This window comes from Bacillus sp. S2(2019) (genome assembly GCF_005144805.1).
In the GTDB taxonomy this organism is placed as follows: Bacteria; Bacillota; Bacilli; order Bacillales; family Bacillaceae; genus Bacillus; species Bacillus altitudinis.
In genome coordinates this window covers 1-56,813 of the sequence record NZ_SWFL01000003.1, presented here as the reverse complement: position 1 = coordinate 56,813, position 56,813 = coordinate 1, and the positions used below count along the sequence as shown (strand labels likewise).

General features: G+C 41.4%; 62 protein-coding genes, 13 tRNA genes, 1 riboswitch and 1 other annotated feature (1 of these 77 running past the window's edge). Of the genes, 22 read left to right on the top strand and 53 right to left on the bottom strand.

All coding sequences use genetic code 11. From position 1 onward, the window contains the following. Positions 1-542: the 3' portion of an aldo/keto reductase gene (locus FBF75_RS10450; protein ID WP_136944722.1), read on the top strand. 298 nt of this gene lie to the left of the window's left edge; only the last 542 of its 840 coding nucleotides appear in the window; the start codon falls outside the window, past its left edge; its stop codon occupies positions 540-542. A 44-nt stretch (positions 543-586) separates the two neighbouring features. On the opposite strand, the gene FBF75_RS10445 is transcribed toward FBF75_RS10450, so the two are convergent. From FBF75_RS10445 to FBF75_RS10420, 6 genes are all read right to left on the bottom strand, one after another. Beyond that, positions 587-2,086 carry an extracellular solute-binding protein gene (locus FBF75_RS10445; protein ID WP_008343015.1) on the bottom strand — a complete coding sequence of 500 codons (1,500 nt, stop codon included), beginning with the start codon at positions 2,084-2,086 and terminating at the stop codon, positions 587-589. Positions 2,087-2,111: 25 nt separating this feature from the next. Next, entirely contained in the window at positions 2,112-2,972 is an 861-nt protein-coding gene (locus FBF75_RS10440; protein ID WP_098680761.1) for a carbohydrate ABC transporter permease, read from the bottom strand. Positions 2,973-3,190: 218 nt separating this feature from the next. Beyond that, positions 3,191-3,943, bottom strand: coding sequence for an NAD-dependent epimerase/dehydratase family protein (locus FBF75_RS10435; protein ID WP_048001442.1), 753 nt, complete (start codon positions 3,941-3,943; stop codon positions 3,191-3,193). A 52-nt stretch (positions 3,944-3,995) separates the two neighbouring features. Beyond that, positions 3,996-4,898, bottom strand: a complete 903-nt coding sequence (locus FBF75_RS10430; RefSeq protein ID WP_047945261.1) for a dienelactone hydrolase family protein — start codon at positions 4,896-4,898, stop codon at positions 3,996-3,998. Positions 4,899-5,028: 130 nt separating this feature from the next. Next, complete coding sequence (gene leuS / locus FBF75_RS10425) at positions 5,029-7,443, bottom strand: leucine--tRNA ligase (RefSeq protein WP_048001444.1); 2,415 nt, start codon at positions 7,441-7,443, stop codon at positions 5,029-5,031. A gap of 97 nt (positions 7,444-7,540) precedes the next feature. After that, positions 7,541-7,762, bottom strand: a binding site (T-box leader). Between the two features lie 102 nt (positions 7,763-7,864). Further along, positions 7,865-8,194 (bottom strand): DUF4257 domain-containing protein, encoded by a 330-nt coding sequence (locus FBF75_RS10420; RefSeq protein WP_008343006.1) that lies wholly within the window; start codon positions 8,192-8,194, stop codon positions 7,865-7,867. A 425-nt stretch (positions 8,195-8,619) separates the two neighbouring features. Here FBF75_RS10420 and ytvA point away from each other — a divergent pair, with 425 nt between their 5' ends. Further along, positions 8,620-9,423: a YtvA family blue-light photoreceptor gene (gene ytvA, locus FBF75_RS10415; RefSeq protein WP_041507632.1), complete on the top strand. Its 804-nt coding sequence runs from the start codon at positions 8,620-8,622 to the stop codon at positions 9,421-9,423. 84 nt (positions 9,424-9,507) lie between these two features. Continuing rightward, on the top strand, positions 9,508-10,206 hold the full coding sequence (locus tag FBF75_RS10410; protein WP_136944721.1) for a sunset domain-containing protein: 699 nt from the start codon (positions 9,508-9,510) through the stop codon (positions 10,204-10,206). Positions 10,207-10,266: 60 nt separating this feature from the next. On the opposite strand, the gene FBF75_RS10405 is transcribed toward FBF75_RS10410, so the two are convergent. From FBF75_RS10405 to FBF75_RS10370, 8 genes are all read right to left on the bottom strand, one after another. After that, a complete protein-coding gene (locus tag FBF75_RS10405; protein ID WP_017358351.1) occupies positions 10,267-11,577 on the bottom strand; it encodes an ABC transporter permease in 1,311 nt (436 codons plus the stop codon). Further along, positions 11,567-12,265, bottom strand: coding sequence for an ABC transporter ATP-binding protein (locus FBF75_RS10400; RefSeq protein ID WP_007501890.1), 699 nt, complete (start codon positions 12,263-12,265; stop codon positions 11,567-11,569). The genes FBF75_RS10405 and FBF75_RS10400 overlap by 11 nt, the downstream gene beginning before the upstream one ends. Before the next feature lie 21 nt (positions 12,266-12,286). Then, entirely contained in the window at positions 12,287-13,270 is a 984-nt protein-coding gene (locus FBF75_RS10395; RefSeq protein ID WP_135226544.1) for an ABC transporter ATP-binding protein, read from the bottom strand. Further along, positions 13,264-14,142, bottom strand: coding sequence for an ATP-binding cassette domain-containing protein (locus tag FBF75_RS10390; RefSeq protein WP_136944720.1), 879 nt, complete (start codon positions 14,140-14,142; stop codon positions 13,264-13,266). The genes FBF75_RS10395 and FBF75_RS10390 overlap by 7 nt, the downstream gene beginning before the upstream one ends. Next, a complete protein-coding gene (locus FBF75_RS10385; protein WP_017358353.1) occupies positions 14,135-14,527 on the bottom strand; it encodes a GntR family transcriptional regulator in 393 nt (130 codons plus the stop codon). Before FBF75_RS10385 ends, FBF75_RS10390 begins: the two co-directional genes overlap by 8 nt. A gap of 17 nt (positions 14,528-14,544) precedes the next feature. After that, positions 14,545-14,724, bottom strand: a complete 180-nt coding sequence (locus tag FBF75_RS10380) for a hypothetical protein (RefSeq protein ID WP_008342991.1) — start codon at positions 14,722-14,724, stop codon at positions 14,545-14,547. 265 nt (positions 14,725-14,989) lie between these two features. Further along, the gene (locus FBF75_RS10375; protein ID WP_098680611.1) at positions 14,990-15,322 is read right to left on the bottom strand and encodes a hypothetical protein; all 333 of its coding nucleotides are present in this window, start codon (positions 15,320-15,322) and stop codon (positions 14,990-14,992) included. Between the two features lie 150 nt (positions 15,323-15,472). Further along, entirely contained in the window at positions 15,473-15,748 is a 276-nt protein-coding gene (locus tag FBF75_RS10370; protein ID WP_017367895.1) for a YtzC family protein, read from the bottom strand. Positions 15,749-15,900: 152 nt separating this feature from the next. Here FBF75_RS10370 and mnmL point away from each other — a divergent pair, with 152 nt between their 5' ends. After that, entirely contained in the window at positions 15,901-16,866 is a 966-nt protein-coding gene (gene mnmL, locus FBF75_RS10365; RefSeq protein WP_098680610.1) for a tRNA modification radical SAM protein MnmL/YtqA, read from the top strand. Further along, complete coding sequence (mnmM, locus tag FBF75_RS10360; RefSeq protein WP_052320827.1) at positions 16,863-17,441, top strand: tRNA 5-(aminomethyl)-2-thiouridylate-methyltransferase MnmM; 579 nt, start codon at positions 16,863-16,865, stop codon at positions 17,439-17,441. The genes mnmL and mnmM overlap by 4 nt, the downstream gene beginning before the upstream one ends. Before the next feature lie 19 nt (positions 17,442-17,460). Here the strand turns inward: mnmM and FBF75_RS10355 are convergent, their stop codons facing one another. From FBF75_RS10355 to FBF75_RS10345, 3 genes are all read right to left on the bottom strand, one after another. Further along, positions 17,461-18,237, bottom strand: coding sequence for a sporulation protein (locus FBF75_RS10355; protein WP_136944719.1), 777 nt, complete (start codon positions 18,235-18,237; stop codon positions 17,461-17,463). Between the two features lie 231 nt (positions 18,238-18,468). Further along, positions 18,469-19,548: a tetraprenyl-beta-curcumene synthase family protein gene (locus FBF75_RS10350; protein WP_017358359.1), complete on the bottom strand. Its 1,080-nt coding sequence runs from the start codon at positions 19,546-19,548 to the stop codon at positions 18,469-18,471. Between the two features lie 29 nt (positions 19,549-19,577). Next, on the bottom strand, positions 19,578-20,357 hold the full coding sequence (locus FBF75_RS10345; protein WP_019743683.1) for an alpha/beta hydrolase: 780 nt from the start codon (positions 20,355-20,357) through the stop codon (positions 19,578-19,580). A gap of 45 nt (positions 20,358-20,402) precedes the next feature. Between FBF75_RS10345 and FBF75_RS10340 the strand changes: the two genes are divergently transcribed. Beyond that, the gene (locus FBF75_RS10340) at positions 20,403-20,918 is read left to right on the top strand and encodes a gamma carbonic anhydrase (protein ID WP_008342977.1); all 516 of its coding nucleotides are present in this window, start codon (positions 20,403-20,405) and stop codon (positions 20,916-20,918) included. A gap of 141 nt (positions 20,919-21,059) precedes the next feature. On the opposite strand, the gene asnB is transcribed toward FBF75_RS10340, so the two are convergent. Together asnB and metK are read right to left on the bottom strand one after the other, a co-directional pair. Beyond that, complete coding sequence (gene asnB / locus FBF75_RS10335; RefSeq protein WP_136944718.1) at positions 21,060-22,958, bottom strand: asparagine synthase (glutamine-hydrolyzing); 1,899 nt, start codon at positions 22,956-22,958, stop codon at positions 21,060-21,062. 148 nt (positions 22,959-23,106) lie between these two features. Next, positions 23,107-24,309, bottom strand: coding sequence for a methionine adenosyltransferase (metK, locus tag FBF75_RS10330; RefSeq protein ID WP_007501907.1), 1,203 nt, complete (start codon positions 24,307-24,309; stop codon positions 23,107-23,109). 195 nt (positions 24,310-24,504) lie between these two features. Then, positions 24,505-24,639, bottom strand: a riboswitch (SAM riboswitch). Positions 24,640-24,865: 226 nt separating this feature from the next. On the opposite strand from metK, the gene pckA reads away from it, so the two are divergent. After that, positions 24,866-26,452: a phosphoenolpyruvate carboxykinase (ATP) gene (gene pckA / locus FBF75_RS10325; RefSeq protein ID WP_136944717.1), complete on the top strand. Its 1,587-nt coding sequence runs from the start codon at positions 24,866-24,868 to the stop codon at positions 26,450-26,452. A 40-nt stretch (positions 26,453-26,492) separates the two neighbouring features. Here the strand turns inward: pckA and FBF75_RS10320 are convergent, their stop codons facing one another. From FBF75_RS10320 to FBF75_RS10295, 6 genes are read right to left on the bottom strand one after another with little or no spacing between them, the layout of a single operon-like run. After that, complete coding sequence (locus tag FBF75_RS10320) at positions 26,493-26,735, bottom strand: DUF2584 domain-containing protein (protein ID WP_003217584.1); 243 nt, start codon at positions 26,733-26,735, stop codon at positions 26,493-26,495. A 39-nt stretch (positions 26,736-26,774) separates the two neighbouring features. Further along, a complete protein-coding gene (locus FBF75_RS10315; RefSeq protein WP_136944716.1) occupies positions 26,775-27,569 on the bottom strand; it encodes an alpha/beta hydrolase family protein in 795 nt (264 codons plus the stop codon). 26 nt (positions 27,570-27,595) lie between these two features. Continuing rightward, positions 27,596-29,077: a phytoene desaturase family protein gene (locus FBF75_RS10310; RefSeq protein ID WP_136944715.1), complete on the bottom strand. Its 1,482-nt coding sequence runs from the start codon at positions 29,075-29,077 to the stop codon at positions 27,596-27,598. Beyond that, positions 29,074-30,201, bottom strand: a complete 1,128-nt coding sequence (locus FBF75_RS10305) for a glycosyltransferase family 2 protein (protein WP_136944714.1) — start codon at positions 30,199-30,201, stop codon at positions 29,074-29,076. The genes FBF75_RS10310 and FBF75_RS10305 overlap by 4 nt, the downstream gene beginning before the upstream one ends. Next, the gene (locus FBF75_RS10300) at positions 30,186-30,932 is read right to left on the bottom strand and encodes a lysophospholipid acyltransferase family protein (RefSeq protein ID WP_136944713.1); all 747 of its coding nucleotides are present in this window, start codon (positions 30,930-30,932) and stop codon (positions 30,186-30,188) included. Before FBF75_RS10300 ends, FBF75_RS10305 begins: the two co-directional genes overlap by 16 nt. Then, positions 30,901-31,629, bottom strand: a complete 729-nt coding sequence (locus FBF75_RS10295) for a carotenoid biosynthesis protein (protein WP_052320820.1) — start codon at positions 31,627-31,629, stop codon at positions 30,901-30,903. The genes FBF75_RS10300 and FBF75_RS10295 overlap by 32 nt, the downstream gene beginning before the upstream one ends. Positions 31,630-31,802: 173 nt before the next feature. Between FBF75_RS10295 and FBF75_RS10290 the strand changes: the two genes are divergently transcribed. Genes FBF75_RS10290 through FBF75_RS10280 form a run of 3 tightly spaced genes read left to right on the top strand, consistent with a single transcriptional unit; the run spans position 31,803 to position 34,371 of the window. Further along, positions 31,803-32,804, top strand: coding sequence for an ABC transporter substrate-binding protein (locus tag FBF75_RS10290; RefSeq protein ID WP_136944712.1), 1,002 nt, complete (start codon positions 31,803-31,805; stop codon positions 32,802-32,804). Between the two features lie 15 nt (positions 32,805-32,819). After that, positions 32,820-33,590 (top strand): ABC transporter ATP-binding protein, encoded by a 771-nt coding sequence (locus tag FBF75_RS10285; protein WP_008342956.1) that lies wholly within the window; start codon positions 32,820-32,822, stop codon positions 33,588-33,590. A gap of 34 nt (positions 33,591-33,624) precedes the next feature. Further along, positions 33,625-34,371, top strand: a complete 747-nt coding sequence (locus FBF75_RS10280; RefSeq protein ID WP_370648334.1) for an ABC transporter permease — start codon at positions 33,625-33,627, stop codon at positions 34,369-34,371. A gap of 30 nt (positions 34,372-34,401) precedes the next feature. Here FBF75_RS10280 and ytkD read toward each other — a convergent pair whose 3' ends face one another. Continuing rightward, a complete protein-coding gene (gene ytkD, locus FBF75_RS10275; RefSeq protein ID WP_008342951.1) occupies positions 34,402-34,878 on the bottom strand; it encodes an RNA deprotection pyrophosphohydrolase in 477 nt (158 codons plus the stop codon). A 246-nt stretch (positions 34,879-35,124) separates the two neighbouring features. Between ytkD and FBF75_RS10270 the strand changes: the two genes are divergently transcribed. Continuing rightward, on the top strand, positions 35,125-35,778 hold the full coding sequence (locus tag FBF75_RS10270) for a TerD family protein (protein ID WP_008342950.1): 654 nt from the start codon (positions 35,125-35,127) through the stop codon (positions 35,776-35,778). 22 nt (positions 35,779-35,800) lie between these two features. Then, on the top strand, positions 35,801-36,583 hold the full coding sequence (locus FBF75_RS10265) for an AIM24 family protein (protein WP_008342947.1): 783 nt from the start codon (positions 35,801-35,803) through the stop codon (positions 36,581-36,583). A 192-nt stretch (positions 36,584-36,775) separates the two neighbouring features. Here the strand turns inward: FBF75_RS10265 and FBF75_RS10260 are convergent, their stop codons facing one another. From FBF75_RS10260 to FBF75_RS10245, 4 genes are all read right to left on the bottom strand, one after another. Beyond that, a complete protein-coding gene (locus FBF75_RS10260) occupies positions 36,776-37,084 on the bottom strand; it encodes a hypothetical protein (protein WP_060832577.1) in 309 nt (102 codons plus the stop codon). Between the two features lie 43 nt (positions 37,085-37,127). Continuing rightward, entirely contained in the window at positions 37,128-37,532 is a 405-nt protein-coding gene (locus FBF75_RS10255) for a phage holin family protein (protein ID WP_008342944.1), read from the bottom strand. A gap of 157 nt (positions 37,533-37,689) precedes the next feature. Continuing rightward, positions 37,690-37,881: a hypothetical protein gene (locus FBF75_RS10250; RefSeq protein WP_008342942.1), complete on the bottom strand. Its 192-nt coding sequence runs from the start codon at positions 37,879-37,881 to the stop codon at positions 37,690-37,692. 124 nt (positions 37,882-38,005) lie between these two features. Next, positions 38,006-38,443 (bottom strand): Dps family protein, encoded by a 438-nt coding sequence (locus tag FBF75_RS10245; protein ID WP_007501934.1) that lies wholly within the window; start codon positions 38,441-38,443, stop codon positions 38,006-38,008. A gap of 131 nt (positions 38,444-38,574) precedes the next feature. On the opposite strand from FBF75_RS10245, the gene ytzI reads away from it, so the two are divergent. Next, complete coding sequence (gene ytzI, locus FBF75_RS10240) at positions 38,575-38,721, top strand: YtzI protein (protein WP_017358370.1); 147 nt, start codon at positions 38,575-38,577, stop codon at positions 38,719-38,721. An 8-nt stretch (positions 38,722-38,729) separates the two neighbouring features. Here the strand turns inward: ytzI and FBF75_RS10235 are convergent, their stop codons facing one another. Further along, positions 38,730-39,167 carry a FixH family protein gene (locus FBF75_RS10235; protein WP_008342936.1) on the bottom strand — a complete coding sequence of 146 codons (438 nt, stop codon included), beginning with the start codon at positions 39,165-39,167 and terminating at the stop codon, positions 38,730-38,732. 122 nt (positions 39,168-39,289) lie between these two features. Beyond that, complete coding sequence (locus FBF75_RS10230; protein WP_008342935.1) at positions 39,290-39,763, bottom strand: S-ribosylhomocysteine lyase; 474 nt, start codon at positions 39,761-39,763, stop codon at positions 39,290-39,292. A 128-nt stretch (positions 39,764-39,891) separates the two neighbouring features. Here FBF75_RS10230 and yidD point away from each other — a divergent pair, with 128 nt between their 5' ends. Continuing rightward, a complete protein-coding gene (gene yidD, locus FBF75_RS10225) occupies positions 39,892-40,116 on the top strand; it encodes a membrane protein insertion efficiency factor YidD (RefSeq protein WP_008342933.1) in 225 nt (74 codons plus the stop codon). A gap of 1 nt (position 40,117) precedes the next feature. Here the strand turns inward: yidD and FBF75_RS10220 are convergent, their stop codons facing one another. After that, a complete protein-coding gene (locus FBF75_RS10220) occupies positions 40,118-40,684 on the bottom strand; it encodes a beta-class carbonic anhydrase (protein WP_099496697.1) in 567 nt (188 codons plus the stop codon). A gap of 213 nt (positions 40,685-40,897) precedes the next feature. Between FBF75_RS10220 and FBF75_RS10215 the strand changes: the two genes are divergently transcribed. Next, positions 40,898-41,890 (top strand): metal ABC transporter solute-binding protein, Zn/Mn family, encoded by a 993-nt coding sequence (locus tag FBF75_RS10215; RefSeq protein ID WP_025207846.1) that lies wholly within the window; start codon positions 40,898-40,900, stop codon positions 41,888-41,890. 77 nt (positions 41,891-41,967) lie between these two features. Here the strand turns inward: FBF75_RS10215 and FBF75_RS10210 are convergent, their stop codons facing one another. Continuing rightward, a complete protein-coding gene (locus tag FBF75_RS10210; RefSeq protein ID WP_017358374.1) occupies positions 41,968-42,210 on the bottom strand; it encodes a type B 50S ribosomal protein L31 in 243 nt (80 codons plus the stop codon). Between the two features lie 175 nt (positions 42,211-42,385). Here FBF75_RS10210 and FBF75_RS10200 point away from each other — a divergent pair, with 175 nt between their 5' ends. The 4 genes from FBF75_RS10200 (at position 42,386) to FBF75_RS10185 (ending at position 45,230) form a co-directional block, all read left to right on the top strand. Further along, positions 42,386-43,717 (top strand): cytochrome ubiquinol oxidase subunit I, encoded by a 1,332-nt coding sequence (locus tag FBF75_RS10200; RefSeq protein WP_008342925.1) that lies wholly within the window; start codon positions 42,386-42,388, stop codon positions 43,715-43,717. A gap of 22 nt (positions 43,718-43,739) precedes the next feature. Continuing rightward, positions 43,740-44,786 (top strand): cytochrome d ubiquinol oxidase subunit II, encoded by a 1,047-nt coding sequence (locus tag FBF75_RS10195; protein WP_169476099.1) that lies wholly within the window; start codon positions 43,740-43,742, stop codon positions 44,784-44,786. Positions 44,787-44,854: 68 nt separating this feature from the next. Continuing rightward, positions 44,855-45,013 (top strand): DUF1540 domain-containing protein, encoded by a 159-nt coding sequence (locus tag FBF75_RS10190; RefSeq protein ID WP_008360682.1) that lies wholly within the window; start codon positions 44,855-44,857, stop codon positions 45,011-45,013. Between the two features lie 25 nt (positions 45,014-45,038). Further along, positions 45,039-45,230 carry a hypothetical protein gene (locus FBF75_RS10185; RefSeq protein ID WP_017358376.1) on the top strand — a complete coding sequence of 64 codons (192 nt, stop codon included), beginning with the start codon at positions 45,039-45,041 and terminating at the stop codon, positions 45,228-45,230. 105 nt (positions 45,231-45,335) lie between these two features. On the opposite strand, the gene menC is transcribed toward FBF75_RS10185, so the two are convergent. The 6 genes from menC to FBF75_RS10155 form a co-directional block, all read right to left on the bottom strand. After that, positions 45,336-46,460, bottom strand: a complete 1,125-nt coding sequence (gene menC / locus FBF75_RS10180) for an o-succinylbenzoate synthase (protein WP_136944711.1) — start codon at positions 46,458-46,460, stop codon at positions 45,336-45,338. Next, on the bottom strand, positions 46,447-47,907 hold the full coding sequence (locus FBF75_RS10175) for an o-succinylbenzoate--CoA ligase (protein ID WP_136944710.1): 1,461 nt from the start codon (positions 47,905-47,907) through the stop codon (positions 46,447-46,449). The genes menC and FBF75_RS10175 overlap by 14 nt, the downstream gene beginning before the upstream one ends. 70 nt (positions 47,908-47,977) lie before the next feature. Continuing rightward, on the bottom strand, positions 47,978-48,796 hold the full coding sequence (gene menB, locus FBF75_RS10170) for a 1,4-dihydroxy-2-naphthoyl-CoA synthase (RefSeq protein WP_008342913.1): 819 nt from the start codon (positions 48,794-48,796) through the stop codon (positions 47,978-47,980). 14 nt (positions 48,797-48,810) lie between these two features. Continuing rightward, a complete protein-coding gene (gene menH / locus FBF75_RS10165) occupies positions 48,811-49,641 on the bottom strand; it encodes a 2-succinyl-6-hydroxy-2,4-cyclohexadiene-1-carboxylate synthase (RefSeq protein ID WP_035391031.1) in 831 nt (276 codons plus the stop codon). Continuing rightward, on the bottom strand, positions 49,626-51,368 hold the full coding sequence (menD, locus tag FBF75_RS10160) for a 2-succinyl-5-enolpyruvyl-6-hydroxy-3-cyclohexene-1-carboxylic-acid synthase (protein ID WP_136944709.1): 1,743 nt from the start codon (positions 51,366-51,368) through the stop codon (positions 49,626-49,628). Before menD ends, menH begins: the two co-directional genes overlap by 16 nt. Further along, positions 51,361-52,779, bottom strand: coding sequence for an isochorismate synthase (locus FBF75_RS10155; RefSeq protein WP_136944708.1), 1,419 nt, complete (start codon positions 52,777-52,779; stop codon positions 51,361-51,363). The genes menD and FBF75_RS10155 overlap by 8 nt, the downstream gene beginning before the upstream one ends. A 383-nt stretch (positions 52,780-53,162) precedes the next feature. Here FBF75_RS10155 and FBF75_RS10150 point away from each other — a divergent pair, with 383 nt between their 5' ends. The 3 genes from FBF75_RS10150 to FBF75_RS10140 all read left to right on the top strand — a co-directional run bounded on the left by FBF75_RS10150 (position 53,163) and on the right by FBF75_RS10140 (position 55,517). Beyond that, positions 53,163-54,101: a 1,4-dihydroxy-2-naphthoate polyprenyltransferase gene (locus FBF75_RS10150; protein ID WP_017358382.1), complete on the top strand. Its 939-nt coding sequence runs from the start codon at positions 53,163-53,165 to the stop codon at positions 54,099-54,101. Positions 54,102-54,218: 117 nt separating this feature from the next. Beyond that, on the top strand, positions 54,219-54,953 hold the full coding sequence (locus FBF75_RS10145; protein ID WP_060832581.1) for a TraR/DksA C4-type zinc finger protein: 735 nt from the start codon (positions 54,219-54,221) through the stop codon (positions 54,951-54,953). Between the two features lie 87 nt (positions 54,954-55,040). Continuing rightward, positions 55,041-55,517 carry a TspO/MBR family protein gene (locus tag FBF75_RS10140; RefSeq protein WP_136944707.1) on the top strand — a complete coding sequence of 159 codons (477 nt, stop codon included), beginning with the start codon at positions 55,041-55,043 and terminating at the stop codon, positions 55,515-55,517. 76 nt (positions 55,518-55,593) lie between these two features. Here FBF75_RS10140 and FBF75_RS10135 read toward each other — a convergent pair. The 13 genes from FBF75_RS10135 to FBF75_RS10075 form a co-directional block, all read right to left on the bottom strand. Continuing rightward, positions 55,594-55,665: transfer RNA gene (locus tag FBF75_RS10135), tRNA-Glu, on the bottom strand. Positions 55,666-55,672: 7 nt separating this feature from the next. Next, a tRNA-Ser gene (locus FBF75_RS10130) sits at positions 55,673-55,763 on the bottom strand. Between the two features lie 3 nt (positions 55,764-55,766). Further along, positions 55,767-55,841: transfer RNA gene (locus FBF75_RS10125), tRNA-Asn, on the bottom strand. A gap of 6 nt (positions 55,842-55,847) precedes the next feature. Beyond that, positions 55,848-55,924: transfer RNA gene (locus FBF75_RS10120), tRNA-Ile, on the bottom strand. Positions 55,925-55,940: 16 nt separating this feature from the next. Continuing rightward, a tRNA-Gly gene (locus FBF75_RS10115) sits at positions 55,941-56,014 on the bottom strand. 11 nt (positions 56,015-56,025) lie between these two features. Then, a tRNA-His gene (locus FBF75_RS10110) sits at positions 56,026-56,101 on the bottom strand. Between the two features lie 24 nt (positions 56,102-56,125). Next, a tRNA-Phe gene (locus FBF75_RS10105) sits at positions 56,126-56,198 on the bottom strand. 17 nt (positions 56,199-56,215) lie between these two features. Continuing rightward, positions 56,216-56,292 (bottom strand) — tRNA-Asp (locus tag FBF75_RS10100). Between the two features lie 15 nt (positions 56,293-56,307). After that, positions 56,308-56,384: transfer RNA gene (locus FBF75_RS10095), tRNA-Met, on the bottom strand. A gap of 22 nt (positions 56,385-56,406) precedes the next feature. Next, a tRNA-Ser gene (locus tag FBF75_RS10090) sits at positions 56,407-56,499 on the bottom strand. Positions 56,500-56,506: 7 nt separating this feature from the next. Continuing rightward, a tRNA-Ile gene (locus tag FBF75_RS10085) sits at positions 56,507-56,583 on the bottom strand. Positions 56,584-56,587: 4 nt separating this feature from the next. Next, a tRNA-Met gene (locus FBF75_RS10080) sits at positions 56,588-56,661 on the bottom strand. Positions 56,662-56,687: 26 nt separating this feature from the next. After that, positions 56,688-56,760 (bottom strand) — tRNA-Ala (locus FBF75_RS10075). Positions 56,761-56,813 lie beyond the last annotated feature (53 nt).

The window sequence follows — 56,813 nt, the reverse complement described above, 5'->3', positions numbered from 1 at the left end:
GCCTGAAAAAACTTCAGCTTGATTATCTTGATCTGTATTTAATTCACTGGCCAGTTGAAGGGAAATACAAGGAAGCATGGCGCGCGCTTGAAACGCTGTACCGTGAAGGAAAAGTCAGAGCCATCGGTGTGAGTAACTTTCAGCCGCATCATCTAGACGAATTATTGACAGATGCGGACATCATTCCAGCAATTAATCAAGTCGAGTTTCATCCAAAACTCACGCAGGAAACGCTGTTTACGTATTTGAAAACACATGGCATCCAAATGGAAGCCTGGTCACCACTTATGCAGGGAGAGCTGCTGCACCACCCGCTGATCACGGAGCTTGCGGGCACATACAGCAAAACACCTGCTCAAATTATTTTGCGCTGGGATGTGCAAAAAGGCGTCATTACGATTCCTAAATCAACGAAAGCCCATCGTTTACAAGAAAATGCCGATATTTTTGATTTTGTCCTATCTGATGAGGATATGAAGCGCCTGTCTGACTTAAATGAAAATAAACGAATTGGTCCTGACCCAGACAACTTCGATTTTTAATGAAAACACCCCCGCTTTTTACTAAGCGGGGGTCTTCATGTTCATCATTTTGATTTTTTAAAGGAAGCTTCATATTCTTCTATGATTTTATTTCCACCATTTGATTTCCACTTCTCTACATCTTTCTTAAATTGTTCTTCGTTGATATCACCAAGAATGAACTTATAGGTCGCATCATCGATGATTTTCTTCAATTCATTTCCTCGCTCTGATGCTGTTTCTGAATACAGGCTTTCAGCAGGGTTAGCGACAATGATGTTTTTATTGTCTTCTTCCAGCTCTTCATATTTTGTACGAACTGCATCGCCTTTATTTTTCAAGTAACGTTTATCAATCCCTACGAGGCTGACAAGCGGCTGTACATCTGTCTGCCAGCTTTTCACTTGGCTTTCTTCCCTCACAAATGTATTTCCATCTTGTTTGTTATAATGCTTTCCATCAATCCCGTATGTCATGAGACCATACACGTCTTCTTCTGCAATGCGGTCAAAGAAAGCCAAAATTCTCTTTAACTCTGCTTCTGATTTGACGCTTGTTTTTGGGAAGGCGAAGATGCCATTATGGCCGCCTGATGCCCATACACGTTCTTTTCCATCTGGGCCTTTGATTCGGTTGATAATATCCACTTCCATGTTTTTATCTGTTGCATCATCTCTTAAGTTCACTGCATCTACCATATTTCCTACATAGATACCCGCTTTTCCTTGTGAGAACAATTCTTGCTGCTGCGTTTTGCTTGTGACTGGGAAGTCTTTGTTTATATAACCATTGTCACGCAGCTTTTTCATATATTTCATTGTATTCATATACTCATCTGTCATAAAGTCTGGCGTAAATTTGCCGTTTTCCTCTTTCCAATCTGTTGGCATTCCTTCATAAGAACCAAGCGTTTTAAATGCACCGTAAATCAAATCGTTACGGTCTGTAAAACCAATCGTATCGTCCTTGCCATTTTTGTTCGGATCTTTTTCAGTAAATGCCTTGGCTACTTCATAAAGGTCATCCAGCGTTTTTGGTGTATCCAAATTTAAATTTTCAAGCCAATCCTTTCGAATGACAATCCCTTGTCTTGAAAGTGGTCTCTCTCTATAAATGCCATAAAGCTTCCCATCGATTGAGGCATTTTTATTAATCAGTTCGTTCATCTTACTTAAATTTGGATAATCCTTTAAGTATGGACCGATTTCCCAGAACATGCCAGATCTGAACGCATTGATAGCAGATGAATTCTTAATGTCTTGAATCGTCACAATTTGCGGGAGGTTCCCTGCGGCAAGTGCTGAATTTAAACGGTCTTCTTTCACCGCATCAGGCACCCACGTAATATCAAGCTCTGTATTTGTGAGCTTCTCAATCTCTTCTAACACTGAATCTTTTGGCGGCTGCTGATGATACAAAATCGCCATCCATGTCAGTTTCACCTTTTTGTCTAAATCAACCTTTTCATCTGATGAGCTTGCTCCTTTACTTGAACAAGCTGACAGAATACCGCTTGCGGCAAATAACAAAACAAAGGCAATCAGCCATAATTTCTTTCTCCCCATAAGATCCCTCCGTTATTCCATCTTTTTAACCCTTTACAGAACCTAGTAATGCCCCTTTGTTGAAATGCTTTTGAATAAATGGATAGACAAGCAGAACGGGAATGGTCGCCACGACGATGACCGCCATTTTAATGGTTTGGTCTGGCGGCGGTGTTGATGAGCCCATATCTGACATATCTCCCTGCATACCGCTTGATACAATGACGATTTGTCTTAACAGGACCTGAATCGGCCATTTCACTGAATCGTTTAAATATAAAATGGCTGTCATGTACGTATTCCAATACGTCACGGCATAAAAAAGTGAAATCGTCGCAATAGCTGGCAAAGAAAGTGGCAGTACAATTTTAAAGAAGATCCCTAAGTCGTTACAGCCGTCCATCTTCGCTGATTCTTCAAGGCTTGCCGGAATGTTTTGAAAGAAGTTTTTCAAAATGATCAAATTGAATGCATTGATGGCCACTGGCAGAATGAGTGACCAGTAAGTATCAAGCAGCCCTAGTGTTTTCACGACAATAAACGTCGGAATCATCCCTCCGCTAAACAGCATCGTGAAGACAACGAGAAACATGAGGGTTCTTCGGCCCTTTAGCTCTTGACGAGACAGCCCATACGCCATGAGTGAGGATAAAAACATGCTGACCGCTGTTCCAACGAGTGTCACAAGAATGGATACAATCAGGCTGCGATACACAATATCTGTAGAAAAGATATAGCGATAGGCCTCTAGAGAAAACGTCGTTGGAAACAAAATAAACTTCTTTGAGATGACCTCTTCTACTGTCGCAAAAGAGGCGGCAATGACATGGATGAACGGGAGCACACATATTAATGCGAACATGAGTAGAAAAGAGTAATTAAATACATTGAACAATCGGCCTTTAATAGAACGATCTATGTTCATCACGCCCTTTCTTTGTAAGCGTTATCATTTCGTCTGAACATAAGCTGCAGCCTTTGACGATATCGTGATTAAAATGTAACAAACGGGGGAAGAAAGCGTCTATAATCATCATGACAGACCACAGAGATGATCATGCCATTCGTGCTTTTAGCCTCATCAATGAAAAGAAAAAGATCATGAGCTAATGTCATGATTATGCCCTATGCCTGATCGTTTTCTTTCAGAATTTCTGCCGTATTGACATCTGGCCTGTAGCCTAACTCCTGCTTCGTTTTCTCAGTAGACCAAGGTTTTCCTTCGTTTTCTGATACGGCATAATAAGTCCCGAATGGAACGTCCGTTTCGATGGCAGCCTTGATCATGCCGAAAAGGTCTTCATGTGAAAGAAGCGTTCGTTTCGTTCTTTTTTTGGTGTGCAATCCTTCCATCTCATCTGTCACGACGGTTCCAATTCTCAAATTGATGACAGACATACCTGTTTGATCGTGAAACAAACGCCCAAGCTGTTCGGAAGCAAATTTTAAAATGCCATACACATTTTTCGTTGCTGGTACATCATCAGTCGTAATTTCTCGCCCTAGTAAGGAGTGACCATCTTTTTCATATCGATCTGTCACATGATTACTGCTTGCAAAAATGACTTTTGGAATGCTTAACCGGGCCGCTGAACGAAACATATCATACGTGCTTTTCCAAAACACATCATTCATTTTTGCAAACTCCTTTTCATTCATCACATCATGCGTCATGTCTATGTTTAAAAGATGAATGATCACATCTGTATCTCTTGGAATGGCTTGAAACAACTCCTCTTCAATTGCCGCATTTGCAAAAACGACTTCTTCTACACATCTTGTTTGATCAATGATGGTCAGGTCATACTCCGAAGAGAGCTCTTTAGTTAATAAACGTCCGATGACACCACATCCGCCAATCATGGTGATTTTTTTCATCTGTTTCCTCCTTCATCTTCTATCGGAGTAGTATGTCCATGCCGTCTATTGATTACAGCCACTTTTTCAAAAAACGTGTAGCCTCGTGGCGCATAGCAGCCGTTTCAAAATGACCTGCATGTAGACCTATAAGCTGATAACGTTCCTTTAAGGAAGCAGCTTGATAGGCTTGACTTAATGTCTGTTGAATTCGTCCAACACCTTCAGCAGGAGTAAGCTGATCATGCTTTCCAACTAAGCTTAAATGCGGTCTTGGGAAAATCATTTCTTGGATGTCAGCTGCTGTAAAGTGCTTAGCTAAGCTCGGTACATAATAGTAAAAACCGTGTCTATCTAAATGATTTGTTTCAATCAATGTGTGATGATCAACCTGTGCGCAAAGATCCACACACACACTGACCCTCTCATCAAGTGCTGCCGTCCACCATGAAAGAAGGCCGCCCATTGACATCCCAAAAACAGCTAAACGCTCTGGGAGTACATCAGAGCGGGACAGCAAATAATCAATTGCACACATGCTCTCATACAGCATCATGCCCCACATCACTTTTCCTGTTAACAGCATTTCTTTGAAAATTTCACTTTCTGTTCTTCCCCTTCTTTCACCAAATCCCGCATGATCAATCGCCAACACACTATAGCCCTTTGAAGTGAATTCTTTTGCGTATGAAGGCGCTTGCAAATAATGAGCCCCCTTCAATAACTCTTCTTTCCCATCCACATAATTCCCACCATGAGAATGCTGAAACAAGACAACAGGCCTTTTTTTTACTGTATCTTTCGGCTTCACAAAGTAAGCCGGAACTTCCTCCACCCCATGAATAGAGAGAATGAGTGTTTCTACTAAGTACGATTCACGTTCCTCAATCTTTAACGTATACGCCTCCACACGATGGCGCTCCGGCATTTCCCCTAATAAACTGAGCAGTTGTTCACGTTTGCTTTCCTTTTCCATTGACGTCACTCCTCATTTTCTTGATCAACTTGTTAAATACGAGATTGATGGAGGAATTACCTTGTTTTCGACAAAATTATGTCCCGGGAAATAAACAACACCCATCGGCTGATACCGATGGGTGCGTTCATTAGTTCGCGACAATATTGACAAGTTTTCCAGGAACCGCAATCACTTTACGGATTGTTTTCCCTTCAAGCTGTTCTTTTATCCGTGCATCATTTTTCGCAAGCTCTTCTAGCTGCTCTTTTGTTGCATCAGCAGGAACCGTTAATTTTGCTTTCACTTTTCCATTTAGCTGTACGACAATTTCCACTTCATCATCGACAAGTTTTGACTCATCATATTGCGGCCATGCTTCATAAGAAATAGACCCTTCATGACCAAGTTTATTCCAAAGCTCTTCCGCTACATGCGGTGCAATTGGAGAAAGAAGTTTCACAAAGCCTTCTGCATATTCTTTCGGCAGTGTGTCAGCCTTGTATGCATCGTTGATGAACACCATTAATTGTGAAATCCCAGTATTGAAACGTAAGCCTTCATAATGATCTGTTACCTTCATGACGGTTTCATGGTAGCTTCGCTCTAATGGCCCGCCAGATTGCTCTGTCACTTTATCACTGATGGAGCCATCTTCATTTGTAAACAGACGCCATACACGATCTAGGAAACGACGAGCACCATCAAGACCTGTTTCAGACCAAGCAATTGACGCATCTAAAGGCCCCATGAACATTTCATACAGTCTTAATGTATCTGCACCATGAGATTCTACGATATCATCTGGGTTGACAACATTCCCTTTTGATTTACTCATTTTTTCATTATTTTCACCAAGAATCATTCCTTGGTTGAACAATTTCATGAACGGTTCTTTTGTTGGAACAACACCAATATCATACAAGAATTTATGCCAGAATCGTGCATATAGCAGATGAAGCACAGCATGTTCTGCTCCACCAATATACACATCAACCGGAAGCCATTTCTTCAGCTTTTCAGGCGATGCAAGTTCTTCTGTGTTATGTGGATCAATATAACGTAAGAAGTACCAGCAGCTACCTGCCCATTGTGGCATCGTATTCGTTTCACGGCGGCCTTTCTTACCTGTTACAGGATCTACAACCTCAACCCAGTCTTTAATATTGGCTAAAGGTGATTCACCTGTTCCGCTTGGCTTAATCTCAGTCGTCTTAGGCAAAATCAGTGGAAGCTCTTCCTCTGAAACAGCTGAAGATGTTCCGTCCTCCCAATGAATAATTGGAATTGGCTCTCCCCAGTAACGCTGACGGCTGAACAGCCAGTCTCTTAAACGATAAGTGACTTTCTTTTCACCTTTTTGATGTTCTTCCAGCCATGCAATCGCTTTTTCAATTGCTTCTTCTTTCCCTAAGCCGTTTAAGAAATCAGAGTTGATGTGCTTTCCATCACCTGTGTAGGCTTCTTTGTCAATGTCTCCACCTTCGACAACCTCTTTGATGGGAAGATCGAATGTTTTGGCGAATTCATAATCACGCTCATCATGAGCAGGAACTGCCATAATCGCTCCAGTGCCATATGTGGCTAACACATAATCTGCAATCCAGATCGGCATCTTTTCCCCATTCAATGGATTGATGGCATAAGCACCTGTGAAAATGCCCGTTTTCGTTTTAGCAAGATCTGTTCGCTCTAAGTCACTCTTAGATTGAATTTCTTTGATATATGCTTCAACTGCTTCTTTTTGAGCAGCTGTTGTAATTTTTTCAACTAGTGTATGCTCTGGTGCAAGAACGGCATATGTTGCACCAAATAGTGTATCAGGACGTGTTGTAAACACAGTAAACTGTTCGTCATGTCCTTCTACTTCGAAGTGAACATGTGCACCTTCAGAACGTCCAATCCAGTTGCGCTGCATGTCTTTGATGCTTTCAGGCCAATCAATGTCTTCTAAATCTTCTAATAGCCTGTCCGCATATGCTGTAATTTTTAGCATCCATTGCTTCATTGGACGTCTTTCAACAGGATGTCCTCCGCGCTCACTTTTCCCATCAATGACTTCTTCATTTGCAAGGACTGTACCAAGTGCTGGGCACCAGTTTACAGGTACTTCATCAATATACGCCAATCCTTTTTCGTACAATTTCAAGAAAATCCACTGCGTCCATTTATAATAATTCGGATCTGTCGTGTTAATTTCTCGATCCCAATCATACGAGAAGCCCAATGATTGAATTTGGCGGCGGAAATTATTAATGTTCTCTTCTGTAAATGCAGCTGGATCATTTCCTGTATCCAGCGCATATTGTTCCGCTGGAAGACCAAATGCGTCCCATCCCATTGGATGAAGAACATCGTATCCCTGCATACGTTTCATACGTGATAAAATATCCGTTGCTGTGTATCCTTCAGGATGCCCTACATGAAGCCCTGCTCCTGATGGATAAGGAAACATATCTAGCGCATAAAACTTTGGCTTATCTTCCGAGTCAGATGTGGCGAATGTTTTATGTGTCAGCCAATAATCCTGCCACTTCTTTTCAATTTCCCGATGCTGAAAACTCAATGTGAAAACCTCCTTTAATGTGTACGGCTTTATCTGCACAGATGACCACTGCAAGAATTCAGATTTTTCTAAAATCAACAAAAAACCCTCATCCCTAGAAAGGGACGAGAGATTTTTTGGTTCCCGCGGTACCACCCTTGTTAGCGTCATGAACTGTTCATACGCTCACTTAATATCTTTAACGCAGACATGCGACAGAAGCTTTAACGCAACTGCAACTCTGAGGCGAGTTCAGAAGCAGATTTGATTGACTTTCACCAGCCGTCAATTCTCTAAAGACAAATACTGCTTTCCTACTACTCCTCTTCACTGTTCTTATCGTAACCGTCATCTAAGTAGTATTTTATAGAATTATGATCATAAGTGCAAGCAGGTTTGTATACAATGGGAATGTACCCTAGACTAGGGTAAAGTGAGGATATTATTCGTGTGGAGATCGGTTATGACGGTTGGAGCCTGCATCCTGTGAACGTTCTTCTCTCACAAAATCGAAGCTTCGCAGAACTGCTTCTCCTCCGTAACCTGAAATAATGGATAAGATGATCAAGTGCAGACTAGATTCGGGATTTGAGGATAAGACAAGCAGTGTAGCAGCAATCATCCCAACGAGCCAATCTTCAATAAACCCTAGATAAATAAACTTCTTTGTCATTCTGGGCTTCTCTAGCCTGCCTTTTTTCTTTACGTGACCGAGAATGCCCATGACCCCTCCAATGGCGCAAGCAATAATGACTTGTTGCAGCATTTTCATCACCTTCCTAAAGCCCTTAGAATAGTAAAGCGACTTCAGGCTGTCCAGCCCCCTGTAATGCCATTCTGCTGTTCCGTCATAATCCATGTAAAAGGTCTATTCTCTCTAACGAAGAAAAAAAGCTTGTTTCTTCCATTATATGTGAATGACCCAAAAACAATCTTGATGCATTGGAATCATTTTTACCTAATCCATATTAACTATTTTTGTCATTTTATGAATTATCCTCAAATGATCCCTTCTTTTTCTAATGAAAAGTCTCCTTACTTACTCTATTCTAATGGAGGACAAACTATGATGACAAATTTAACAAAGCGATTGCAATCATTGAAACAGAACATATGTTATGTTACGTTTAAAAAGAATTCATTTGGTTTCAAAAAAACCATCTTAAATGTCTAATAGTAGCAGCAAAGGAGGGTAATATGGTCAGCTCGAACATCTTCGGCTTGCAAAAACAGCTTGAACTCATAAAAAAAGCGCTAGATCATGCGCGGATTGGTGTTGTCATTACAGACCCTTCTTTAGAGGATAACCCTATCGTTTATGTGAATCATGGCTTTACACAAATGACTGGATACAAACCAGATGAGATTCTTGGACGTAATTGTCGATTCCTCCAAGGAAAAGACACAAATCAAGAGCAACTTGCCTTAATACGTCACGGAATTCAAAACAAAACACCTATTACCACACAGCTCAAAAATTATAAAAAAGACGGTACTTTTTTTTGGAATGAACTCAATATAGATCCTCTATACATTGAACAAGATGACAAAACATTTTTTATTGGCTTTCAAAAGGACATTACAAAGCAGAAAGAATATGAACAACTCCTAGAAGATTCCTTACAGGAAGTCACCTCTCTGTCGACGCCAATTGTCCCAATCAAAAATGGTGTTTCCGCTCTTCCACTCATCGGAAAATTATCAGAAGAACGCTTTGATGCCATCGTCGCGAAGTTAACTTGTATATTAGAAGATTCAAAGGATGATTATTTAATTGTCGATCTTTCTGGTTTAATCGATGTCGATGATTCCGTTGCAGCCCGAATTTTCAAACTGCATCACCTGCTGAACTTAACTGGAACTGAACTCATCATCACTGGGATCAAACCACAGCTTGCGATGAAAATGAAAGACTTAGATACAGACTTCCAGAATACGATCACTTACTTAACAGTAAAAGAAGCAATCAAAGGATTGGCATTAGCTGAAAACCCTGTATAAACAGGGTTTTTTTAATTGAACCGCTCCCCAAAATGGAAAAATGAGGTATGATAGGTATAAATAGCGATATAGGGGGGCTGCCAGATGATGATGTTACTCATCATAGGTCTTTTATGTATTTGTTTCGCCATAGGATATGCCGTGAATTTCTTATTACTCAAACACCAAAATCAACCAATCTTTTCAAAAAAACTCTTCTATCCTTTTTTGACCATTGGTCTTGTTTTTTCTATTATGTCATTACCGTTTGCCGGCACAGGTGCTCCGAAAGCACAAGCAGATCCATCTTCTGAACAGCTGCTGAAAGAGCAAAAACAATTAGCATCTGATATTTCTCGTCTAAAGGAAGACAAAGAAACGCTGACGGCCTCTTTAGAAGACGTGACCAAAGAAAAAGAAAAGCTATCCAAGAAATTAGAAAACATCACCTCCGAAAAGAAGACAGTCAAACAGCAAGAAAAAACCATCCATGAGCTTGAAGAGAAAATAGACAAGCTCACCTCTACAAACGAAACACTCAAAAAAGAACACCAGAAAGTAAACAAAGACACCACGTCATCGGCCCAGCGATCTGCTCCTAAAGATGATGGGGCCAATACTAGCGGTCATGAGTCACAAAAAGAAACAAAAAAAGAATCTACCGCCTGTAATATTAAAGGAAGTGTCAACGGCATCTATCACACACCGAGCAGCAGATACTACTCACGGACAAAAAACGTGACCAAAATGTTCTGCTCCGTAGAAGAAGCTGAGCGTGCAGGGTACCGGGCACCAAAGCAATAGACATCTTTTGACGATAAAAAAACCTCCTGTCAGCCCAATATAGGTACAGGAGGTTCTTCTTTAAATTTCTCTTCTTAATGCTGTTAATACATTCGTTTTTGTCGCCTTACGTGCTGGATTGAGTCCAGAAATAATGGCAACTCCTGCACTAATCACTGTTGCTGTGACCACAAGGCTTAGCGGTATATAGGAGAAGGTGATCGAGAATTGATCGCTTGATGCTCCCTCAGACATGGAAGACAAAATCGCTGGAATGATTAAATTCACTGCAAAACTAACGATGTACGAGATGATAATCCCGATGATCGATCCAATCACCCCAATATAAGCACTTTCCATGAGGAACATTCGCTTAATAATGGAAGGATTCGCACCGATGGCTTTCATGATCCCAATCTCTTGTGTCCGCTCTGTAACGGCCATTGTCATCGTATTGAAAATGCCAATCGCCGAAATAATGACCGCAATACATCCAACAAAGATGAGTCCAATTTTAAAGACTGTAAAGAACATATCCATTCCTTCAAGCTGATTCGTCACAGAGATGACTTGATAGCCGTCATCTGTCAGCTTATCTGTGAGCGCACCGACATTGTCGAACTTATCAGCATAGACAGACGTCATTTTTTCGACATTTCCTGCATCAGGAGACAGATCGAGCACTTGACTAAATTCTTTTTCATAAGCATTCGGAATAAGAATTTTATGATCCTGCTGCCACTCCAAATTCGGTTTCTTCAATACACCGACGACACGGAAATCGAACGTCTTTTCTTTCACCACTTCATTTTCTTCATTCAGTTTTGGTACCTTGATTTGAATGACTTTGTTTAAAATTTCCTTCGTATAGCCTTTTGGCTCTTCCGGTGTCTCTTCACCATTTGATGTCTGATTCATTTCTTTTTCATAGTCTTTTCGTTCTTTTTCCGTCCAAAGTTGTTCTGCCATTTGATACCCAACTACAATTTCATTCGCCGATGTTGGGACTTTTCCACGGTCTAGTTCAAGGCCTGCCTCTTTTTCTTCTTTCATATCTGTCAGTACAGCCTGCGTATCACTTGAGCGATTATCGAGCTCGACGTGAACCGATGGAATGATTGACGTTCTCGCAACGACAGATTTCGCATGATCATATTTCTTTAAATCGTCAACCTTGACGTCACCTTTTTCTTTGCCTAACACTTTAATTTCTGTGATAATTTGTTGTTTCATGATTTCATCTTGAGCCGATTTTTGCAGACCAAAACCAACTGACGCTAGAACGATTAAGAAAGAGCATGCCATTGTCGTTGCAAGTATGGTCATAAACACACGCAATCTATTTTTCTTCATATTTCTTCTGATGAATTTGACCTGATCTCTAAATTTCAATGGACTGATCCCCTTTCTTTAATACACCATCATGAAGCTGGAACGTTGTGTCTGCGATTGAAGCGACTTCATCGTCATGTGTAATGATGACAAATGTAATTCCTTTTTCACGATTAAGCTGTTGGATAAAGGCTAGAATTTCGCCTTCAGTTTCTGAATCCAGACTGCCTGTTGGCTCATCCGCTAAAATAATAGACGGATTAAGGATCAAGGCTCTTGCAATACTCACACGCTGCTGCTGTCCACCTGACAGTTCATTAGGATAATGTCCTGCGTGATGTTCCAGTCCAACTCGTTTCAGCATTTCCTTTACTTTCACTTTTCGCTCAGACGGCTTCACACCTTTTAAAGTGAGCGGAAGTTCAACGTTCTCATATGTTGTTAAACTCCCGATCAATTGAAAGCTTTGAAAGATAAAGCCAAAATGATCTAACCGAAAGTCTGCCCATTCCTTCTCATTAAAGCCGGTCACATTGGTGCCATCAACCATAATTTGTCCGCTTGTTGGCGTAATATATCCCGATATTAAATTCAGTAAAGTTGATTTCCCCGAACCGCTTCGTCCGACGATACATGCAATTTCGCCTCTTTTAATAGACAAATCAATGTCTTTGAGCACAGGAATCTCGTTCTCCCTGCCCTTTTTCCCAATTTTAAACACATGATCTAACGATTGAATTTGAATCATCTCTACTCCCCTGCTCTCTGTTTATCTTTTTCGATAGATTAAGAAATAACTCGTCAGTGCGCCTACAGCTCCACCGATGCACATACCAACAAAATATCCAACTAATGAATCTGAGGAGAAACCAACCCAGCCAAACCCTAAGACGCCAAACACGATCACCATAATTTGAATTGGGCGATCCATTATTGAATAAAGGAAGAATCGGCCATTTCGTTCAATTGGATGTTTAATAAAGCTAAACAAGCCAATAAGGTAAAATAGCAACATCATGACAATTGGAACGATGTATTCTTCACCATTGAACCAAAGCGGATATTCCTGATAAAAACTGTTAGCTGTAATATAAGTAATGGGGGAAATGGGCGTGATCAAAAAATTAAAGATTTTATCCAGCCACATCCCGCTTGTTTTAAAGATAAAATCTAAATGAAGGATTGGTAAACCAATCACTAAGTAAGGTAAAATAGCTGTACTAAATCCAACGATTGCTTGAGAAATAGCACTCCCTGTTAAAGCACCTGCTGCAAAAAACAAACTATAGATCATCAAGGCTGACAACAGTGCAAAAACATAAAGACTGTTGAATCCAGGTGTCTCTATTGGCCCAAGACCTAATTTTAATAAATAAATGAGAAGGTATGAAACAGCATGAACACTTGCAATAATTCCAGCACCTAAGAAAAATTTTGTGTGAAAGATGGAACTTCTACTAAACGGCAAGGATACGGTAAAGTCCATCTGCCCTTTATTTCTTTCAAATCCTAGCTGAATCACAGCAAAAAATACGCCCATGACCCATGAAAGTGAGAGAAATGCGTCCGTCTTAAAAATATAAGTGAATGTTGTTGTATCCATTAGACAGTCTCGGTTTTCCAAACAATCTTGAAAGGTTGAGTAATCCATTAAGAGGGATAATGGCGTCGCAAAGACCGCAACAAGCATCACTAAAATGAATGTCAGCTCAGACTGCTTCCATTCCTTATATAACAATTGCCGCTTTACCATCTGCGTTTCCCTCCAAACTTTGCAATGAATACTTCTTCTAAATTTACAGGCAGTTCATGCCAGACTTTTGGTTCAAGCGATTTCAAATACTCTTTTGCTTCTTCATCTGTTTTGAGTACAAGTGCTGTATAGAACACACCCGCTTGATCTAAGATGGCAACGCCTTTTTTTCTAATACTTAAGTTCATATCCTCTTCAAATGCCATCTGGATTTTAACGTAGTCATTCTTTAATTCGTCTAAATCCATAACACTTGTGAGCTGATTTCCTTCCAAAAACCCGATTCGGTTACACATACGCTCAATATCCTCTAAACGGTGAGATGTAATTAAAATCGTTGTTTGTCGTTCTGCCACCTCGTCAATCATCAGCTGAAGAACGTCATTTCTTGTGACTGCATCAATCCCATCTGTCGGCTCATCTAACAAAATGACTGCTGGTTTGATGGCAAAACTTAAAATGAGGGACAGCTGTTTCTTTAAACCTGTCGACAATTCACGGTATTTCACTTTTTCCGGAATCTCATACCGGTTCACAAGCTCATTGGCATATGTCACGTCAAACTTTGGATACAGTTGTTTTAACAGCTTCACAAGCTGTCCATAATTGTACCGGTCAAAGTAGGGATTTACGACTGGCATATACACAATATTTTGCTTCACTAACGAGTGGTCTTTTACGAGTACATCTTTAAAATAAATCTCTCCTTCATCTGGAAGAAGGATTTGCTGAATCAAGCGAAGAAGTGTTGTTTTACCAGAGCCATTCCGGCCAAGCAGGCCAAAGATCTCTCCTTCGCCTATCTTGAAGGAAACGTTGCTGAGTACTTCACGTCCATTTAATTTCTTTGATACATTTCTGACCTCAATCAACTTGGTTTCCTCCTTTTAGACTTGAGCCGATCTCCTCCAACCACTCTTTGAGTTGATGAATATCAATACCGGCATAATGAGCTTCAATAATGAGTTGCCTTAATTGCTCCTTCATCTCTAACACCTTCCCTTCATTCAGCTTTAACTGTGCACCTTCTGTCACATACGTTCCACGGCCTCTTAATGTTTCAATAATTCCTTCCCGTTCAAGCTCTTTATACGCTTTGCTGACGGTGTTTGGATTCGCAATAATAATGGTGGCAAGCTCTCTCACAGAGGGCAGTTTGTCACCTGGTTTCATCACGCCTTTTAAGCACAAAATTTTTAACTGCTCAATGATTTGTTCATATATTGGTGCAGCGCTTCTTGGATCTATTTGAATCATGATGGCTCCCTCTTTTCTCATTCATGCTTTTGCAGTCCTATCGCTTGATCATGTCCTTGCATTAAAGGGACCGAATTTGGAATAAAATCTTTTTGAACTTCAAAACCAATGAAAACGAGAACGAAAAAAAATGTACATGCTAACGCAACAGCCAGCACCATCCACTTTAAATTGATTGGTTTTTTTTCTTTTTTCATGGTTAAACACCTTTCTTCACGTTTAAGTGTCTGTAGTGTATTAGTTGACGTAGTACACTTAATACAATATAGACACTTAATTGAAAAGTCAAGAGACTCTAGAAAAAAATAGGCAGACGAACCAGATAAAATGACGAAGCTACTTAAAAGCTTTCGGAAGCCAGGTTTGCTTCTGGTTTAGGGTGTTCAACACGTTAATAACTTTCATAATCGCCTGAAAAAGTGCATAATAAAAGACCCCGAATATTGAGGTCTCTACAATGTTTTAATTAGATACTATTCCTTTGTTTTTGGACTTGCTTTTGAACAGGATTAGCACCCACCATACTAATAAAAATATATAGCCTATAACTGTAAAGATAGACCAAACTGCCCCCTGTCGCAATTGACTAAATAAGTGTTCAAATTCATTCATTCCTTCTACTCTACCAATGCTATTTATCAGGCTAATCATCGGAATTGTAACAGTAAATACAATGGTTAGAATGGACAATCCCCTATGTTTATTTTTCACAACACTGAATATTGCGGTTCCTAATGTTGCTAAGAAAAACAAGTAATATAATGCCCAAAACCAATCAGGAAGAGTCTCCAACATTTCTTCTACCCCCTTGAAGATATTTGCAATTTCTATATATAACATACTTTAACAGAACAAAAACCTATTACAAATATATATCCAAAAACAACAATCTTTGCGAAAACAGCCAAAAAATAAAAACAGACCCTTAAAAGAAGGATCTGTTCATCATTCGTTCTCGTATGAAATACCTAAAATCATTTGGTTTTGCAGACTTTGAATTTGTACACGCGTTCTGTCTAAACGTTCTCTTTGCTGATCATTGGCGACATCTTTTAACTTTTCTAATTCATTCACCGCATCCTCAAGCATGAGCTGCGCTTTTGAAAATTCTTCTACGTTATAATGTTCTTGGCGAGAGCTCAAATCAAACTGTTCGCTTGCAAACTCAAGAGTCTCAGTGCTTTTTTGGACAAATTCATCGATTGATTTTCTAGTTGCCATCTAGCCATCCCTCCATTTCATCATTGCTCTCGCCTATTTTGCCCACGTAAAGCTTTTTCACTAAAGAAAATGTTGGACAGATTCAATTGTCCTCTTTCGTGATTTTTGTTAAACTTTAAGGATGCCTATTATTATGCAAGGAGGTTACTGACTTGGATCAGCATAACCCTTTTTTATATTCAAACAGCGAGAAACGTTATCACACATGGAATTATCATTTGCGTGAGCACTTTGGTCATAAAGTATTTAAAGTCGCATTAGACGGCGGCTTTGATTGTCCAAACCGTGATGGTACTGTCGCACATGGAGGCTGCACATTTTGCAGCGCAGCAGGATCTGGTGATTTTGCAGGGAACCGGGCGGATGATCTCATCACTCAATTTAATGAAATCAAGGAGCGGATGCATACAAAATGGAAAGATGGAAAATACATGGCGTATTTCCAAGCTTACACAAACACACATGCGCCGCTTCCTGTTTTAAAAGAAAAATACGAAACCGTCATGAATCTGGATGGAGTGGTTGGTTTATCGATTGCCACAAGACCTGATTGTCTGCCAGATGACGTCGTGGAATATTTAGCTGAGTTAAACGAACGGACATATCTATGGGTTGAACTTGGTCTACAAACTGTACATGAGCGGACAGCGATGCTCATCAACCGTGCCCATGATTATGAATGCTACGTAGAAGGTGTAGAAAAACTGCGAAAACATGGCATTCGAGTCTGTTCACATATCATCAATGGTCTTCCTCTTGAAAACCGAGATATGATGATGGAGACAGCAAAAGCTGTCGCTGATTTAGATGTGCAAGGAATTAAAATTCATCTACTTCACCTGTTAAAAGGAACACCGATGGTAAAGCAATATGAGAAAGGCAAACTAGAGTTTCTCAGCCAAGAGGAATATGTCCAGCTTGTCTGTGATCAGCTGGAGATCCTGCCCCCAGAAATGATTATTCATCGTATTACAGGCGATGGTCCCATTGAATTAATGGTAGGTCCAATGTGGAGTGTGAATAAATGGGAAGTGCTCAATGCCATTAATGCTGAGCTTGAAAGACGTAACAGCTACCAGGGCAAACGCTTCGTCAGATTGGAAGAAGCGGCAAAATGATTTTAAAACGGATGCTCCCTTTTAGTAAAGAACTGTTAGAACGTGCTTGTCAAAAAGGCGATATTGTCATTGATGCAACGATGGGAAATGGCCATGATACACGCTATTTAGCTGACCTTGTCGGGAGAGATGGACAAGTTTTCGCATTCGATGTACAGAAGGAAGCCATTGAGCAAACAAGCAAAATACTCGGTGAGCACTACCCTTACGTTCACCTGATCCATGACGGACATGAACAACTTGCTGAACATCTGCCAGCGGATGCTTATGGCCACATATCTGGTGCAGTGTTCAATCTTGGATATTTACCAGGAAGCGATAAAACCGTCACGACTCAGGCACATACGACCATTGAAGCGATCAAACAGCTCATGGATTGGCTTAAGCCTGGAGGTCTGATCGTTCTTGTGATTTACCACGGTCATCCCGAAGGAAAAAAAGAGAAGGACATCCTTCTTGATTATTGCAAAACACTCCATCACGAAGAAGTACAGGTAATATCTTATCAATACATGAATATTCAAAACGATCCGCCCTTTGTGGTAGCCATCGAAAAAAAACTCAAATCCTCTTAATGGATTTGAGTTTTATTATTTAATAAGCGTATTGGTCAATGATTTCTTCAAGCACTACTTCCAGCTCTTCTGCATCTGCAAGCTCTGATTGAGTAAAGCGGACACGTACAAGCTGTTCTCCGTCATTATACATTTCTTCCAGCCAGCCACGCAGCCCCCTTGCTCTACGGTCGACTTCAAAAATGAGATCTAGCCCCTCTTCATCAATGAAGAAAATCACCTCTAACTCATCAAGCATTTGACGATAATAGTCGGAAGTCGGTATGAACTCAAACTCTTGAACAAAGGGAAGGCGGCGCATGAAATAAGGTGCTTCTTCACAGTCTGCTTCATGAAGGTGAAAGCCTAAGTTTCCGACAGCCTCAAGCACACGATTCACCCAAGGGTGTGCGTTTACAAAAATGCGGTCATGATCAAATTTATCAATACCACCTTGAATATCAAGGTCTGTCACAACAGCCACCTCTACTTTACCTACAGTCATTGGTGTATCAAGAGGAAGGTGAAACGAGAATGTAAACTGCTGAGCTTCCGCAGGCTGAATCGTGAATGATTCAGTCACTCGGACAGAATGGATGGTTGTGTGTTTTCGTTGCTCTTCATCATCTTTTACAATGGTGTACCATGTTTTCAACTTTAAATCAATATAGCGAATATCTTGAGGCACTTTTCCGCCCTTCACATGGACTGTTCCCTTTACTTCTTCTCCCGGTTCATACGCATCTTTCTCCAAAATTGTATCCACTTTTGCTGCACCGATTCCTACACTTGCTGCAAACTTTTTAAAAAATGACATATTCGACCTTCCCCTTTTTTAAGTTTTTCAACAAATATACGTCATAAGGAGTAGATTCGATTCATTATATCCATACTTTTCTCCTATTTTTCGTACACTAAGAATAATATCGGCAGCAAATAAGAGGATTGTAATCATAAAAGAACTGTACATGGTCCAAAGCGAAACAGTTCAAAACAAAAAAGCTTGTAGAAAAACATTTTCTACAAGCTGATGAGCTTATTTTATACGTTAAGAAGATTTCATCCAAGGCATTTTCTGATAGGTTCGATAGGCTCTGCCATTGATATAGAAAAAGAACGATGTTTTCCCGCTTGATTTGATCAACCGCTTTGCCAGCTTGTTCATCTCTTTTTGGGCTGTCACTTTTTCATCAGACAAATAGACCGCAAGTAACCCTCTATTGATTAGTTTGTGAAAATTCTCGTGTGGAATGCCTTTCAACTGTTCATCCGCTTTTTCAATAAAATGCTGTAGTCTATCCATCATCTCATGATGAGAGTTGTAGTACGAGCAAAAATTCAAATCGCCTTCCAGCCTGTCCTCTTCTTGGTCGATTAAATAGTCCAGTAAGATGTGCAGACCTTGAATATAAGGGAAATAGCTTTCGTAAATTTGCTTCGCCTGCTTCTCTGTAAAATCAGGCTGCAGTGCATAAGCCACAAGACAGAAAATGCCCAGCGTTGATCCTGCACATGCGGAAAACTCATACCACTCCATTTTCGGTAAATCCTTTTCATACTGGCGGAACCATGACTCTAATCGAGGTTCACGCTCATGAGGAACCACATGCTTATGTACTTGTAAATCACTATAATAATCACACAGCGTATGTAAATAGGGCTGAATGATCGGATAATGCGCTAGACGTGACAGCACATCTTGGCACGTCCTGACTAGCGCATGCAGGTACCCATGATCCTCTTGATCATCACGGAATTGATAATACGGCTTAAGCTCCGCATGAATATCGAGTGCATCTCTCATTGCCTGATGCAGCATATGAAAATCCTTTGGATCAAGTGATGTACTGCGGTCACACAAGTTATCTAAATAATCGCTAATCGTTTGGTACGCCACAATGAATTCAATACACGTTTCCTTCGCTTCACCTGCAAGCAGAGATAAAATTCCCCCGCCTTCACAGTGAAAGGTTTTACTGGATATGCTCGCTAGTGCCTGCGTTCTCAGTTCTTCATTTTCAATCATTTCTGCATGAGCCCGCCACTTTTTTAGCTCCTGATGAACTAGCGGAAAAATATCTTTATACACCTTCGTCATCAGTGCAAAAGGACGTTCTGGTACTGACAAATCAATCCACCCCCAACTTAAGCTCACAATTAAATATATTGATCAGTAAAGGCTCTTGCCGCCTTAAACACATCTTCTCGCTCGGGCTCATTAAAAATTTCATGATAAAGCCCTTCCCATTCACGGTATGATTTATTGGTTGATTCAATGCCATTGAACCATTTCATCACTCTTGTTTTATCTACTATCTTGTCATCGCCTGCCTGCATGAGCAGGAGCGGAATCGACCGAAAGACATTCGTTGGCTGCATCGCCGCATCGATATTTTTTACCAGTTCTCGATACCAGCGAACCGACACCTTCGTCACATAAAGCGAATCATTCGAATCTGCCTCTATCACATCTTGATTCCGCGTGGCAAGTTCAATCGACAGCCCAGATTCGACTTTAAAAGACGGCGCCAGCACATTTAGCCCTTTTGACGCAAAATCCATCAGCTTCTTCGGTTTAAATTGCAGACCTAAACAAGGTGATGATAAAATAAGGCCATCAATCTTCGTATGGGTATACTGCTTGAACCATTCAATCGAAATCAGTCCCCCCATACTATGTCCAAGTAAAAATGTCGGAAGTCTGAACGACTTCGCATGTTCAATCCATTCATCGACTGTATCAATGTATTCTTGAAAAGAACGAATGTGGCCTCTCGCACGTGTCGATGTCCCTTGCCCAGGCAGGTCACCCATGACGACGTGATAGCCTGCATTTCGCCACATTTCGATCAGCCATTTATATCGGCCATGATATTCACTAGCACCATGTACAATGACAATTGTACCAACCGGTCTTTCAGCATGCCAAGTCCACAAAGTAAACACCTCACAAATGTTGTATTAAGAAAGGAAGTCGAAAAAGTGATTTATCCATATCATCAGTTTACACCTGAGATTCATGAATCGGTCTTTGTTGCAGAAAACGCCACCATTACAGGTGATGTCACAATAGGAGAATATTCAAGCGTTTGGTTCCAAACGGTCATTAGAGGCGATGTAGCTCCTGTCAGAATTGGAAAAAACGTCAACATTCAAGACTTATCCTGTCTGCATCAAAGTCCTGGAAAAACACTTCTTATTGAAGATGGTGCTACCATTGGACACCAAGTCACATTACATAGCTCTATCATTCGAAAAAATGCCCTCATTGGCATGGGTTCCATCATTCTCGATGGTGCGGAAATTGGCGAAGGAGCCTTTATTGGTGCAGGTAGCCTTGTCCCGCAAGGAAAAGTCATCCCAAAAGGTTCACTCGCTTTTGGCCGTCCAGCCAAAGTCGTTCGCCAGTTAACAGATGAAGATATCCAAGACATGGATCGTATCCGCAGAGAATATGTAGAAAAAGGACAATACTATCGTTCCCTTTTATCGCGTTAACATCATACATGTATCTTCACTTTATCATGTTTTTTTCAGGATATTAAGCAATAACTGTGTACCGCTTGTTATTTTACCCTTTTCCACCACTTTCTATCATGACAAAAAAGGTTTTCAGCACAAAGCTGAAAACCTTTTTCATTAGCTAAAAATAACTTCTTTCGGCTGGTGATTCAACTGCTCTGGATCAATGCTGCGCTCTACATAGATGCTATGCCAGATCATAAAGATCAGGACAGTCCAAATCTTACGACTATGATCTGCTTTTCCAGCACAATGATCATTTAATAAATCAAGAACATATGCCTTGTTAATGTATTCATCTGTCTGACTGTTTTTAATGATATCTTTCGCCCAAGCGTTCATCTCATTTTTCAGCCAATGACGAATTGGCACAGGGAAACCTAGTTTTTTACGGTTTAACACATGGTCTGGTACAATGCCTTCTGCTGCTTTACGCAATAAATATTTCGTTGTACCGTCTTTCGTTTTCAACTCTTCTGGAATTTTAGAAGCTGCTTCAAATACGACCTTATCAAGGAATGGAACACGAAGCTCAAGAGAATTCGCCATTGTCATCTTATCTGCTTTCAGCAGGATATCCCCGCGCATCCACGTATGGATATCAACATATTGCATTTTGTTAATATCACTGTAGCCTGCACTTTCCTCGAAGTATGTTCTCGTCACGTCACGATACGTGATGTTCGGATCATACTGCTTTAAGAGGTTTTTCTTCACTGGCTCTTCAAAGATTTTCGCATTGCCGATATAACGTTCCTCTAATGGCGTACAGCCGCGAACGATAAAGCTTTTCCCTTTCATTCCTTCTGGCATTAAACGAGCCAGACGAAGAAGAAGCTTTTTCAGCATGGATGGTACAGATTCAAAAGGCTTTAGAGATAGCGGCTCACGGTAAATATTATATCCACCGAACAGCTCGTCTGCTCCCTCACCTGAAAGAACAACTGTGACTTGTTTTTTCGCTTCTTTTGCCACGAAATACAATGGAATCGCCGCTGGATCAGCCAAAGGATCATCTAAATGCCAGACGATCTTTGGAAGCTCATTCATATATTCCTCAGGAGAAATCACAGCACTAAAGTTTTGCAATCCCAGCTTATCAGCTGTTTCTTTTGCTACATCTACCTCACTGAATCCATCCTGCTGGAAACCAACAGAGAATGTCTTCAGTTCAGGGTGAAATTCCTTTGCGACCGACACGATGAAAGAAGAATCGATCCCACCTGATAGGAATGAACCAACAGGCACATCACTTCTCATGTGGACTTTTACAGAATCATAGATAGCATCACGTACTTCTTCTACTAATTTCTGCTCTTGTGTTTGTTCAGGTTTGAATTGAACTTTCCAGTAAGTCTTAAATGCAATGTCTTGGCCTGGACGCAGTGTAAACTGATGACCTGGCTCAACTTTGTGCACTTTTTGATCAAGTGTATTTGGCTCAGGAACGAACTGAAAAGACATGTACTGCTGCAAAGCAGTCTCATCAAATAAAATGTTCTCATTCACAGCCATTAAGCTTTTGCGTTCAGAAGCAAAGTACACTTGGTCATCTATTTGTGTAAAATAGAGCGGTTTAATGCCGAAAGGATCTCTTGCGCCATATAATAACTGCGCTTCTTTATCCCAAATTAAAAAGGCAAACATGCCGCGAAGCTTCGATGCCGCTTCTTCTTTATAGTGGCGATATGTGGCAAGAAGGACTTCCGTATCAGAATCTGTGCTGAACGTATAGCCTTTTTTCACAAGCTCTTCTTTCAGCTCCACATAGTTATAAATTTCTCCGTTGAAAATAATCCAATATTTTTCATCTTCATAAGAAAGCGGCTGCTTTCCGTGTTCAACATCTATAATACTTAAACGTCTAAATCCAAATCCTACATGCTCATCATGAAAGTACCCCTCATCATCCGGACCTCGATGAACGATGAGACGATTCATTTGCTTAATTAACTCTTCCTGCTCAGTAGTTTCGGACAATGGACGGTGATTAAATACACCAACAAACCCACACATATTATTGCCTCCACGTTATGTTATTTCTTAAAAGTAGACCTATAATTAGACAGTATTTTGTCCAATTTTGTTTCACATTTTTACGCTTTTTGTAGAATTTTTTTTAATCAAAAGGAAAACCGCTTAAAATAAGCGGTTTTGTATGTTGTTATTGTCCTAATGCTTCCTTGCGAAGCGTGTCGGCTTTATCCGTTTTTTCCCATGGAAGATCCAAGTCATGACGGCCAAAGTGTCCGTATGCAGCGGTTTGTTTATAGATCGGACGACGTAAGTCAAGCATTTTAATAATGCCGGCTGGACGAAGATCAAAGTTTGCACGTACCACTTCAATTAATTTCTCTTCAGAGGCTTTTCCTGTTCCAAATGTATCAATTGAAATGGAGACAGGCTGTGCAACACCAATTGCATAAGCAAGCTGCACTTCACATGAATCTGCAAGACCAGCTGCTACGATGTTTTTCGCTACATAGCGAGCCGCATATGCTGCAGAACGGTCAACCTTCGTTGCATCCTTACCAGAGAAAGCACCGCCACCGTGACGAGCATACCCGCCATAAGTGTCAACGATGATTTTACGTCCAGTTAAACCAGCATCCCCTTGAGGTCCACCGATAACAAAGCGGCCTGTTGGGTTGATGAAGTATTTTGTTTCTTCATCGATCAGTTCACTTGGAACGACAGGGCGGATGACATGCTCTTTTAAGTCGCTTTGAATTTGTTCAAGCGTCACTTCTGGTGCATGCTGTGTAGAAATAACCACCGTATCAATACGAACTGGTTTGTTTTGTTCATCATATTCAACTGTTACTTGAGTTTTTCCGTCTGGACGAAGGTATGCAAGTGTTTCATTCTTGCGTACTTCTGTTAAACGGCGAGATAATTTATGTGCAAGAGAAATCGGCAGTGGCATAAGCTCTTCAGTTTCGTTGTTTGCAAAACCAAACATCAGACCTTGGTCACCTGCACCGATCGCATCAATTTCTTCTTCAGTCATTGTTCCTTCACGTGCTTCAAGCGCTTTGTCTACACCTTGCGCAATATCAGCAGACTGTTCATCAATTGATGTAAGAACCGCACATGTTTCCGCATCAAAACCATATTTCGCACGTGTGTAGCCAATTTCCTTAATCGTGTCACGCACCGTCTTTGGAATGTCAACATAAGTAGACGTTGTAATCTCACCGCTTACTAATACGAGACCGGTTGTTACAGAAGTTTCACAGGCAACACGTGCATTTGGATCTTTCTTTAAAATTTCATCCAAGATGCTGTCTGAAATTTGATCACAGATTTTATCTGGATGTCCTTCGGTCACTGATTCTGAAGTAAATAAACGACGATTTTGACTCATAATGGCTATTTCCTCCTGTACAAGACCACATCATCCCAAGATGAGGCCTCCAATATGATACGGAACTCGTTCCCTCTTATATTTCAACATGTTTATATTAGAGATGTTATTGGCAATTTGTTCATATGATATCCCAAAAATAAAAAAACCATTTCCTTCATTGCGAGGAAAGGGTCTGAGATCGCATGCCTTTCACTCTTATCGCTCAAGGTGTTCTTGTACCTTGCATCAGGTTAGCACCTTGGTTTCTCAGCATGTTCATGCCTTTTTCATAAGAAACCGGTTGCTGGGCTTCATCGGGCCTGTCCCTCCACCAACTCGGGATAAGAGTATCCGTTCAATAAGATATCTTATCTTAAACCCTTGCGTCATGTCAATGGTTCATAGGAATTATCTCCCCTTTTTTTCACCTCATCATTAGCATCACCAAAAAGCATATTTTCATAGCAGAAATGAAAAAACACACACAAAAATGTTTAAATAGTATAGACTATTATTATCAATGTGTTATACTAATCGAAACAAACAAATTCAACGGTAAAGGAAGGGTTTTTTTATGAACTCAGTGGATTTAAAAGAAGATTTGCAGTCATTGCTCTCATTAGAAAATACGCACCAAAATTTATCTGTTCCGAAACTTGTTGAAAAGATTTTGGCACGTAATGAAGGCGTTTTAACTTCAACTGGTGCTGTCCGCGCCACAACGGGTGCCTACACTGGACGTTCGCCTAAAGATAAATTCATCGTAAAAGAAGAAAACTCTGAACATAAAATTGATTGGGGTCAAGTCAATCAGCCGATCTCAAAAGAGGCATTTGATCGTTTATATACAAAGGTTGTGTCATACTTAAAAGAACATGATGAACTATTTGTCTTTGATGGTTTTGCCGGTGCTGACGAAAAATACCGTATGCCAATTACAGTTGTAAATGAATTCGCTTGGCACAATCTTTTTGCAAAGCAGCTATTCATCAGACCTGATGGATCAACACCATCATCAAACGAAAAACCTTTCACCATCTTATCTGCACCTCACTTTAAAGCAGATCCTGAAACAGATGGCACAAACTCTGAAACGTTTATTATCGTTTCTTTTGAAAAACGGACGATTCTGATCGGTGGAACAGAATATGCAGGAGAGATGAAAAAATCCATTTTCTCTGTTATGAACTACCTGCTTCCTGAACAAGATATTTTATCAATGCACTGCTCTGCTAACGTCGGTCAAGAAGGCGATGTTGCTTTATTTTTCGGCCTTTCAGGTACTGGAAAAACGACGCTTTCTGCAAGTGCAAGCCGTAAGCTGATTGGAGACGATGAGCACGGCTGGTCTAACACAGGTGTCTTCAATATTGAAGGCGGATGCTATGCAAAATGCGTGAACTTAAGTGAAGAAAAAGAACCCCAAATTTACAAAGCCATCAGCTTCGGATCAGTGCTTGAAAATGTAGTACTTGATGAAGAAACACGTGAAGCAGATTATGATGACACATTCTTTACTGAAAATACACGTGCGGCTTACCCAATCGAAATGATTGATAACATCGTGAAACCAAGTATTGCAGGTCACCCATCTGCTATCGTCTTTTTAACAGCTGATGCATTCGGCGTTTTACCTCCAATCAGCCGTTTAACAAAAGAACAGGCGATGTACCACTTCTTGAGCGGTTACACAAGTAAATTAGCGGGAACTGAGCGTGGCGTGACGTCACCAGAAACAACGTTCTCTACTTGCTTTGGTTCACCATTCTTGCCACTTCCTGCTCATGTCTATGCTGAAATGCTTGGTAAAAAAATCGATGAGCACGGCGCAAAAGTATTCCTTGTGAATACAGGCTGGACTGGCGGCGGCTACGGTACGGGCAAACGAATGAATCTTGCTCATACAAGAGCAATGGTGCAGGCAGCGATCGAAGGAGATCTTGACAACGCTGAAATGATCACTGACGACATCTTCGGATTACACATCCCGCTTCATATTCCAGGAGTGCCAGATGAAGTGCTTCAGCCTGCTAAAACATGGGACGATCAAGAGGCTTACAAAGAAAAAGCAAACTTCCTTGCAAATGAATTTAAAAAGAACTTTAAAAAATTCAGCCATGCAGCAAGTGATATTGAAGCAAAAGGCGGACCACTCGTCTAATCAAAAGGAAAAAGCTGAGGGAATGAATCCCTCAGCTTTTTTAGTTCGTTGAATGTAATGACACAAGACGGTACGTCACCTTCGTGACATTGTCTGTGAGCTCCAGCTTTTCAACATGTGCTGTCCCTGTTTTTTCTCCGTCTTTCGTTTTACGCACCTCAAGCGGAATATTTAATGGATAAATGCGGTACCCTTCCTTCATGAGCTCAAACACATTTTCTTCAATTCTTGTCTCTTTTCCTTTTGTGACAATCATTGTATTAAATTCAACAGGCATTCCCATAATGAAAATCCCCCTACTTTCTATATTTCTTTCTACCGTTTATTTTACCACATTTCCGTCTTTTCGGCTGTGCATCCATGTCGTCAACCGTCTGACAATCTCCCGGTTATGCTGTGGCGGGAAATAATGATGATATCCGTGAAAATACCATGTTTCCACAGACTTACCATGCTGACGCAGTGCATCTTCTAATAAATACGCATGCTCAATGGATACATTCTCATCCAGCTCCCCATGAATGATTAGGACAGGTGCTTCAATTTGGTGCACATGATTCAAAGGCGTTCTAGCCTCATATGCTTCTGGTACCTTATGCGGAGGACCTCCTATCACACGCTTCATCATTCTTCTCATATCCACACGTTCTTCATAGGTGAGCTTCATATCACTTACGCCTCCCCATGTCACAAAGGAAGCGGCCTCATGCTTCATTTCAACAGCGGTCCATATGCCCATAATTCCGCCGCGGGAAAAACCAAAGATATGAATGCGCTCCTGCTTCACCTTTTGATGATGTTTCAACAGCTGAAATGCAGCAAATGCATCTTTCCGATCTTCTCCGGCAAAATCCTCGTTCCCTTCCCCTCCTTGATTCCCTCGGTAGAAGGGCGCAAAGACGACAAACCCTTGCGCAGCAAATTGCACAATTCGGCCAGGTCTAACCATTCCCACATTTTTAATGCCGCCGCGTAAATATAAAAAACCGTCATAGAGACCTTCTCCGGCCGGTTCAGCGAGCAGCCCCTTCATCCGAAGTCCATCGGCCTCATATGTCACTGTATATAAGTGAATATGCGGATGTGGCGACGGGAACCTTCTCTTTTCCACAATCACTTGAATTCTCTCCTTTTCATTCGGTGTTACGTCAAATGCTTGATAATAGCCTCTGCGACGAGCTGTCCTGATTTTGTCACCATCGGAGTACCGCCGCCTGGATGACTTGTGCCGCCAACAAACCAAAGTCCTTCAATATCCTTTGATTGATTATTGATACGAAAAAACGCCTGCTTGAACGAGTTTGACGACATGCCATAAATGGCCCCATGATATGCTCCCGTTTTTTGCTGCAAATCAAGCGGGGTTTGTACCGCTTCATATTCTACAAGCTGGTCAAGATCAAAGAGACCCTTTTCCTTTAGTTTTGTTTTCATATGCTGGCCATATGTCTCCTTTAGCATGTCCCAATTTTGCTCTTTTGTCACATATGGCGCATTGGCTAATACAAACAAGTTACTTCTTCCTGGCCCTCCGCTTAAAGCTGGCTCTGAACGACCTGAATAACAGATGTAAAGCGTCGGATCATGAGGAAGCTGTTTTTTCTGAAAAATATCCTTGAATTCTTGTTCATAATTCTCTGGAAAAAACACGTTGTGATGAGACAATTGTTCATAGACTTTAGGGACGCCCAACAAAAGAACAAAACCTGATAACGATGGCTCAATGTTTGCCAGTTTTTGATTTCCAAAGCTCGGGCGGTCTTCTTCATCAATTAATTGGCGATAAACAGTCAGTGCATCTGCCCCCGCAATGACTTGATCTGCCTCATATAACTGCTGATCCGTTTCAACTCCTTGGATTCGTTTATTCTTTACATGAATCTTTTTGACTGATTCATTGAGATGAATTTGGACACCCAATTCCTTTGCCAGTGTCTCAAATGCCTCAACTAAACGATACGTACCGCCCTTAATACCATAAATGCCTTTTTCTCCTTCTAAATAAGCCATCATATTAAAAATAGCAGGTGCCTCGTATGGAGAAGAGCCAATGTAAGTCGCATACCGGCCAAACATCGCCAATGTATGAGGATGACGAAAATATTGACGTAGCAAGCGCTGAACGGATGTAAAAGGTTTGACAGCAAGAAGGGCTTTCATTAACTTGATATCCGCTTTATCCTTCCAGGTCAATAATAAACGATTTAAAAACTGATCCTCTGCCATTTGAAAAAGCTTCTTTGATTCCTGTAAAAATGCTCGGTATCGCTGTGCATCCTCTGGACTAAAGCCTGCAATTTGTGATTCCATTTGCTCAATATCTGGCGTAAACTCGACCGTATGTCCATCTGAAAAAACGTTTTTAGTAAGGGGAGAAATCGGATAAAACGTCACATAATCCTCCATTCGTCTATGACAGGAGGTAAATACTTCTTCAAAATACGCCTTCATTGTAATGGTACTCGGCCCTAAATCAAAAGAGTAGCCGGCCGCTTGATGGCGTTGTAATTTCCCGCCTAAAGAAGCTTCTTTTTCTAAAATGGTGACCTGGAACCCGCGTGACTGTAAGCGAATCGCAGCCGATAACCCGCCAAGTCCGCCGCCAATAATGATCACTTTTTTCATTCGTACCTTCTTCCTTTCCATTCATAGCCTTCTTTTTTCAGCCCAATTTTCATAGAAGCAAAACCAATGGCCATCAGGCTTATGATACTGACCGGCAATAAAAAGGCCATCGTAGACGTTCTTCCATTTTCGATATCAATGACCGCTTTAATGGATACACCCAGCCCGTAGCAAAGAAGGGCTAAACAGAGATTGACCACATCAAAATGAATCAGTGCGATCACAAAGCAAATAACAGGAACTACATAAAGGACGGAGTATAAACAAAAGACACTGCTTAACAAAGCAATGCTTCGATTCACTCCTGGGAACAAATTTTTTCGATATCCTTCCCATACTTCCTGTCCACTCTCATACATTCTCATGTAGACAAAAGAATGAATACTTGCCAGTGTGAACGGAAAGCCCTTCGCTTTCACTCGTTTAGCCAAAGCCATATCATCCACGAGCGAATCCTTGATCGCTTCATGACCACCTATTTCGTGATAACAGTTCTTTTCAATGGCAATAAAGCCGCCATGTGCTGCGGCAAAAGCAGGATGTTGAGATGTTCTGACCCACTTCACTGGCAGATGACAGCCAATCGTAAACATCATCATAGGAACGACAAGATGCTCAAAAGGCGTTCCCGTTTTTTGCTCTGGGAAACCTGAGAGCATGCCCGTTTTTTGTATGCATAACTGCTTGTACACCGCTTCAATAGCTCCTTGTTTTAAGCGGACATCTGCATCTAAAAATAACAGCCAATCAGAAGATGCTGCCTCAGCAAGCTGGGAACAAGCATATGATTTTCCAAGCCAGCCGCGCTTCAATACTTGACCTGACTGCACACGAATCCATGGATATGTCTCTGCGAAGCCCTCTGCAATCATTCTCGTCCGATCTGTCGAATGATCATCCAGCACGATCAACTCTTTCGGATGGAGACGCTGATCAACAATCGACTGAAGGCAGGCTTCCAGCCGTTTTTCTTCATTTCTCGCTGGAATGAGGATCGATAATGAAATGGGTTCATCAGGTGAAAGAGATGCCGGCTTGAGTACAGGAAATTGCTTCATATTCCAAATCGTAAACATCAATTGGCAGAGCAGCAAAACACTGATGACAATTAAGAAGACCGCCATGTTTTCACCCACTTTTTAAAGGAATCAAACGCATCACTAGTTGACCGGCTTGTCCTTGTCACCTGCCTAAATTGTTCGTTTGTTGAAAAATCTGGATCAGCAATAACCTGTGCTTGATGTGCGTTTAACTGTGTTTCAAGCAGGTCTCCGAGTAAACTTGTTACTTCCTTACTGCGAAGTGATTCGCCAGCTACTAGGACATCTTCTCCAAACTCAACCGATACCGTCGGTTTTTGAAATTGATTAAATGTATAATGCAGTGTCACAGGTTTGATGACGACCTGCTCAAATTGCCTGACTAAAAAAGAAGCTCCGCCTTCCAGTTCAAGCGGCCGTGTGTCTTGGTGCATAATTTTCCCCTGCGGGAAGAGCCACACAGCCCCGCCAGCCTCCATCTTCTCCTTTGCAGTCATTAATGCCTGCTTGACACTTTTCAGCTTCTCTTTATGAACTGGAAATGCACCAAGTTTTTGAAAAAAAGCATATTGCTTCAACTGCTTCTCTTCCATCATCATGGCATGATCCAGCTCAGACATTTGTTCTATTAAAAGAAAAATGATCAGTCCATCCCACCATGAACTGTGATTGGCAAGATAAAGAACAGGATGCTTCTCCTTTGGATCAACCATACCTTTCATCATGACACAGCGAAAATGTTTGTTCAGTAAATATCGTTCAAGATAAAAATAAAAGAGTCGTCTAAACGATCGGTTTTTGTCGCTTTCTTTCAAATCGAACCCTTCCTTCACACAAGATGACAATGATCAGTGCTAAATAAAAAATGACATCCAGCCCGCCCTTTAATGCTAAAAGACCAAAGAAGAACACCATGGCCTGATAAATACGCCCATTCCAGCGCAATGCCTGCTGATCAATGGAGACGAGCGGGAACAGAAATGAAAGTCCTGCTCCAATGATACCCCAGCTGACAAAATTCTCAAAAGGGATACCAAAGAAACCTCCGCCGTCATACCACACCCAAAACTTTCGTTCAGCCGCTACCGGATCTAATATGAGATCAAGCAGCACAATCCATATACCCGTTTCGACGGCTCGCTTCCACTTCGATTGTTGTCTTGATAAAAAAAGACTATTTAAAAACACACCAACCCATGCAAAAGCGATCGTCAAAGGCACTCCCGCCACAAGAAATCCAAGCGTCGGATAATAATCATAGGCCCCAAATGGAAAATCAGTTGTGATCCCCACCCATTCAACTGTAAATGTCAACACACCCACAATGGCTGCTCTTACGATTACAAAGCTCCATGCCCCGTAAATATTTCGGCCAATCTCAATGACGCAGCAGGCGTAAAGCACAAGAAAGATACCATTCGCAAACTGAAGCCATGCCGGCACTTCAAAAAAGACCATTAAAATAAGACCTACTACATACCAACCAACAAATATCCAACTCAATCTATACACGAAACCGCTCCTTTATTTCTACCAAATTCAAGAAAGCATTCATGCTTCTAGTATAGAAAAAAAGACACGTTCTATAAATAAACAATGCGCTTCTTATTTCATCTAGGCACTCACCAAAAATCCCTTTTGACATACTTTAATTAGTGACCTAGAACAAAGGAGGCGAATTACTCTTGAATCGTTCCATTAAAGTCAGACTGGCATTCATATTCGTTGTCCTGCTCTTTATTCCATTTGTCGCCTGTAAAAAAGACCAAGAGCAGACCGTACAAGTAGCCGAGGTGACCCATTCGGTCTTTTATGCACCGCTTTATGTCGCCCTATCCGAAGGATTTTTCAAAGATGAAGGCTTAGAGGTTGAATTAAAAACCACTTGGGGCGGCGATAAAACAATGACAGCTCTCTTATCCGGCGGCGCTGATATCGCTCTGACCGGATCTGAATCTTCTATTTATGTGGAAGCACAAGACACGAAAGACTCTGTCATGAACTTTGCACAGCTGACACAAACAGACGGTACATTTCTTGTTTCAAGGGAAAAAATCAATCAATTTTCTTGGGATCAATTGAAAGGAAAAGACTTTCTCGGACAACGGAAAGGCGGCATGCCGCAAATGGTCGGTGAATATGTCCTGAAAAAAGAAGGGATTGATTTGAAACAAGATCTTCGCATGATTCAAAATATTGATTTTGCCAACATTTCAGGTGCTTTTTCCTCTGGAACTGGCGATTTTGTGCAGTTATTCGAACCGACAGCTTCCTTAATTGAAAAAGAAGGCAAAGGGTACATTACCGCCTCCTTTGGTGAGGCTTCCGGCAAGGTGCCTTATACCACCTTTATGGCAAAGAAGAGTTACTTAGAGGAAAACAAAGAGACAGCTGAAGCCTTTACTCGTGCTATTTACAAAGCGCAAAAATGGGTCAAAGCAAAGAACCCAGAGGAGATTGCCGAGACAATCCAATCTCAATTTCCTGATACAGACCTTGATGTCTTATCAACAGCTATCAAACGCTACAAACAGCAGAACTCCTATGCAACAGATCCCCTTCTAAATGAAGAGGAATGGAACAAATTACAGGAAATCATGAAGGCAAGTGGTGAACTGCCGGAATTTATCCCGTACAAACAACTTGTCGATTCATCCATTGCAAGGAAGGTCACAGATCACAAATAGAACAGGAGGTAGCACATGTCTTTCCTTCAAATTGACCATGTGACCCACACGTACTTCTCTTTAAAAGAAAAAACAACGGCCATACAGCACATCAATATGGAGATCACTCAAGGTGAATTTATCTCATTTATTGGTCCCAGCGGCTGCGGGAAAACAACCTTGCTTTCCATCATCGCAGGCATTACGCCACCGTCTGAAGGTCGAATTTTAATCGAAGGAAAAGAACCAAATCAACAGGAGCATCAAATCGGTTATATGCTCCAGCAAGATTATTTGTTCCCATGGAAAACGATCAAGGAAAATGTCATTCTCGGGTTAAAAATTGCAAAACAAGATTCACATGAAGCCACCTCAGCTGCCCTTAGCTTACTGCCAAAGCTTGGACTCAATGATGTCGAAGAAAAATACCCGAAGGAGCTATCAGGCGGGATGAGGCAGCGTGCGGCTCTCGCCCGAACGCTTGCAGTTGATCCCGGCCTGCTTCTGCTAGATGAGCCATTTTCAGCACTAGATTACCAGACGAAACTGACATTAGAAGACCTCGTCTTTCACACTTTAAAAAACTATCAAAAAACGGCTGTTCTTGTCACACATGACATCGGCGAAGCCATTGCGATGAGTGATCGCATTTTCTTATTCTCAAAGCATCCAGGCTCTATCCAGCGAATGTTTACCGTTCCAGATGATCTGAGGACGCTCTCTCCTTTTGAAGCGAGACAGACAGCAAGTTTCCAAGAGCTCTTTCAAACGATTTGGAAGGAGCTGAAGACAGTTGAAACACAGTGATCTTTTACATGAAGCCTATCGAAAAAAAATTCGAATGGAAAAACGCATGACGCGAGTCTACCAGTTGATCATTTTCGCCAGTTTCTTTTCGCTTTGGGAGCTTGCGAGCCATTTCAGACTGATTGACCCGCTCATTTTCAGTTCACCATCTGCTGTCTGCCAATTGTTTTTACAAAAATTATCAGATGGTTCATTAATCAATCATATGAGCATTACGCTATTTGAAACAGTGCTCGGCTTTCTACTTGGTACTTTTTGCGGCATTTTATTAGCCGCCGCCTTATGGTGGTCCACCCGTCTTGCAAATGTCCTTGATCCTTATTTGGTTATTTTAAATGCGATGCCGAAAGTCGCTCTCGCCCCCATTTTAATTGTTGCCCTTGGACCAGGCATGATCAGCATTGTCGCGATGGGTGCCATTATCAGTGTGATCATTACCACCATCGTCATTTATACAGCCTTTCAAGAAGTCGATGAGAATTATTTAAAAGTCATGAAAACCTTTGGCGCAAAAAAAAGAACGGTCTTCCGTGAGGTCATTTTGCCAGCAAGTATTCCAACGATGATCTCTGCCATTAAGGTCAATGTTGGTCTTTCTTGGGTTGGGGTCATTGTGGGAGAATTCCTTGTATCCTCAAAAGGACTCGGCTATATGATCATCTATGGCTTTCAAGTCTTCAACTTTACACTCGTGTTCTTAAGTCTTTTCATTATCGCCGTCTTCGCCACCATCATGTATCAGCTTGTTGAATGGCTGGAGCGCCGTTTTCTGCAAAAATAAAAAGCACAGGGTCATTTCCCTGCGCTTTTTTTAACGAATCAAACCGTTCTTTTCTAAATAAGCAAGACTTTGTCTCAAGACATCATCTTTCATAATAAAACTGAAATTTTTATTTTTTGCGATGGATCTTGGTAAGTCTGCGAAAAGAACGGGTCCTTTCGTTTCAAAATACGTGTCCTGCTTGACGAGCCTTTCAATATCGGCGAAATAAATATTTTTGACAATGACTTTCTCTCTGCCCAGCACCTGATATTGACCAATATACGTTAATTCACGAACAACAGCACCCGTCTCTTCGTGAATCTCTCGTATAGCGGCTTGATCTGCTTCTTCATTTGGCTCTACTTTCCCTCCTGGAAACTCGTAGCCTCGATCCTCATGTTCAGTAAGTAGCCATTTTCCTTGATAGCGGCAAATAGCCCAAACATGCTTAGGATGACTTGAAAAAGGCTGCTCTTCAAAAGAGAGCTTGACCGTATTATGATAATAGTCTTTAAATACATGCATGTAAAATCCCTCATATCCTGTCCTTGCTTCTTGTAAAACATCATACCACAGATCACATTTCTCTGAAGAATTTTTATGAAAAGTGAAACAAACGAGTGCTTCTATCTCGTCTGTATGTAAAATAAGTATTCTTGCTAAAACCTTTTTATCATCTCCATCCTCATCCCATTTTAATCATGAAACCTTTTGCCCATGACGACGTAAATCAATAAGTGTTTGTCCTACACAGACGAGGAGGAAACCAGCATGAGCATCACAAATGGATCAAAACAAGAAAATAACAAAGCATGGCCAATGAGGCAACATGAGAAAGAAGACGCTTCTCTTGAGGCAGTGAAGAAACACCTCATGAAAGGACAAAAGTTAGATTTAACAAAAGACAATCCAAATATAGATCAAATTCATATCGGACTTGGCTGGGACTTATCTGGTCAGCCAATTGATTTAGATACGCAAGTGTTTCTCTTAAATGAAGAGGACAAGCTTCTGTCTCCAAAACACCTGATCTATTATCATCAGCAGCAAAGCTTAGATGGAGCTGTTCGCCATCTAGGTGATCATCAGGTCGGCGGAGGCCATCGGGACAATGAGATCATCATTATGCAGCTAAGCAGAGTCTCACCCGATATTCATAAAATCGTCGTAACTGCCACCATACATGATGCACACGAGCGGGCACATCATTTCGGACAGGTGACCAATGCCTACTTGCGCCTTTCAGATCAAATCACACAACAGGAGATTTGTACCTTTCAGTTAACAGAAGATTATTCATTTTGTACATCCATCATTTGTGCTGAACTAACGAGAGTTGAGAACGAATGGAAAATCACCGCTACCGGACAAGGTACGACCCTTGATTTAAACGACCTATGCCGCATCTACGGATTCACATCTTGACAAAGGAAAGGAGCTGGCACAAATGGGATTTCATTTCAACACGATCGAAGAACTGACCTTACAAGCAGAAGGCAACGGGATCTTTTTTGCCAAAAAAGGCGCTATGATTGCCGATCAAGGTACATTTCAATACCGTAAACGATTACTTGGGACGAATAAAGGAAATATGGTCAGCCAAGTATTTAATCATATTAGCAGAAAGTTAACAGGTGAAAACCTTGAGATGATGGAAGTGAGTGGACAAGGCACTTGCTACTTGGCTGATTCTAGCGAGCATGTGACTGTCATCAATCTTGAGCCGAACGGTCCTTGGCAACATGTTAGCGTGGAAAGTGAAGATTTACTTGCCTTTACTGAAGAATGTCACTATGGCGTGACACCAGTAGGCGTTGGGATTTTATCACAAAAAGGGCTGTTTACTTCAAAGCTCTCCTATCAAGGGCACGGGGCGCAGGTTGCGATTAAAACAAATGGAAACCCGCTGATTTTAAAAGCACCTTGCCGTGTAGATCCTGACGCCATTGTCGCTTGGACGGGCAAAGCACCGAAAGTCAAATTAGATGTGAACTGGAAAACGTTCATTGGACAAACATCAGGCGAATCCTACTTGTTTGAATTTCATGAACAGGACCAAATTGTGATTATCCAGCCATCTGAACGAACATCTGGAATGCGGGTCGGGATAGATGATAACCGGTACAAACCCCAGAGTCAGAGTACCTCACACGAAATCACCAACTCACAGCAGGAAAATAGAGGCGGAATCAGTGATCTGATCGGCGGAATCTTACAGCCTCGAAAATAAAAGCATGTAGAATGTCTCTACATGCTTTCAGATCATTGACAAAAGGCTAAAATGAACTTTCTTTTAGCCTTTTGTCTTCTTTTCAGCGTGATAGTCTAGGAAAAACGAGTACTAGCGTGGAGCGAATTTCACATTCGTGAGCACTAGCACGCAGGACTGACAAAGAATGCGAGGGTTTGTCTACATGCTTTTTCAATTCATCAGTCCATTGGCTTCAATAAAGTTCTTTGTCTCTTCGTTACCGAGATCATGAATCATCGAGTAAATTTCTTTTCTTTTCCTATCCATTTCGTCGTTTGGACTATCATAATGATATTCCAGAAATGGAACATGCGCCCGAAAGAAACCTTTCCAATCTGTCATATACTGTTCATCAAAATACTCTCTTAACTGCAAGATTTGGTCATCATCTGCTTCTATCTGAAATTGCCAAGCAGCCGCGTCTCTGTGCTGTGAGATTGATCCGTCTTGAACGGATACATAGTATGTGTGTCTCGCCATCTGATTCATCCTTTTTCCTTTAGTATGACCAGATATGAAGAAATTACGGCTTTTTGCGCAATTTATTTTTAATCATGTCTAACACATCAATAAACAACTGTGGAATAGGAATTCCGAGAGCTCTGGCTGTTGAGACAATCTGGTACGATTCATAAATAATATAAAAGATGAGCGCTAAATCCTTAATTGTCCCCCCAGTCTTCAGCATGACATCGAAGAAGTGTGCCATGGATATTAAAGAAATCGTCACAACCTTTCGAACAAGCCTGGTCAAAAAACGCTTCATCGTAAGTTGTCCAGTCACAGATTCTCTTAGGCTTGAACAAATTAATTCTATAGCCATGAGTGTCACTAATATCATGAGTAAATATCCTGCTCCACCAAACAGAAAGCCCATTGCCGACAAACTGACTGTAAACAACGAAAAGATGCCTAAATCCTTGCTCACTTGGCATCAACATCCTTTCATAGTGGAACTTCTTACCTCAATAGTATATGCCGCATTTGATGAATAGCTTGGACGACAAAAAATAAAGGCATGGTTAGCTGTTCAAAAAATTCGTGAAGCGCATAAAAAGAGCCGCCTGTGACGGCGGCTTTCTTGGTTAAACTCTGACATCAATAAACGTAGCATCTGAATCTTTGGGCTGAACAGCTTGAGGCTGCTGCTGCACTTGATCGAGCATCACCATAGCTTGGGCTGTGTTCGTGGCAAGCTGTGAATTCAATAAACTGATATTAAGTGTTTTTTGAATACTCGCCACTTGCTGGCTCATCATTCCTGCAATTGAGGACATCTTCTCCCCTCCCTTCCCTTTTCTCTTCGGCTGAAAGCCCCATCAATTCAATGGGCTGTCTGTCACAAATCCACAAAAAAAGAATGCCGATCTGTTTAATGATCGACATTCCTTTCACATTCGCTTATCCTAAGTATGCTTTTAGCATCCAGTTGTGTTTTTCAATGGATTGATGAATCGCAAGCAGCATATCACCTGTTGTTTCATCGCCAACTTCTGCAGCCAGCTCCATGCCTCGCTTAAGTTCTTCTGCAATATTAGAGAAATCATCATACAGATTTTTCACCATTTGCTCGGCTGATTCATTGCCTTCCGCTTCTTGAATGCTAGAAATTTCTAAGCACTCTTTCATTGTCGCAACAGGTTGTCCATTTAATGCGAGCATACGCTCAGCCAAATCATCGATATAAGTGGCTGTTTCTGTATATAATTCCTCGAATTTTTCATGGAGTGTAAAGAAATCTTTTCCCTTTACATACCAGTGATAGTTATGTAATTTTACGTAAAGCACAGTCCAATCTGCTACTTGTTTATTGACGACGTTTAATAATTTTTCAGACATGTTGATTCCTCCTTATGTAGTTGCGTTTAGTATGGGATTACCCTTTTTTTATTATACTGAAACCTGCCATCATTTTCTTCTATTTTGACCGCATGAAATATATGTTAATATGGAAATAAGGAGGGAGTTAGATGCTGTTACTTGGGATTATCAGCTTTATCATTATCTCAATCGTTGTCTTTTTATCACTGTGGACGACATCAAAGGCTTATGATTACAAGCATAAAGTCGATTCACCACAGGATGCTGAACCAAACCAACGTCCTAACCCAAAATAAAACCGCTTTCAATGATGTGAGGTATCTTCTTCTTCAGTAGATGAACTCTCTTTTTTCACATCACCTACATGGATGTTTGTCTTCGGCATATTATGCTGCTGTTTAGCTGTCACATGGACTTGTATGATATAAAGGCCATCTTGTTTGAAAGCTGTATGCAATTCATATACACCTTTCTCCTTTTTCTTTGGCTGAATCATCTTGCTGTTATCCTTGTCGCCATCTTTCCACACTTCAAATTCAACATCATCTGCATCATCAACAGGCGTATCACCATATGTGACAGCTGCTTTTACGATAACGTTTTCATTTTTCTCCACTTGCTCCGGCCCTGTTAGTTTGACTTCTAATAGCTCAGGCACTTCTCCCTTGTCATTGCTCGCTGCCGAGTTTCCACATGCACTAAGTAATGCGAGCATCAAAATGATTCCTACCATTTTCCGCATTCGTGTATCCCCCTTTTTTACTGACATGTCCATTTTAACAAATATCCCCTATTTTATCAGCTCTCGTTTCATTTCATATAAAAAACCGGACATTCCATATGTCCGGTTCATCATCTTACTGATTATCCAAATACTTTTAATAGCTCTTCTTGATCCTGAGACAGCCAGAAACGCATTAAACGTTTTGCTCCTTCAAGATCATGAAGCTTCGCTTGACCGCACTGCTCTTCATTTGCAGCAGGAATTTCTGTTACTTCCACTGCATCTTTGAATGTTGCATCAAGCAGTTCAACGATCTCTCTTGGTGTCGGTGCACCGCTGACAACTAAATAGTAGCCAGTCTGGCAGCCCATCGGAGAAATATCAATGATATCAAAATGATCGTACTTCTCTGAGTGTGTTCTAATATTAAACGCAAGTAAATGCTCTAATGTATGAATCGTATCAGGTTTCATTGCCTGCTTGTTTGGCTGACAAAAACGGATATCAAATTTGTTCACTTCCCCATCTGATCCCACTTTATGAACGCCGCAATGACGAACGTAAGGTGCTTTTACAGCATTATGGTCAAGTTCAAAGCTTTCAACTGAAGGCATTAATCACCACTCCTATAATTGCAATTTCCTATATTATAACATATTGTTCCGACCAGTTTAGTTTATAAAACTTCCCTTCCTTGTCCTTTTTTCTTATACTGTGAAAAGACAGACAAGGAGGAACCTCTATGAAACAAATTTTTATCGGCATCATTCGCTTTTATCAAAAATGCATTTCCCCTCTGACACCACCGAGCTGCAGGTTTTACCCCACTTGCTCAAACTACGGGCTAGAGGCGATCAAAACGCATGGCGCTTTAAAAGGCGGATGGCTCACGATTAAGCGAATTTTAAAATGTCACCCGCTGCATCCTGGAGGCATGGATCCGGTCCCGCCTAAAAAGGAAAAATAACTTACTTTTCTTCATAACCATTGATAACTAAGTCAAGCTTACCTGTTCCAGGATCAATGACAAGACCATGTACAGGCACATCAGATGGAAGAAGCGGATGATTTTTAACGACAGATACACTGTCTTTCACACTTTCTTCAACTGAGCTAAAGCTTTTGAGCCACTGTTGAAAATCGATTCCTGAGTATTCCAGTACTTCAATCCGTTTTTCTGGAATACCACGCTCAATGGCTTTATTTAAGAGTGTTTCGCTGTCTATTTTACTCATACCACAATCGTGATGCCCAATGACGTACACCTCGTCAGCATTCAATTCATAAACAGCCACTAAAATGCTTCGCATAATACTTCCAAATGGGTGAGAAACAAGAGCGCCAGCACTTTTGACAATTTTGATATCGCCATTTTTCATGTTCATGGCGCGTGGAAGCAGTTCAACAAGTCTTGTATCCATACATGATAGAATGACAGCTTTTTTCTGTGGAAACTTCGTTGTTGTAAACTCTTCATATCGCTTCTCTTCAATAAATTGTTGGTTATATTCGATGATTTCGTCTAAAAGTTTCATAAGTTTGTCCATTCCTTTTTCTTTTTTTAAAAATAAATATAGCACAATGTTTTAAATTTCGTCACGTTTTGACGTCTATTTTTTTAGAGGAAACATCTTCTGATGAAAATTTTTTATTTTCCTCTTTTCAAATCGTAATTATTACGATACAATAACTCAGGACATTAAATCGTAATCATTTCTATCTAATAGGTTGAGAGGAGACATTCTTAGATGAAAAAAATCTTTTTTATTTTAACAGCTGCTTTATTAGCGGTCGGTCTTGCCGCTTGCTCAAGCAGTGCGGGGACAAATGCTTCAAAAGGAAAAGCAGACGGGAAATTAACCATTTACACGACAATCTTCCCTATTCAAGATTTCACTGAAAAAATTGGCGGCTCTCACGTGAACGCTCAAAGTGTGTACCCTGCCAATGCAGATGCACACAGCTTTGAACCAAGTTCAAAAACGATGGTTGAAATGGCTGAAGGAGATGCCTTTATTTACAGCGGAACAGGTGCTGAAGCATTTGCTGATAAAACGGCTTCTACGTTAAAAGACCAAGGCGTGAAAACAGTGAAAGCAGCCGAAGGAATCAAGCTATTATCAACACAAGAAGAACATGCTCATGAAGAAGGTGAGGACCATGATCACGATCATGAAGGTGAAGATCATGACCATGATGGACACGACCATGGAGATAAAGATCCCCATGCATGGCTAGACCCTGTTTATGCACAGCAAATGGCAAAAAACATTAAAGACACACTTGTTTCACTAGATCCAGATCATAAAGACGAATACACAAAAAACTATGAATCACTAAAAAAAGAATTACAATCGTTAGATCAGGAATTCAAAACAACGTTATCTAAAGCAAAACATAAAGAAATTCTTGTTTCTCACGCAGCATACGGCTACTGGGAAAAGCGCTATGGCATTGAGCAAATCAGTGTACTAGGACTCTCTGCTTCTGAAGAGCCTTCCCAAAAACAGCTTGAAAATATCGTACAACAGGCAGAAAAGCATCACATCAAGTATGTCATTTTTGAAAATAACGTCAGCAGTAAAGTATCAGATACGATTCGCAGTGAAATTGGGGCAAAAAGCCTTACACTGAAAAATCTAGAATCCATTACAGAAGATGATGCTAAAAATGGTGAAAGCTATGTCAGCTTAATGAAACAAAATTTAAACACATTAAAAACAGCTTTAAATGTTGAATGAATTCATGAACCCCGTGCGATCAGCCGGGGTTTTTTACTGCACAAAAAAACACACCATGATCAGGTGTGTTTCTTTGTTTACATTTGATATTTTTTCTTAAACTGCTCCGCTCTGCCGCCTTTTTCTCCGAATTTCTGGCGTCCTGTATAAAATGGATGCGTATCAGAGCTTGTCTCTACTTTAATGACAGGATAAGTCTTCCCATCCTCCCACTCTACGGTCTCATGTGATGTCTTTGTTGATCTACTTAAGAAGCGGTAACCGCTGTTTACGTCCATAAATACAACTTCATGTGAGGTTGGATGAATATCTCTTTTCAATGTCAAAACTCCCTTCATCATTAAAACGTAACGATTACGTTTTATAATTATATTCTACTCCCTCTTTTACAACTTGTCAAAAAACAAGCTTTCTTAGTCAGGAAGAATAATCTAAAAATGGTGGAGAATAATAAACACCATAAAAAGAGATGCGATAAGAAAGGCGGAGAAAAAATTGACTGATCTCGTTTTAGCTAGAAGTCTGTTCGGCACAACAATGGGCTTCCATATTATTTATGCCTCGCTTGGCGTAGGCATCCCGCTAATGATTTTGTTAGCTGAACTCATCTTTCAAAAAACGAAGGACCCGCATTATGCCATCATGGCCAAACGATGGACAAAAGCGCAGGCTGTTCTGTTAGGGGTCGCCATTCCAACCGGTACCATTGCTGGTACGCAGCTTGCCCTTCTATGGCCTGGTTTTATGGAGGTCATCGGAAAGGTCATGTCACTGCCATTTCAAATAGAAATTTATGCTTTCTTTATTGAAGCATTATTTATGTCTATTTATGTGTACGCAGCAGATCGTTTATCACCAGCCATGCGCATCATTACCGTTATTTTCGTTGTCATTGGTGCAGCAGCTTCAGCGATTCTCATTACAAACGTACATGCTTTTGAAGGAACACCCGCTGGCTTTCAAATGGTCAATGGAGAAATAACGAATATCGAACCTTGGAAGGCATTTTTCAATCCTAGTTTTGTTGTAACTGCTACACATGTAGTACTGTCTGCTTTTACAACAGGCGCTTTTGTCATTGCTTCTGTCGCTGCATTTAAAATGTTGAAAACAAGAAAAAACGAAAAGCTCTATACCTTTCATCGAAAAGCCCTTTTTCTTGGACTGATTGTAGGCGGACTTTTCTCTTTTCTCACAGCCTTAAACGGTCACGAATCAGCTCAGCTTCTGTATGAATATCAGCCTGAAAAATTAGCGGGTGCTGAAGGTTTATTTGAAACGCAATCCCATGCGCCTCTGGCCATTGGCGGTTTTACTGATGCCAATACGCAAGAAATCAAAGGAGCTATCGAAATCCCTTGGGCGCTTAGTTTTCTTGCAGGAAATAGCTTTGATACTGTGGTTAAAGGGTTAAATGATTTTCCTAGGGACGAGTGGCCGCCTTTATTTATTCACACATTATTTAACGGAATGGTCATTATCGGCTCATTGCTCATTTTCTTTGCTATGTTAGCACTGTTTTACCGCAAAATTTTAAAACGCGACCATTACCCAAAATGGCTGCTTGTCCTTTATTTATTTGGCGGGCCTCTTAGTCTCTTGGCGATTGAATTTGGCTGGATCTTTGCCTGTACTGGCCGTCAGCCATGGGTGATTTATCGAATGCTCAAAACCTCTGAAGTCGTCACATCATCAGGATCTATCGGTACACTTTTCATCCTTTTTGCCATTGTCTATCTCATTTTAGGCATCGCAACTGTGATTGTACTGACGTACTACTTTAGAAAACATTCAATTGAAGAAGACTTACGGTTAACAGAATCTTAAAAAGGGAGCGATCTTGATGCAAATGGATGTAACAACTGATGCACTCATTGCAATCACCATCTTATGGGGATTCGTGTTTATCTATGCAGTGATGGCATCAATGGATTTCGGTGCAGGATTTTGGTCAATGATTTACATGAACAAAGAGCAGACAAAGGCCGCAAATATCGCAAATAAGTATCTTTCTCCAACTTGGGAAGTAACAAACGTCTTCATTGTGGCCATCGTCGTTGCCTTGTTTAGCCTGTTTCCAGGTGCAACATTTGTGCTAGGTACTGTTTTATTAATACCCGGCAGCATTATTTTGTTGCTTCTTGCACTGCGAAGCGGATTTCTCGTCTTCTCTCATTCACTGCCTAAAAAATATAGAAAAGCCGTGACATATATTTCAGGAATTAGCGGCTTTATTATTCCGTCCATCCTCATCATGGTTCTCCCCATTACACATGGTGGATTCATCTTTCAGGAGAATAATGTCTACTCATTAGATTTAGGATTGGTCTTTACAAGCGCAAATGTCTATTCTTTCGTAGGTTTTGCGATTTTCAGTACCCTTTTCCTCTCATCTTTGCTTTTAGCTGATTTTTCTAATGTTGCAAACGAAGATGAGGCTTATAACATTTATAGAAGAGGAGCACTGATTACAGGTCCACTTTCTCTCATGATGGCTTTCTTTATCATGCTCACACTGAGAAGTGAGGCCAATTGGCTGTTCACAAAAATGATGCAGAACATCCCGATCCTGCTTGTTTCTCTGCTCATGTTTTTGCTTGCAGGTTTGGCTCTATTTTTACCAAACAGCCGCTTTAAACATCGGAAAGGGAGACCACGTTTAGCGGTTATCGCCATTACAATTCAATATTTCTTAGCAAGCTATGTGTATGGACATGCGCATTTGCCCTATATGGCCTATCCTGATATCACCATCATGTCTGGGTTTACAGATCCCGTCACATTTAGGGCATTATTTATTACGTATATTGTAGGGTTTATCATCCTCTTCCCTGGGTTCTACTTCTTCTGGAAATTGTTTATGAAAGATAAGCGTTATATTCGTCAGGAAGATTAACATGAATGAACGACCCGTGCTTCGGTTACATTATAGATGAAAGACATACTCAAAAGGAGGTCATCTGTATGAGTCAAAAAATCCTTTGTGAAGTAAACAACTGTTCCTACTGGAATGCTGGAAATCGTTGTGGTGCAGATGCAATTTATGTCGTCAGCCATACAGGAAATACGGCTGAGAAAAGTGAAGAAACTGACTGTAAAACGTTTAAACCTCAAGACCTTTAAGTCTCATTAAAGGAGGCGCTTCGCTTTGAAAAACGATCGGCTTGCTCAAACGTTTCTTGAAGAAATTCAGGACGCGGACGAGGCTGCATTTTATCAAGCAGCTCACTCCTTTTTAAATCTTTGGGATTATGAATACGGACATGTTTCCGACATGCCCAATGACATGCATCAGTATATTGGACAGCTTGCTTACGACAGCGGGCTTGTAGAAGAGTAAGAAAGAGCGGATAACCGCTCTTTCTTTTTGTTCAGACAGGAAGGAAAAACTTTCCTCAACTATACAGTGGTTCTATTGATGGTGCAAATGGCGATTCACTCGTTTTCATTTCACAAAATCATGTTTTGTAAACACATCAATTTTATCTGAGAAAGAACGAAGCGCTTGATAATCAACTTCTACACCCATACCTGGAGAACGAGGCACCTCAATAAACCCATTTTCAACTTTAATTTCAGGAAAAATGATATCCTGCTCCCAATATTTCGACGATGCTGAAATATCCCCAGGAATCGTAAATTGCGGAAGTGATGCAAGTGCCACGTTTTGCGCGCGAGAAATGCCTGTTTCAATCATTCCACCGCACCATAACGGAATCTGCTGCTCCTTGCAGAACGCATGAATCTTAAGTGCTTCAGTCAGCCCTCCAACTCGTGAAGGCTTCACATTAATAATCTGACAGCTTCCAAGTTCTACAGCTTTTCTCGCATCATCTAAAGAACAAATACTTTCATCCAAACAGATTGGTGTTTTTAAATGCTTTTGCAAATGCCGATGATCGACAATGTCATCTGCGGCTAAAGGCTGTTCAATCATTAATAAACGAATATCATCGAGCTGCTTCAGTTTGCTAATATCTTTTAATTCATAAGCAGAGTTTGCATCCGCCATTAACGGGAGGTGAGGGAAAGACTCCCTTATCTTTTGTAGAAGTCCAATATCTTGTCCCGGCTTAATTTTCACTTTCACACGCTGATAGCCTTGATCAACAAATTGCTCGATTTGCTGAATCATTTCATCTATTGGTCCTAACCCCGCAACGACACCAGATGGAATTCTATCTCTAGTACCGCCTAAGACGTCACGTAAGGACTTATTTTCTCGCTTCGCATAAATATCCCACACAGCTGCCTCAATTCCCGCTTTGGCCATTCTATTGCCTTTAAAATGGTACAAGCTGTCTGGTATGTCCGAAGGATGTGTAAAAGATCGGGTCAGCACGTTCGGGATAAAGAAAGCCCTCAGCATGTGATAGCAGGTCTCGATGGTTTCTTCTGTATACCACGGAGAAGAGAAGGCAGATACCTCTCCCCATCCAGTTAATCCTGTTTGATCTTTGACCTCGACAATAATAAACTCACGCTCTGAAATGGTCCCAAGGCTCGTTGTAAACGGCTGTTTGAGTTTCATCGTGACATGATATAAGATCACACGTTCAATTTGAATCATCTAAAAACCCCTTTGATTTGAGTCTGTGCCTCTGCAATTTATTCGACGCATTCCTTGGCAGCTCATCCACAAAGTGAAAAGCGGCGGGCCATTTATACTTGGCTAATTGCGACTGACACAAAGCATAGAGCTCATTCTCCGGAATCTGCTCATGTGTCACAAGGAAGGCAGCAGGTACCTCTCCCCATTTTTTATCATACATACCCGTCACTCCGGCTTCCTTTACATTTGGATGTGTTAAAAGAACTGCTTCAATTTCTGCTGGATAAATATTTTCTCCGCCAGAAATAATTAAGTCTGACCGCCGATCAAGCACAAATAAGAATCCGTCCTCATCTACATAGCCAATATCACCCGTTTTCAGCCAGCCCTGCTCAAATGCAGCAGCTGTTGCCTCTTGACGATAAAGGTAGCCTTTCATGACATTTGCACCTTTTACCATGATTTCACCATGCTCAAAAGGACGACACGGACGGTTCTCATCTTGAATCTTTAATTCACACCCAAAAAGGGGCTTTCCCGCTGATCCAAGCTTTTCCACACTAAATTCAGGCGCAAGCGTCACAATTTGCGAGCAGGTCTCCGTCATACCGTACGATTGAAACACAGGAAATCCTTTCTCCTTACTCTCTTGAAGCATCGCATAAGGTGCAGGACCTCCCCCTAACAGCAGGCAGCGCAAAGATGATGGACATTCTTCAAGTCCACTTAATAAACGGGACAGCATGGTTTGTACAACTGACAACATCGTCACTCGATGCTGTTCAATAGCATTCTTGACTTCATCGACATCAAACTTTTGATGAAGCACGACAGTCATACCGTATATGACAGATTTAAATATAGCGGATAAACCGCTTATATGAAAAAGAGGCAAGGCAATGAGCCAGCGGTCGTCCTCCCTGATCCCTAAATTCAATGCCGAGGAAACAGCACTATGAAAATGATTGCCAAACGTTTGCTCCACCCCTTTAGGGCGTCCTGTCGTTCCAGATGTATACATAATCGTCGCCGTCTCATTTAAATCAATATCATGTACGACCTTCTTTTCCATATCATGATCTGCATCAGGTAAAGTCTCTATTGTATAAACAGGTAAATCACCATGATGCTCATTTTCATATGCAGGCTCTGTTAATAAAGCCATGACTTTCGCATCTTTCAGCTGATAACGTCTCTCTGCTTTTGTTAACTTATTGTTCAATAACACAATCTTGAAGCCTAATAAAAAACAAGCGTGAACAAGCATGACCATGTGAGGATGGTTGTTCATTAAAATCGCAACCGTATCCCCTTTTTTAAAAGATGCACGTGTCAGTCGATTTGCAAGTTGGTCTACATCATTCGCTAAATCACGAAATGTCCACTCTTTGTCTTGATAAATGAGTGCGACCCGGTCTGGCGTTAAATACGCACGGTGCAGCAGCCAATTCGGTTGCTTCATCATGACACCTCCTTTTCATAAAAGAAAACAGCTCAGTCTGATGCACTAAGCTGTTTTCATCCATATCATTGAATCAAGGGAAACGAGGGAACTGACCGAAGTCTGGCTTCCGTTTTTCCTTAAAGGAATCGCGTCCTTCTTTTGCTTCATCTGTTGTGTAATAAAGAAGGGTCGCATCTCCTGCAAATTGCTGAATACCAGCTAATCCATCTGTGTCAGCATTAAATGCAGCTTTCAAGAATCGTAAAGCAGTAGGGCTCTTTTCTAGCATGTCCTCACACCACTTCACTGTTTCTTCTTCCAGCTGCTCTAATGGTACAACTGTGTTGACAAGTCCCATATCAAGCGCTTCTTGTGCATTGTATTGACGGCATAAGTACCAGATCTCTCTTGCTTTCTTATGACCCACAATACGTGCAAGATAGCCAGATCCATAACCAGCATCAAAGCTGCCCACTTTTGGTCCTGTTTGTCCAAAAATCGCATTGTCTGCTGCAATCGTGAGGTCACACACGACATGAAGCACATGCCCGCCGCCAATCGCATAGCCCGCAACCATCGCAATAACTGGTTTTGGAATGACACGAATTAAACGCTGTAAGTCTAGGACGTTTAGACGTGGAATTTGATCGTCTCCTACATAGCCGCCATGACCGCGTACTTTTTGGTCTCCACCTGAACAGAATGCTTTTCCTCCAGCACCTGCAAGGACAATGACACCAACATCTGAATTGTCGCGAGCACGTGAGAATGCATCAATTAATTCACTTACAGTCTTTGGTGTAAATGCATTATGTACATGCGGACGGTTAATGGTGATTTTTGCAATCCCATTATATGTTTCATATAAAATTTCGTCATACTGACGCTCAGTTTGCCATTCAATAGCCATCAATATTTCCTCCTCTAATCTTGCGATAAAATAAACTCACTTACTATTTTACCAAAAAAATGTGGTTGTTCCACATGAACTGTATGCCCGGCATGCTCTACTACTGTGAATTGACTGTATTCAAGCTCCTGCTGCATACGTTTGGCGATGTCACAGAACTTTTTATCAAGTGTTCCGCAAATGAGTAAAACAGGCTGTTTTATCTGCTTTAATGCTTCCCACATAGACGGCTGTGAGCCCGTTCCTATACCTTCTAAGCTGCGAGCCAGCCCGTTAGGATCGGCTTTTAGCCTTCCCTCTCTCAGTTGCGTTAGCCTGTCCGCTGGCAAGGATTTCTGCGAAGCAAACAGCGGAATGTTCTCCCAAAAATCCACAAATTGCGCTAATCCTTCATGTCTGATCTTTTGAGCTAGCTGATGATCATGATTCAGCCTCTCCATCCGCTCTTTAAAAGAGTTCAGCCCTGGAGATGTACTCTCAAGAATCAACTTGTTTACTCGTTCTGGATAACGGGAGGCAAATGATAAAGCAATACGCCCTCCCATAGAATATCCGAGAATGTTCACTTTGTGAAGCTTTAATTGATCTAAAATCTCAGCAAGATCTGCCAGCTGCTGGGACATTGCATATCTTCTTATACTCTTTGGTGAGTCTGTGCGGCCATGTCCAAGCAAGCTGACCTGAATCAATCTCGTATGTTTTTCTGTATAAGTATTCAAAAAAGCCCAAGAAGCTGTACTCCCTGTAAAGCCATGTAAACATAACGTGGCATTTTCAGCAGATGGGTTATGGTCTATCACCTCATACGCCACACCATCGTGCATTCGTATTATGAGTGAAGGCATTCTTTTTTCACTTCCCTCAATATCTCGTCCATCATTTGGCGATGTTTGCCCACGCGAGAATGCCGGTCAGTTTCAATCTCAATTAAATGAAGCCCTGGTTCTTGGATATGCGCCAAGTACACATCTTTTAACTCTTCTTTCGTTGTCGGCTTCGAATAGGTTCCCCCATATAGCTTTGATGCATACTCAAAATTCAACCCAGTCGGCGTACCAAAGAGCTTTTCATAATACGGTTCATCGGATGCCTGCGGAAGGAAAGAAAAGATTCCTCCTCCATCATTGTTTAACAACACAACCGTGAGCGGAATGTCCATTAGCTTAGCTGCAAGAAGACCGTTCATATCATGGTAAAAAGACAAATCGCCGATGACTAAAGTGATGGGTTGTTTCAAGGCTGCATATGTTCCAAGAGCTGTGGACACAACACCATCAATGCCATTTGCTCCGCGATTCGCCATCATCCGAAACGGTTTTGACTGCGTTTCAAAAAAGGTATCGACATCTCGAATAGGCATACTATTTCCGATAAAGAGCACACTCTCTTTTGGCAAAAGGTGCTGCAGCTGACGATACACATTTCCCTCAAATGTCAGGTCCTCATCATTGTATTGATTTGCATGCATTCTAAAAGAAGAATTGACACTCTGCCAGCGTCGTAAATAAGATGTATCCTGACGCTTTTCCGCTCTCATCAAGACTTCTTCTACAAAAGAGGCTGCATGACTTTCAATCATGTATGATGCGCTTAAACCAGGATCTCGATAACCACCCGCAGCATCGACGACAATCTGCTTCACTTCCGCATGCTTTTCCAGCCACTTAAATAAAGGCTTAGACACAGGCATCGGTCCAAAACGAATGACCATTTCAGGCAAGAGATGCTGCTGCAATGCCTCATCTTTTAACAAAGAATCGTACGCATCTATGATGTATTCTTCACTTTCATGTCCATTTCGCAAAAGAGAAAGCGGGTCAGCTAAAATTGGCAGATGCAAAGCTTTTGCAAGACGTAACACTGACGCCTGCTCTTCCGGCGAGTGAAGTTCACCAGCAACAATGATTCCTTTTGCCGCTTTGTTCATGATAGACACTAATTCTGACATAACCCGATCATCCGGACGAGCTTGACCTGCTGCTAAAACTTTGTTCGCAACTCCTTCTTCTCTATCAAAAGGATCAATAGACAAGTCAGGTAGCAATGGTTCTCTCAGCGGCACATTCACTTGAACTGGTCCCTTTGGCTCCTGCATAGACACATGACTTGCCCTAGCAGCAGCAGTTTGGACATACCGCAGCATCGTTTGGCTTTCTTCTGGCAAGGCTAAGTCTGTGAACCATTTAACAAACTTACCGAATAAGAATTGCTGATCAATCGCTTGAGGTGCCCCAACCTCCCTCAATTCGTGCGGCCGATCAGCAGTTAAAACAATCAGTGGTACCCGAGAATAATGTGCCTCGACAACAGCTGGGTAAAAGTTAGCTGCTGCCGTACCTGATGTACAAATGAGTAGCACTGGTGTTTGGCTCGCTTTCGCAAGACCCAGTGCATAAAAAGCAGCAGACCGTTCATCCACTAACACATGGACATTGATTTCTTGATGAGCAAGAGCGAGCATCGCAAGCGGTGTTGAACGGGAACCAGGACAAACAACCGCCTCCTTCACACCACTTTGCACAAATTCATCCATTAATCTGCCAATATATCTTGTCATGATTTGATTATTCAATGGGACGACCTCCAAGAGCAGACAGCATTGGTCTTAATTTCACTTGCGTTTCTTCATACTCCTGTTTTGCAAGGGAATCCTCTACAATTCCACATCCAGCAAACAAACGAACTTGGTCTTCCTCAATAAGACCTGATCGAATGGCGACAGCAAATTCTCCATTGTCCTTAGAATCAATCCATCCCACTGGCGCCGCATACCAACCGCGTTTCAACGGTTCGATTTCACGAATCACCTCTACCGCTTTTTCCTTAGGATATCCTCCAAGCGCTGGTGTTGGATGAAGCTGTTCAATTAATGAAAAGAGTGAACAGCTGCTTTTAATTTCTCCCACAATGGGTGTAAATAAATGCTGAATGTTTTTCGTTTTATAAAGACTTGGTTGATTTGGCTTATGCACATGATGGCAGTTTGCTTCAAATGCCTGCTCAATCATATTCACGACAATTTGATGTTCAATCAAATTTTTCTCATCATGAAGCAGTTCCTCACCTAGTGCCAGATCCTCTACTTCATCTTGACCACGTACAATGGAACCTGCCAAACACGATGAAAATACTTCACCACCGCTTTTTTTCACTAAACGTTCAGGCGTCGCCCCGACAAATGCTTGTCTTCCCTGCTCTATAGCAAATACATAACTCGTTGTTTGATGTTTTAGTAATTCTGCTAATAGTGGAGCGAGTTCTATTTGATTTTTATAGTGAAGCAAGACTTCTCTTGCTAAAACAACCTTTTCATATTCGTTCACACGAATGTGTTCTGTCGCTTCATGGATTGCTTTCATCCATTCCTGGACATCTAACTCTTCCATATGAACAAGCTCAGCTTGTCCATGATTTCTGACAGGCAATGCATCAAAATTAGAAGCTTTCTGTTCTAACTCTTGAATGAGCTGATGAACATTCCCGTCCACCTCGTTCCATTCATTGATCGTTAGAAACGTGCCTTCTTTGGAAACAGTCAGCATCATCGATGGCACAAAAAAATGAGCCTCGCCAAATGCTTCCCAGTGACGCGCCTTCTCTTCGTATGGATCAAATGAAAATCCTCCAAATAAAAGCGGACCAACTGCCGCTTGCTTTAACTCCTTCTCATCATGAAAATGGAACATATGCTGTTTCAGCTGCTCCCATTCTTGATGGACGATATTGAATCGTTCTTTGCCTTGCTCTGATGATTTAATCACGGCCGCTCTGCCAAGTCCAGAAAATATCATTTGGCTTTCTGGATCAGACCAAAAAAACCGCTCGCCTAAAAAATCCGCTTCGCCGCTTTGGAAAAAGGCAAGAGGATCCAGATCGTCAACTCTTCTGGAGTAGCTTATCAAAACAGCATGGTTGACGTTATTCGCTTCTTCTAATGTCGCAAGCGCTTCCTGCCGGAAAGTACTTTGCACTGTTGTCACCATGATACATTCCTCCAAAACCCATGAAATAACATATAAAAATAAAACCATCATGTAAAAAAATACATGAACATTCGAGTATGTCGAATGACCTGCTTTTCTATTATAAACCTTAACAGATGAACTTAGTAAAGAAAACAGCTTTTAAAACCTCGAATCCTTATTATATCACGCTTTCAAGATTTTTTCGCTCCCGCTTATTGAAATGAGAACATCCCTTAAAAAATGGTAAGACCTGTTCGAAGATCAAGCTTTCTCTCTAGATGGGAACGATTAGCAAACATCTTTTTCTTGTTTCATCGCATCAATATATTGACACCTTTTTGAACTTTGCTAAACTGGAATTTGGACGTGTACGTATTTTTTTATTTAAAGGAGTATATTTTATGCAGCATCAATCGATATCAGATCAGCTTTCACCAATAAAGCCTGATAAGAACTGGCGGATTTGGTGGAATTTACTACGACCGCATACATTAACAGCGGCATTTATTCCCGTTACTTTAGGAACTGTCCTAGCACTTCCGAGTGGTCAAATACATGTTGGGCTATTTTTAGCTATGCTATTTGCATCGATGTTTATCCAAATTGCAACGAACATGTTTAATGAGTACTTTGATTATGTTCGCGGATTGGACAATGAGAAATCTGTCGGTATCGGCGGAGCGATCGTGAGAAACGGTGTAAAACCAAAAACAGTTTTAGGCCTCGCTTATGCCTTATTCGCGCTTTCTTTATTACTTGGGATCTATATTTGCATGATGTCTAGCTGGTGGATTGCACTCATAGGACTAATTTGTATGGCAGCAGGCTATTTTTATACCGGTGGCCCTGTACCAATTGCTTATACACCATTTGGAGAACTTGTATCAGGTGCTTTTATGGGACTAGGCATCATTTTAATTAGTTTCTATATCCAAACAGGAACATTGACATCAAAAGCTGTGCTCATTTCATTACCCATCTCTATTTTAGTTGGTGCCATCTTACTGTCGAACAATATCCGTGATTTAGACGGTGATAAAGAGAATGGACGAAAGACACTTGCTATCCTAGCTGGACGTAAAGCGGCAGTCAACATCCTACTTTCCATGTTTGTGATCTCATATGTACTCATTTTTGTTTATATCTTTATGGATATCGTGGGTCTTTGGAGTCTTCTTGTCTTACTCAGTGTGCCAAAAGCTTATACAGCCATTAAAGAATTTAAACAAAAAGAAAAACCAATTGAATTAATGAATGCCATGAAGTCGACAGCACAAACCAATACGTTTTTTGGTTTCCTGTTAACGATCGCATTGATCTTACAATACTATCTCGCATAACACGAAACGCCTGCAGCTGCAGGCGTTTTTTATTGAAGAATTGCTTCAAATTGGCACAAGTCTTACATAAAAATTTGCTCATACTAACAATATGTTTGATATGAAAGGGTGATCACTTTGTTGTCTAAAAACGAATTACATCAGTTGAAGCAGCGACTTCTCGATGAAAAACAAGAAATTGAAGCCAAAAGCCATGACGATGAACAGAAAGTATCATTTCCTTATGATTCAGTGGGCGAACTGTCAGCTTATGATAACCACCCTGGCGACCAAGGGACAGAACTATTCGAACGCGGAAAAGACATTGCCTTAAACAGTTTGGAACATGAGCATCTGTCCGATATCAATGAAGCACTCCAAGCAATGGCAGACGGCTCTTATGGTTTGTGTAAAGTGTGTAAAGCCCCTATTCCTAAAGAACGCTTAGAAGCCCTTCCCACCGCCGTCACATGCACAGAGCATTCAAAAGAACAGACCGTTTCACAAAACCGTCCCATTGAAGAGGACTTATTAAGTCCGCCCTCAGGGCAATTTGAAAATGAAGAAAGTGCTGCATATGATGGCGAAGATGCCTACCAAGATGTAGAACGCTATGGGAACTCTGATACCCCGTCCGATATGGAATTTCCTCCATTGACATACGATGATGTGTATACACAATCAGAAGATGAAGATTATGTGGAAGACTACGAGGGGTTTGCAGCTGCTGATATTGAAGGTAAAGCAAGCAAGGTCTATCCAAATAAAGCACACGAAGCTTATGAAGAAGCATTAGATGAAGAAGGCGTCATGACGGTGTTTGGTGACTTGAAGCCTTACGAAGAAGATCCCTATACTAAAAAAAATCATTAGTCCCCACATATTGGGGGCTTGATGTTTATATCATGTAATAATTGGGAAATAAGTTGAAGAGTGAATTGATTGGGAGGAGATTTCTGGATGGCTAGAAAAAGTATCATTTGGGCGGTTATCGTCTTCTTTATTACATACGCATTATTTTCTATTGCAGGGTTCCTGTTCCCTATCGACAGAGAATGGTATGACGCACTAAATAAACCTGAATGGACACCTAGTGGTGGTGTCATCGGTGCGGTCTGGGCTGTCTTATTCGCCCTCATTTCGTTATCTGCCGCCATCATTTATGCAAAGTATGGTTTTCAAAAAATCACATTACCATTTTGGATTCTGTTTCTTTTAAATTATGTATTCAATCAAGCCTTTAGCTTTTTTCAGTTTACACAAAAAGGTTTATTTGCAGCTACGATCGACTGCCTGCTTGTAGCACTGACAGCGCTCGCGCTTGTCATCGTCTCACGTAAACTAAGCAATGTTGTTCCAATTTTATTGATTCCCTATGTTTTATGGGGATTCTTTGCGACATACTTGTCTTATACGATCTATTCCATGAATATGTAAGAAAAGACCGCTATGATGGCGGTCTTTCGTTTTGCGGAAAATAAAAAAGAGGTCTTTATTAGACCTCTTTAAAAAATGACCCGTACGGGATTCGAACCCGTGTTACCGCCGTGAAAGGGCGGTGTCTTAACCGCTTGACCAACGGGCCAGAAAAATGGCGGAGAAGGAGGGATTTGAACCCTCGCGCCGCTTGCGCGACCTACACCCTTAGCAGGGGCGCCTCTTCAGCCACTTGAGTACTTCTCCATTTGGCTCCGCAGGTAGGATTCGAACCTACGACCGATCGGTTAACAGCCGATAGCTCTACCACTGAGCTACTGCGGAAAGTCATGGTGGGCCTGAGTGGACTCGAACCACCGACCTCACGCTTATCAGGCGTGCGCTCTAACCAGCTGAGCTACAGGCCCATGAACGATATGCAAATGGAGCGGGTGATGGGAATCGAACCCACGACATCAGCTTGGAAGGCTGAGGTTTTACCACTAAACTACACCCGCAAAAATATGTATGGGGCGATTGATGGGAATCGAACCCACGAGTGCCAGAGCCACAATCTGGTGCGTTAACCACTTCGCCACAACCGCCATACTGATATTTATTTGTAAAAGTGGCTCGGGACGGAATCGAACCGCCGACACACGGATTTTCAGTCCGTTGCTCTACCAACTGAGCTACCGAGCCATGTATTCATTTGAAAATGGCGGTCCGGACGGGACTCGAACCCGCGACCTCCTGCGTGACAGGCAGGCATTCTAACCAACTGAACTACCGGACCAATAGAGAAAAAATTTGGTTGCGGGGGCAGGATTTGAACCTGCGACCTTCGGGTTATGAGCCCGACGAGCTACCGAACTGCTCCACCCCGCGATGATATCATTTTTTAAAAATATGGCGGAGGAAGAGGGATTCGAACCCCCGCGGGCTTTGACACCCCTGTCGGTTTTCAAGACCGATCCCTTCAGCCGGACTTGGGTATTCCTCCGTATAGATGGTGGACCTTGTAGGACTCGAACCTACGACCGGACGGTTATGAGCCGTCTGCTCTAACCAACTGAGCTAAAGGTCCTTTATAGCGGCGGAGGGGATCGAACCCCCGACCTCACGGGTATGAACCGTACGCTCTAGCCAGCTGAGCTACACCGCCATGATATAAAATAATTTTTTAAAAAGTGGAGCCTAGCGGGATCGAACCGCTGACCTCCTGCGTGCAAGGCAGGCGCTCTCCCAGCTGAGCTAAGGCCCCATAAAAGATGGTCGGGAAGACAGGATTCGAACCTGCGACCCCTTGGTCCCAAA

Coding starts and splice junctions, on each gene's coding strand:
- FBF75_RS10445 (WP_008343015.1), bottom strand. CDS start 2,086: ATGGGGAGAAAGAAATTATGGCTGATTGCCTTTGTTTTGTTATTTGCC.
- FBF75_RS10435 (WP_048001442.1), bottom strand. CDS start 3,943: ATGAAAAAAATCACCATGATTGGCGGATGTGGTGTCATCGGACGTTTA.
- FBF75_RS10430 (WP_047945261.1), bottom strand. CDS start 4,898: ATGGAAAAGGAAAGCAAACGTGAACAACTGCTCAGTTTATTAGGGGAA.
- FBF75_RS10420 (WP_008343006.1), bottom strand. CDS start 8,194: ATGAAAATGCTGCAACAAGTCATTATTGCTTGCGCCATTGGAGGGGTC.
- ytvA (WP_041507632.1), top strand. CDS start 8,620: ATGGTCAGCTCGAACATCTTCGGCTTGCAAAAACAGCTTGAACTCATA.
- FBF75_RS10410 (WP_136944721.1), top strand. CDS start 9,508: ATGATGATGTTACTCATCATAGGTCTTTTATGTATTTGTTTCGCCATA.
- FBF75_RS10400 (WP_007501890.1), bottom strand. CDS start 12,265: ATGATTCAAATTCAATCGTTAGATCATGTGTTTAAAATTGGGAAAAAG.
- FBF75_RS10395 (WP_135226544.1), bottom strand. CDS start 13,270: ATGGTAAAGCGGCAATTGTTATATAAGGAATGGAAGCAGTCTGAGCTG.
- FBF75_RS10385 (WP_017358353.1), bottom strand. CDS start 14,527: ATGATTCAAATAGATCCAAGAAGCGCTGCACCAATATATGAACAAATC.
- FBF75_RS10380 (WP_008342991.1), bottom strand. CDS start 14,724: ATGAAAAAAGAAAAAAAACCAATCAATTTAAAGTGGATGGTGCTGGCT.
- FBF75_RS10375 (WP_098680611.1), bottom strand. CDS start 15,322: ATGTTGGAGACTCTTCCTGATTGGTTTTGGGCATTATATTACTTGTTT.
- FBF75_RS10370 (WP_017367895.1), bottom strand. CDS start 15,748: ATGGCAACTAGAAAATCAATCGATGAATTTGTCCAAAAAAGCACTGAG.
- mnmM (WP_052320827.1), top strand. CDS start 16,863: ATGATTTTAAAACGGATGCTCCCTTTTAGTAAAGAACTGTTAGAACGT.
- FBF75_RS10355 (WP_136944719.1), bottom strand. CDS start 18,237: ATGTCATTTTTTAAAAAGTTTGCAGCAAGTGTAGGAATCGGTGCAGCA.
- asnB (WP_136944718.1), bottom strand. CDS start 22,958: ATGTGTGGGTTTGTTGGTGTATTTAATCACCGTCCATTGTCCGAAACT.
- metK (WP_007501907.1), bottom strand. CDS start 24,309: ATGAGTCAAAATCGTCGTTTATTTACTTCAGAATCAGTGACCGAAGGA.
- pckA (WP_136944717.1), top strand. CDS start 24,866: ATGAACTCAGTGGATTTAAAAGAAGATTTGCAGTCATTGCTCTCATTA.
- FBF75_RS10320 (WP_003217584.1), bottom strand. CDS start 26,735: ATGGGAATGCCTGTTGAATTTAATACAATGATTGTCACAAAAGGAAAA.
- FBF75_RS10310 (WP_136944715.1), bottom strand. CDS start 29,077: ATGAAAAAAGTGATCATTATTGGCGGCGGACTTGGCGGGTTATCGGCT.
- FBF75_RS10305 (WP_136944714.1), bottom strand. CDS start 30,201: ATGGCGGTCTTCTTAATTGTCATCAGTGTTTTGCTGCTCTGCCAATTG.
- FBF75_RS10285 (WP_008342956.1), top strand. CDS start 32,820: ATGTCTTTCCTTCAAATTGACCATGTGACCCACACGTACTTCTCTTTA.
- FBF75_RS10280 (WP_370648334.1), top strand. CDS start 33,625: ATGGAAAAACGCATGACGCGAGTCTACCAGTTGATCATTTTCGCCAGT.
- ytkD (WP_008342951.1), bottom strand. CDS start 34,878: ATGCATGTATTTAAAGACTATTATCATAATACGGTCAAGCTCTCTTTT.
- FBF75_RS10270 (WP_008342950.1), top strand. CDS start 35,125: ATGAGCATCACAAATGGATCAAAACAAGAAAATAACAAAGCATGGCCA.
- FBF75_RS10265 (WP_008342947.1), top strand. CDS start 35,801: ATGGGATTTCATTTCAACACGATCGAAGAACTGACCTTACAAGCAGAA.
- FBF75_RS10260 (WP_060832577.1), bottom strand. CDS start 37,084: ATGGCGAGACACACATACTATGTATCCGTTCAAGACGGATCAATCTCA.
- FBF75_RS10250 (WP_008342942.1), bottom strand. CDS start 37,881: ATGTCCTCAATTGCAGGAATGATGAGCCAGCAAGTGGCGAGTATTCAA.
- FBF75_RS10245 (WP_007501934.1), bottom strand. CDS start 38,443: ATGTCTGAAAAATTATTAAACGTCGTCAATAAACAAGTAGCAGATTGG.
- ytzI (WP_017358370.1), top strand. CDS start 38,575: ATGCTGTTACTTGGGATTATCAGCTTTATCATTATCTCAATCGTTGTC.
- FBF75_RS10235 (WP_008342936.1), bottom strand. CDS start 39,167: ATGCGGAAAATGGTAGGAATCATTTTGATGCTCGCATTACTTAGTGCA.
- FBF75_RS10230 (WP_008342935.1), bottom strand. CDS start 39,763: ATGCCTTCAGTTGAAAGCTTTGAACTTGACCATAATGCTGTAAAAGCA.
- yidD (WP_008342933.1), top strand. CDS start 39,892: ATGAAACAAATTTTTATCGGCATCATTCGCTTTTATCAAAAATGCATT.
- FBF75_RS10220 (WP_099496697.1), bottom strand. CDS start 40,684: ATGAAACTTTTAGACGAAATCATCGAATATAACCAACAATTTATTGAA.
- FBF75_RS10215 (WP_025207846.1), top strand. CDS start 40,898: ATGAAAAAAATCTTTTTTATTTTAACAGCTGCTTTATTAGCGGTCGGT.
- FBF75_RS10195 (WP_169476099.1), top strand. CDS start 43,740: ATGGATGTAACAACTGATGCACTCATTGCAATCACCATCTTATGGGGA.
- FBF75_RS10190 (WP_008360682.1), top strand. CDS start 44,855: ATGAGTCAAAAAATCCTTTGTGAAGTAAACAACTGTTCCTACTGGAAT.
- menC (WP_136944711.1), bottom strand. CDS start 46,460: ATGATTCAAATTGAACGTGTGATCTTATATCATGTCACGATGAAACTC.
- FBF75_RS10175 (WP_136944710.1), bottom strand. CDS start 47,907: ATGATGAAGCAACCGAATTGGCTGCTGCACCGTGCGTATTTAACGCCA.
- menB (WP_008342913.1), bottom strand. CDS start 48,796: ATGGCTATTGAATGGCAAACTGAGCGTCAGTATGACGAAATTTTATAT.
- menH (WP_035391031.1), bottom strand. CDS start 49,641: ATGCCTTCACTCATAATACGAATGCACGATGGTGTGGCGTATGAGGTG.
- FBF75_RS10155 (WP_136944708.1), bottom strand. CDS start 52,779: ATGGTGACAACAGTGCAAAGTACTTTCCGGCAGGAAGCGCTTGCGACA.
- FBF75_RS10150 (WP_017358382.1), top strand. CDS start 53,163: ATGCAGCATCAATCGATATCAGATCAGCTTTCACCAATAAAGCCTGAT.
- FBF75_RS10140 (WP_136944707.1), top strand. CDS start 55,041: ATGGCTAGAAAAAGTATCATTTGGGCGGTTATCGTCTTCTTTATTACA.